At 67.3% G+C, this 55,881-nt stretch carries 53 protein-coding genes and 1 tRNA gene (1 of these 54 only partly in view); 31 read left to right on the forward strand and 23 right to left on the reverse strand.

Translation table 11 applies throughout. The annotated features are described in order from the left end of the window. The 10 genes from BMZ02_RS15780 to groES all read right to left on the reverse strand — a co-directional run. Positions 1-645: hypothetical protein (locus BMZ02_RS15780; protein WP_139209243.1), on the reverse strand; the 645-nt coding region annotated here is incomplete at its 3' end. A gap of 135 nt (positions 646-780) precedes the next feature. Then, positions 781-1,800: a hypothetical protein gene (locus BMZ02_RS15785; protein ID WP_091645624.1), complete on the reverse strand. Its 1,020-nt coding sequence runs from the start codon at positions 1,798-1,800 to the stop codon at positions 781-783. Positions 1,801-1,901: 101 nt separating this feature from the next. Continuing rightward, entirely contained in the window at positions 1,902-5,186 is a 3,285-nt protein-coding gene (locus BMZ02_RS15790) for a toxin VasX (protein ID WP_091645626.1), read from the reverse strand. Beyond that, a complete protein-coding gene (locus BMZ02_RS15795) occupies positions 5,183-5,713 on the reverse strand; it encodes a DUF4150 domain-containing protein (RefSeq protein WP_091645628.1) in 531 nt (176 codons plus the stop codon). The genes BMZ02_RS15790 and BMZ02_RS15795 overlap by 4 nt, the downstream gene beginning before the upstream one ends. Before the next feature lie 21 nt (positions 5,714-5,734). Next, on the reverse strand, positions 5,735-6,844 hold the full coding sequence (locus BMZ02_RS15800) for a beta-ketoacyl synthase N-terminal-like domain-containing protein (RefSeq protein ID WP_091645630.1): 1,110 nt from the start codon (positions 6,842-6,844) through the stop codon (positions 5,735-5,737). Then, the gene (locus BMZ02_RS15805) at positions 6,841-7,899 is read right to left on the reverse strand and encodes a DUF2169 family type VI secretion system accessory protein (RefSeq protein ID WP_091645631.1); all 1,059 of its coding nucleotides are present in this window, start codon (positions 7,897-7,899) and stop codon (positions 6,841-6,843) included. Before BMZ02_RS15805 ends, BMZ02_RS15800 begins: the two co-directional genes overlap by 4 nt. Beyond that, a complete protein-coding gene (locus BMZ02_RS15810; RefSeq protein ID WP_091645633.1) occupies positions 7,880-9,091 on the reverse strand; it encodes a hypothetical protein in 1,212 nt (403 codons plus the stop codon). The genes BMZ02_RS15805 and BMZ02_RS15810 overlap by 20 nt, the downstream gene beginning before the upstream one ends. Before the next feature lie 10 nt (positions 9,092-9,101). Continuing rightward, entirely contained in the window at positions 9,102-9,530 is a 429-nt protein-coding gene (locus BMZ02_RS15815; RefSeq protein ID WP_091645634.1) for a hypothetical protein, read from the reverse strand. Positions 9,531-9,727: 197 nt separating this feature from the next. Then, entirely contained in the window at positions 9,728-11,380 is a 1,653-nt protein-coding gene (gene groL / locus BMZ02_RS15820; protein WP_091645636.1) for a chaperonin GroEL, read from the reverse strand. A gap of 55 nt (positions 11,381-11,435) precedes the next feature. Then, a complete protein-coding gene (groES, locus tag BMZ02_RS15825) occupies positions 11,436-11,726 on the reverse strand; it encodes a co-chaperone GroES (RefSeq protein WP_091645638.1) in 291 nt (96 codons plus the stop codon). A gap of 204 nt (positions 11,727-11,930) precedes the next feature. On the opposite strand from groES, the gene cutA reads away from it, so the two are divergent. From cutA to BMZ02_RS15860, 7 genes are all read left to right on the forward strand, one after another. Then, a complete protein-coding gene (cutA, locus tag BMZ02_RS15830) occupies positions 11,931-12,275 on the forward strand; it encodes a divalent-cation tolerance protein CutA (RefSeq protein WP_091645640.1) in 345 nt (114 codons plus the stop codon). Between the two features lie 46 nt (positions 12,276-12,321). Next, a complete protein-coding gene (gene dsbD, locus BMZ02_RS15835; protein ID WP_171909958.1) occupies positions 12,322-14,151 on the forward strand; it encodes a protein-disulfide reductase DsbD in 1,830 nt (609 codons plus the stop codon). Between the two features lie 4 nt (positions 14,152-14,155). Next, positions 14,156-14,686 carry a TlpA family protein disulfide reductase gene (locus tag BMZ02_RS15840; RefSeq protein WP_091645644.1) on the forward strand — a complete coding sequence of 177 codons (531 nt, stop codon included), beginning with the start codon at positions 14,156-14,158 and terminating at the stop codon, positions 14,684-14,686. Positions 14,687-14,884: 198 nt separating this feature from the next. Continuing rightward, positions 14,885-15,334 carry a type II 3-dehydroquinate dehydratase gene (gene aroQ, locus BMZ02_RS15845; protein ID WP_091645646.1) on the forward strand — a complete coding sequence of 150 codons (450 nt, stop codon included), beginning with the start codon at positions 14,885-14,887 and terminating at the stop codon, positions 15,332-15,334. Positions 15,335-15,338: 4 nt separating this feature from the next. Further along, positions 15,339-15,812 (forward strand): acetyl-CoA carboxylase biotin carboxyl carrier protein, encoded by a 474-nt coding sequence (gene accB / locus BMZ02_RS15850; protein WP_091645648.1) that lies wholly within the window; start codon positions 15,339-15,341, stop codon positions 15,810-15,812. A gap of 24 nt (positions 15,813-15,836) precedes the next feature. Beyond that, positions 15,837-17,180, forward strand: a complete 1,344-nt coding sequence (gene accC / locus BMZ02_RS15855) for an acetyl-CoA carboxylase biotin carboxylase subunit (RefSeq protein WP_091645650.1) — start codon at positions 15,837-15,839, stop codon at positions 17,178-17,180. A 106-nt stretch (positions 17,181-17,286) separates the two neighbouring features. Beyond that, positions 17,287-17,859 (forward strand): YfaZ family outer membrane protein, encoded by a 573-nt coding sequence (locus BMZ02_RS15860; RefSeq protein WP_091645652.1) that lies wholly within the window; start codon positions 17,287-17,289, stop codon positions 17,857-17,859. On the opposite strand, the gene BMZ02_RS15865 is transcribed toward BMZ02_RS15860, so the two are convergent. Beyond that, positions 17,856-18,647 carry a sulfite exporter TauE/SafE family protein gene (locus BMZ02_RS15865; RefSeq protein ID WP_091645654.1) on the reverse strand — a complete coding sequence of 264 codons (792 nt, stop codon included), beginning with the start codon at positions 18,645-18,647 and terminating at the stop codon, positions 17,856-17,858. The two genes, BMZ02_RS15860 and BMZ02_RS15865, sit on opposite strands and share 4 nt — an antisense overlap. 184 nt (positions 18,648-18,831) lie before the next feature. Here BMZ02_RS15865 and BMZ02_RS15870 point away from each other — a divergent pair, with 184 nt between their 5' ends. Further along, entirely contained in the window at positions 18,832-19,788 is a 957-nt protein-coding gene (locus BMZ02_RS15870) for a complex I NDUFA9 subunit family protein (RefSeq protein WP_091645657.1), read from the forward strand. A 3-nt stretch (positions 19,789-19,791) separates the two neighbouring features. Continuing rightward, positions 19,792-21,000 carry a multifunctional CCA addition/repair protein gene (locus BMZ02_RS15875; protein WP_425425091.1) on the forward strand — a complete coding sequence of 403 codons (1,209 nt, stop codon included), beginning with the start codon at positions 19,792-19,794 and terminating at the stop codon, positions 20,998-21,000. Here the strand turns inward: BMZ02_RS15875 and BMZ02_RS15880 are convergent. From BMZ02_RS15880 to folB, 4 genes are read right to left on the reverse strand one after another with little or no spacing between them, the layout of a single operon-like run. After that, positions 20,997-22,076, reverse strand: coding sequence for an adenylate/guanylate cyclase domain-containing protein (locus BMZ02_RS15880; RefSeq protein ID WP_171909959.1), 1,080 nt, complete (start codon positions 22,074-22,076; stop codon positions 20,997-20,999). The genes BMZ02_RS15875 and BMZ02_RS15880 overlap by 4 nt on opposite strands. Before the next feature lie 55 nt (positions 22,077-22,131). Continuing rightward, complete coding sequence (locus tag BMZ02_RS15885) at positions 22,132-23,346, reverse strand: class I SAM-dependent methyltransferase (protein ID WP_216110880.1); 1,215 nt, start codon at positions 23,344-23,346, stop codon at positions 22,132-22,134. After that, positions 23,346-23,843: a 2-amino-4-hydroxy-6-hydroxymethyldihydropteridine diphosphokinase gene (folK, locus tag BMZ02_RS15890; RefSeq protein ID WP_091645660.1), complete on the reverse strand. Its 498-nt coding sequence runs from the start codon at positions 23,841-23,843 to the stop codon at positions 23,346-23,348. Before folK ends, BMZ02_RS15885 begins: the two co-directional genes overlap by 1 nt. Positions 23,844-23,855: 12 nt before the next feature. Next, positions 23,856-24,221 carry a dihydroneopterin aldolase gene (gene folB, locus BMZ02_RS15895; protein ID WP_091645662.1) on the reverse strand — a complete coding sequence of 122 codons (366 nt, stop codon included), beginning with the start codon at positions 24,219-24,221 and terminating at the stop codon, positions 23,856-23,858. A gap of 125 nt (positions 24,222-24,346) precedes the next feature. On the opposite strand from folB, the gene plsY reads away from it, so the two are divergent. Further along, positions 24,347-24,940: a glycerol-3-phosphate 1-O-acyltransferase PlsY gene (plsY, locus tag BMZ02_RS15900; protein ID WP_091645664.1), complete on the forward strand. Its 594-nt coding sequence runs from the start codon at positions 24,347-24,349 to the stop codon at positions 24,938-24,940. Between the two features lie 4 nt (positions 24,941-24,944). Here plsY and tsaD read toward each other — a convergent pair whose 3' ends face one another. After that, complete coding sequence (tsaD, locus tag BMZ02_RS15905) at positions 24,945-25,967, reverse strand: tRNA (adenosine(37)-N6)-threonylcarbamoyltransferase complex transferase subunit TsaD (RefSeq protein WP_091645666.1); 1,023 nt, start codon at positions 25,965-25,967, stop codon at positions 24,945-24,947. Positions 25,968-26,147: 180 nt separating this feature from the next. Here tsaD and rpsU point away from each other — a divergent pair, with 180 nt between their 5' ends. The 8 genes from rpsU to BMZ02_RS15945 all read left to right on the forward strand — a co-directional run bounded on the left by rpsU (position 26,148) and on the right by BMZ02_RS15945 (position 35,768). Further along, entirely contained in the window at positions 26,148-26,363 is a 216-nt protein-coding gene (gene rpsU, locus BMZ02_RS15910) for a 30S ribosomal protein S21 (protein WP_091645667.1), read from the forward strand. Between the two features lie 21 nt (positions 26,364-26,384). Further along, complete coding sequence (locus BMZ02_RS15915) at positions 26,385-26,840, forward strand: GatB/YqeY domain-containing protein (protein WP_091645669.1); 456 nt, start codon at positions 26,385-26,387, stop codon at positions 26,838-26,840. Between the two features lie 114 nt (positions 26,841-26,954). Continuing rightward, on the forward strand, positions 26,955-28,712 hold the full coding sequence (gene dnaG / locus BMZ02_RS15920; RefSeq protein WP_091645671.1) for a DNA primase: 1,758 nt from the start codon (positions 26,955-26,957) through the stop codon (positions 28,710-28,712). Between the two features lie 78 nt (positions 28,713-28,790). Next, entirely contained in the window at positions 28,791-30,614 is a 1,824-nt protein-coding gene (rpoD, locus tag BMZ02_RS15925; RefSeq protein ID WP_091645672.1) for an RNA polymerase sigma factor RpoD, read from the forward strand. 117 nt (positions 30,615-30,731) lie between these two features. After that, positions 30,732-30,808: transfer RNA gene (locus BMZ02_RS15930), tRNA-Ile, on the forward strand. Positions 30,809-30,934: 126 nt separating this feature from the next. Further along, positions 30,935-31,450, forward strand: coding sequence for a hypothetical protein (locus BMZ02_RS15935; RefSeq protein ID WP_091645674.1), 516 nt, complete (start codon positions 30,935-30,937; stop codon positions 31,448-31,450). Positions 31,451-31,575: 125 nt separating this feature from the next. Continuing rightward, positions 31,576-32,679 (forward strand): efflux RND transporter periplasmic adaptor subunit, encoded by a 1,104-nt coding sequence (locus BMZ02_RS15940; RefSeq protein WP_091645675.1) that lies wholly within the window; start codon positions 31,576-31,578, stop codon positions 32,677-32,679. Beyond that, on the forward strand, positions 32,679-35,768 hold the full coding sequence (locus BMZ02_RS15945) for an efflux RND transporter permease subunit (protein WP_091645677.1): 3,090 nt from the start codon (positions 32,679-32,681) through the stop codon (positions 35,766-35,768). Before BMZ02_RS15940 ends, BMZ02_RS15945 begins: the two co-directional genes overlap by 1 nt. Here the strand turns inward: BMZ02_RS15945 and BMZ02_RS15950 are convergent. From BMZ02_RS15950 to BMZ02_RS15975, 6 genes are all read right to left on the reverse strand, one after another. Further along, the gene (locus BMZ02_RS15950) at positions 35,765-36,310 is read right to left on the reverse strand and encodes an acyloxyacyl hydrolase (protein WP_091645678.1); all 546 of its coding nucleotides are present in this window, start codon (positions 36,308-36,310) and stop codon (positions 35,765-35,767) included. The two genes, BMZ02_RS15945 and BMZ02_RS15950, sit on opposite strands and share 4 nt — an antisense overlap. Beyond that, the gene (gene lpxD, locus BMZ02_RS15955) at positions 36,310-37,368 is read right to left on the reverse strand and encodes a UDP-3-O-(3-hydroxymyristoyl)glucosamine N-acyltransferase (RefSeq protein ID WP_091645680.1); all 1,059 of its coding nucleotides are present in this window, start codon (positions 37,366-37,368) and stop codon (positions 36,310-36,312) included. Before lpxD ends, BMZ02_RS15950 begins: the two co-directional genes overlap by 1 nt. Positions 37,369-37,482: 114 nt before the next feature. Then, positions 37,483-38,931 (reverse strand): efflux transporter outer membrane subunit, encoded by a 1,449-nt coding sequence (locus tag BMZ02_RS15960; protein WP_091645682.1) that lies wholly within the window; start codon positions 38,929-38,931, stop codon positions 37,483-37,485. Then, positions 38,924-42,058: an efflux RND transporter permease subunit gene (locus BMZ02_RS15965; RefSeq protein WP_091645683.1), complete on the reverse strand. Its 3,135-nt coding sequence runs from the start codon at positions 42,056-42,058 to the stop codon at positions 38,924-38,926. Before BMZ02_RS15965 ends, BMZ02_RS15960 begins: the two co-directional genes overlap by 8 nt. Beyond that, positions 42,058-43,221: an efflux RND transporter periplasmic adaptor subunit gene (locus BMZ02_RS15970; protein WP_091645685.1), complete on the reverse strand. Its 1,164-nt coding sequence runs from the start codon at positions 43,219-43,221 to the stop codon at positions 42,058-42,060. The genes BMZ02_RS15965 and BMZ02_RS15970 overlap by 1 nt, the downstream gene beginning before the upstream one ends. Before the next feature lie 59 nt (positions 43,222-43,280). Continuing rightward, complete coding sequence (locus BMZ02_RS15975) at positions 43,281-43,922, reverse strand: TetR/AcrR family transcriptional regulator (RefSeq protein ID WP_091645686.1); 642 nt, start codon at positions 43,920-43,922, stop codon at positions 43,281-43,283. 225 nt (positions 43,923-44,147) lie between these two features. Between BMZ02_RS15975 and BMZ02_RS15980 the strand changes: the two genes are divergently transcribed. The 6 genes from BMZ02_RS15980 (at position 44,148) to BMZ02_RS16005 (ending at position 49,001) form a co-directional block, all read left to right on the forward strand. Continuing rightward, on the forward strand, positions 44,148-45,008 hold the full coding sequence (locus tag BMZ02_RS15980) for a phospholipase A (protein WP_091645689.1): 861 nt from the start codon (positions 44,148-44,150) through the stop codon (positions 45,006-45,008). A 94-nt stretch (positions 45,009-45,102) separates the two neighbouring features. Further along, positions 45,103-46,422, forward strand: a complete 1,320-nt coding sequence (locus BMZ02_RS15985) for an NAD(P)/FAD-dependent oxidoreductase (RefSeq protein WP_091645690.1) — start codon at positions 45,103-45,105, stop codon at positions 46,420-46,422. Positions 46,423-46,470: 48 nt separating this feature from the next. Beyond that, complete coding sequence (locus BMZ02_RS15990; protein ID WP_245754055.1) at positions 46,471-46,971, forward strand: DUF2721 domain-containing protein; 501 nt, start codon at positions 46,471-46,473, stop codon at positions 46,969-46,971. 93 nt (positions 46,972-47,064) lie between these two features. Continuing rightward, positions 47,065-47,520, forward strand: coding sequence for an NfeD family protein (locus BMZ02_RS15995; protein ID WP_139209244.1), 456 nt, complete (start codon positions 47,065-47,067; stop codon positions 47,518-47,520). A 52-nt stretch (positions 47,521-47,572) separates the two neighbouring features. Further along, entirely contained in the window at positions 47,573-48,565 is a 993-nt protein-coding gene (locus tag BMZ02_RS16000; RefSeq protein ID WP_091645693.1) for an SPFH domain-containing protein, read from the forward strand. A 25-nt stretch (positions 48,566-48,590) separates the two neighbouring features. Further along, a complete protein-coding gene (locus tag BMZ02_RS16005; RefSeq protein WP_091645695.1) occupies positions 48,591-49,001 on the forward strand; it encodes a PGPGW domain-containing protein in 411 nt (136 codons plus the stop codon). A gap of 131 nt (positions 49,002-49,132) precedes the next feature. On the opposite strand, the gene BMZ02_RS16010 is transcribed toward BMZ02_RS16005, so the two are convergent. Continuing rightward, positions 49,133-50,080, reverse strand: a complete 948-nt coding sequence (locus BMZ02_RS16010; protein WP_091645697.1) for a ring-cleaving dioxygenase — start codon at positions 50,078-50,080, stop codon at positions 49,133-49,135. An 81-nt stretch (positions 50,081-50,161) separates the two neighbouring features. Between BMZ02_RS16010 and BMZ02_RS16015 the strand changes: the two genes are divergently transcribed. The 7 genes from BMZ02_RS16015 to hemH all read left to right on the forward strand — a co-directional run. Next, positions 50,162-50,731, forward strand: a complete 570-nt coding sequence (locus tag BMZ02_RS16015; protein ID WP_091645699.1) for a hypothetical protein — start codon at positions 50,162-50,164, stop codon at positions 50,729-50,731. A 125-nt stretch (positions 50,732-50,856) separates the two neighbouring features. Continuing rightward, positions 50,857-51,774, forward strand: a complete 918-nt coding sequence (locus BMZ02_RS16020) for a diguanylate cyclase domain-containing protein (protein ID WP_171909960.1) — start codon at positions 50,857-50,859, stop codon at positions 51,772-51,774. A 26-nt stretch (positions 51,775-51,800) separates the two neighbouring features. After that, on the forward strand, positions 51,801-53,159 hold the full coding sequence (locus BMZ02_RS16025; RefSeq protein ID WP_091645702.1) for a TrpB-like pyridoxal phosphate-dependent enzyme: 1,359 nt from the start codon (positions 51,801-51,803) through the stop codon (positions 53,157-53,159). 50 nt (positions 53,160-53,209) lie between these two features. Further along, entirely contained in the window at positions 53,210-53,449 is a 240-nt protein-coding gene (locus BMZ02_RS16030; protein ID WP_091645704.1) for a hypothetical protein, read from the forward strand. A 137-nt stretch (positions 53,450-53,586) separates the two neighbouring features. Continuing rightward, the gene (locus tag BMZ02_RS16035; RefSeq protein ID WP_216110882.1) at positions 53,587-54,792 is read left to right on the forward strand and encodes a Na/Pi cotransporter family protein; all 1,206 of its coding nucleotides are present in this window, start codon (positions 53,587-53,589) and stop codon (positions 54,790-54,792) included. 19 nt (positions 54,793-54,811) lie between these two features. After that, positions 54,812-55,480 carry a phosphate signaling complex PhoU family protein gene (locus BMZ02_RS16040; RefSeq protein ID WP_091645707.1) on the forward strand — a complete coding sequence of 223 codons (669 nt, stop codon included), beginning with the start codon at positions 54,812-54,814 and terminating at the stop codon, positions 55,478-55,480. A gap of 215 nt (positions 55,481-55,695) precedes the next feature. Further along, positions 55,696-55,881: the 5' portion of a ferrochelatase gene (hemH, locus tag BMZ02_RS16045; protein ID WP_091645709.1), read on the forward strand. It continues 915 nt past the right edge of the window; only the first 186 of its 1,101 coding nucleotides appear in the window; the start codon lies at positions 55,696-55,698; its stop codon lies beyond the right edge, outside the window.

Raw genomic sequence — 55,881 nt, forward strand, 5'->3', positions numbered from 1 at the left:
GTGACGGATGGTGCCCACGGCCGTGGAGACCGGTGAGGCGAACGCCTCGAACTCGGCGAACGGCAGCTCCACTCGCCCCACCTTGCGCCCCGCCCACAGGCTCACCATCCCGGTGTCCCGGTAGAAACGGGTGTCGCGCTTGAGAGTGAACCAGCCGCTGTGGACCAGGAGGCGGCAGAGGAGCCAGATGGAGAACAGGGGTAAAAAGAAAATCGCGGACTCTTGCGCGACTTCCCAGAACAGTTCGGTAAAACCAGCTTCCGCGATGAAGAAAATAAAGGTCGCAAAAAGAGGTCCAAACGAGAGAAAACCCGCCACGGCACCAATGGAAGCAATCAGCACCAACGGATCCGCCCGTGAGGCCCACATGCGACAACGGTGGGGCTCGCGCTCCGCCAGATCCTTCTCCAACTTCTCTCCAGCCCCCTCCCGCAGCCGATCCAGCTCGAAGACGTTCGTGGCCGCCGCCATGAACTCCCGGCACTGCGGACCCAGCAACGGCAGCCGCACACCCAGCGCCTTGCGATCAAAGTACCCCATGGACTCGAGATCCTGCCCGGGTGGCAGGTCTGCCGGGCGGCTGCCGGCGAATGCCGTGTCCGCGTAGGTCGTCACCCCGGCTTCGGGTGTGCCGTCCGTGGTCATTGGTGTTGGTGCTCCCCTTATTGTGTTGATTGGTGGACCTGAAGGTCCACCCTACGGCCACCTCGGTTACCACCGTGTTGCAGGCGGCCAACCGTAGGGTGGATCTTCAGATCCACCATCCATGAACACACCCACCTACGCCGGCTTGGCCGTGCGCCAATCCCCCTCACCAACGCCCGATGGGCGCCAGCCCGACGCCAGGGCCTGCTCACGGGTGCGGCCCCAGGGATAAGCCCCGGCCGCCTTGCGGGCGCGCTCGTGCAGGGCGCTGGCGTGGGAGCGCTCCATGTCCAGCCAGTAGCGGTGCGGGCGGCCCGACTTGCGGTCGTGCTCTGCCGTTACCGGGTCCAGGTGACGCGTGCCATCGAACTCCGGGATGTCCGGCAGCGGCCGGCTCACGTCCATGAACTGCTGCATCGCCTCCCAGATCACCTGCGTCTCCCACAGCTCCACCTGCGCGCCCGGATAGCCCACGCTGTAGCCCGTGCCGCGGTGGATGAGCCCCAGCCGGTGACGGATGGTGCCCACGGCCGTGGAGACCGGTGAGGCGAACGCCTCGAACTCCGCGAACGCCAGCTCCACTCGCCCAACCTTGCGCCCCGCCCACAGACTCACCATCCCAGTGTCGCGGTAGAAACGGGTGTCGCGCTTGAGAGTGAACCAGCCGCTGTGGACCAGGAGGCGGCAGAGGAACCAGATGCATGCCAATGGGAGAGCGTAATACCCAATGGCCATAACACTCCCCTCAAGCACCCTCTCGGTGAACCCCCCAAACAACACCAGCGGTATCGGAACAGCAAGAAAGGCGAAGAAGAAAAATCCTGCCACGGCACCAATGGAGGCAATCACAACCAACGGATCCGCTCGCGAGGCCCACATGCGACAACGGTGGGGCTGGCGCTGCGCCCACAACTCTTCCTGCTCATCGCGAGACAGGCGCTGGTAATCGCTCAACTCCATGATGTAGTCCGCTTCCGCCGTGAACTCCCGGCACTGCGGACCCACCAGCGGCAGCCGCACACCCAGCGCCTTGCGATCAAAGTACCCCATGGACTCGAGATCCTGCCCGGGTGGCAGGTCTGCCGGGCGGCTGCCGGTGAATGCGGTGTCGGCGTAGGTCGTCATCCCGGCCTCGGGTGTGCCGTCCGTGGTCATTGGTGTTGGTGCTCCCCTTTTTGTGTCGATTGGTGGACCTGAAGGTCCACCCTACGGTGGTTATGGCGGTACGGCCCGTGGCCGGTGATCGCGGCTTGGGGCTAGAACTCCTGGTTGATCTGTCGCTGTGTCTTGCGGATCGTTAGCTCGTCGGCATAGGCCCAGTCCTCGGTCTCACCGTCGGGGTCGATCGTGGTGTCGCTCGCCTGGGAACCAGCGTGGCTCGGATTGAACGGGAGGGCGCCGTCGCCTTCGCGGCGTAACCGGGCTCGGGCCCGTATCGTGCAAGTACGACTTCCAGTCCAGGACATGGGCCATTCATGAGGATCTGACAACCGGAACCACCACGCCTGACAGAGGTCCCCGGCGTCCTCATCGAGGAGTTGACCGGTAGCAACGACCTCCAGCGGCTGCTGTTCATCTTGCCCCTCCCAGGTAGCGTAGAGCTCCAGGCCGTCAGTCGCCCTTGTCGCTGCGGGGGCACGTATTTCCACGCGCACACGCGAAGGGCTAAAGCGCTCGTCCTCGGCGATGGTAACTTGCGGCCCTGCCAGCAAGGACTCCAGGGCGAGACGGACCTGTCGCGGCTCAAGACCGGCATACTCCTCGGTAAGCCGCCGATCGGGATCAGCACTGAACGGCCCGTAATGGGCCCAGCGCTCCAGCGGCCCCCGGACAAGGTGTCGGGCCACGGCGCCGGCCACGATACCGGTCGCGAGAAACGCCCAGCCCCAGGGCCCCAGCTTGAAAATCGCCGCCAATCCAGCCTGGGGGACACGAGCAATCAGGTTACTGGCCATGAGGCCGGTCAGGGCCGCAGCCTCGACACCATGGGCAACGCCGGCCCCTGTCTCACCCCGCTGCAGGCGGTACCTCATATCCGTCGCGGCCAGAGCGGCGCCGAAGCCTGCGAGGCCGGCGCCAATCACAGCCAGGGTCGGCACTCGGCCAACCATCGGGACGGCCATGGAGCCCCTAACTATTTTGTCCGCGGCAGCGTGCCCCAATACCCTTCCTATTACCGCAGTTGTTCCTTCACGTCCCAGCGTGTAAATGCTCGCCTCGGTAAGGGCGAAGGCGAGCCCAGCCATACCCAACCCCAAATCTCCCAAATGACGAGACGCCCTATCATTGCCCTTCCAGAAAGAACGGACAGCCGAAGTAATATTCACCACCTCAAACACCGCGATAATCGGCGGCAGGCCCGCCTGCGCGGTACGCACGGCTCGGGATGAGGTGAGAGACGGCTCTGCATCCGGCTGGTTGAGCTCGCGGACGGTCTCGGACACGGTGGGCATCACGACCAGGTCGCCCCGTGCGCGGTAGAGGCCGTCCGTCCCCTTGGCGTGGTAGAGCTTGCGCCAGTCCGATATGATCGCGGCGTAGTCGGGGTCCGTTATGGGGACGAGGCCTTTGAGCGTAGAGCTGGCGATGGGGTTGTTGGTCCCGCTGTCCAGTAGAACCATAGTGTCAGCCCCAGGATTCCGCACCTCGGCAGTAGCGGTCGGCCGACTGACCTTCCGTTTCACCGGTTTGAGCTTTTTCATCTGGGAGCCGATCACCGTGTAGCCCTCGGGAATCACGTCACCTTCACGCACCAGACGGGCGCCCTCGAACTCGGGGAACTGCCCCGCCTTGCCGATGCGCGTGAACAGCTCAACGGATACGGTCTGCTGCTGATCGAGCGCGGCCTGCCACTGCCGCTGGACGACATACATGAAATCCATGACCACTTCCCGGCCAAGCCAGGCCACATCACGGCCCACGGAACCGAACACGCCGCCAGACCCGGCGCCGTTCAGCATCAGGGCGAACGCACCCGGCCGGAAGCCGGTCGCCCCGGTGATTTCGTTCAGGTCATCGGTTGCGGGGGGTGTGTCGTCATCGACCGAGACCTGATCCTCGCCTGGGAACAGCATCGGGTACAGCGGGTGCTCCGGATCGGTCAGGCGCGCCTGCCAGGCTGCCAGTGGATCGTCTTCCGGGTCGTCGGGATCGGCATCGTAGCCACTGTCGATCTGCGCTGGATCCGGTCCGGCGCCTGCGATCAGGCCGTTGACCGTGGCCCAGAGCCGCCAGTATTCCTGCGGCGGAAGCGCCGCGTAGTCCTTGATGGCCTGGACGACGTTGACCGGCTGGGCGACGCGTTCATCTGCGGAGCCGCCGTTCGGGCATTTTCCGTCCAGCCATTGAGCCAGCGTGTTACGGGCCTCGCGGATGCGCTCCCTGACCGCCCGCCGCTCGTCGACCTGGAGCAGTGCCTCAATGTAATCGCGGTCCATGTCCCCGGCCACACTCCTTAGCTCGCTGGCCTCGTTCGAGCGATCGGTGTAGCGGGTGCCGCGCCGAGTACTGCGGTCCTCATGCAATGCCTCATTGAAAAACGTCTGATACGCCACCACTGCGCTCTCCGCGTGCTCGTGCTGGTCGATCTCCTCGATGCACGCCTTGAGCGCCTCGGTCTCGTCCTGAATGGTGCCGATGAGCTCCATTGCCACGCCCAGCGGGTCGTGGATGGCCATGATGGCGAACCCGGCGGTGATGTCGTCTTCGGTGAGGCCGGGGAGCTGGGGCGGTTGGTCCGGGTCATCCGACTGATTGAAGTGGCTCTCGGCGGTGCTCGTGGGCACCAGGAACGTCTCGCGCAGGCGGTTGATGTCAGGATCGCCGTCGTAGGCGGCGAGGTCGATGCGCTGGCAGCGCGCCTCGCGCAGGCTGTCGTCCACGGTGACGTTGTAGGGTTCGTACACGTCCAGATCCGGGCAGTAGCGCCGGTCGTCCGGGTCGAAGCCGCCCATGCGCTCGATGGTGGCCCAGCTCCACTGAACGTCCGCGTAAGCCACTTCGACGACGGGCTCGGTACCGTTCATGCGGTACGGCAGGGAGATGTGGTGGAACAGCGCCTCGCAGGTGGCCGGGCGGTCGTCGCGGCCCTGGTGGCGCGCGAGGTTGACGTCGTGAAACACCTCGCCTTCATTGCCCACCTGGATCTCGCGCCACAGGTGGCCGTTGATGAAGACGTACAGCCAGCCGTCGCGCACGGGCGCCAGCAGCTCGCCCTCCGGGTCCGTGAAGCGGACCGGGATCACGGGCATGAGGCCGACGTCAGACTCAGTGTCGGTATCGTCTGCGGGGATGCTGCGCACACTCCCCAGGGGCAGGCGGTACTCGCCGGCAATCACGCCAACACGGCCGCCGTAGCCGCGCTCCTCAAGCGCTTCCTTGATGGCCTGGGGGTAGTCGCCGGCGCTGTCGCGCAGGTTCAGCGCCATGCGGCGGGTGCCTGCCTCGTGCGAGCGGAAGCTCAGCCTGCTCCGGGGCACTGCGCCCGGGATATCCAAAAGCTGCGCGGCGTTCAGTGGTTGCTGGGAGAACGGGGCGCTCATTCCGGGTCCTCCTCGACGATCGCGTTCTCGCGGGCACTCCAGTGAGAGGCACTGTTCCCATCGACGGGAAACTGCACTGGCCCCTCTTCGGGCTCCAGCGCGTCCGCGGCGTCAGCCGTGATCGCTGGCGGCACCGGACCGCCCGGCTGGGACAGGGGCATGGGTGGCGTATTGTGGAAGTTGCTGACCATGTGGTCGCCCTGGCGCACGGCCGGCTGGCCTTCGATGAGCACGTCCGGCGAGAAGGTCACGAACTCCGCCGGCCCCTTGATGGTGCCGGAGGTCACGCCGCCGCAACTTCCGGGCTCATTGGCCGTGCTCTGGGCAAACAACGATCCCGCGTGGCACACGGGGTGCCCGTTCACCAGCACGGTCGTCGCCGTGGCCGTTGCGTCGGCCGAGGTGGCGATGCTCTGAAACAGGTCCGTCTTGCACTTCGGCGGTGTTTTGCACACGTCCGGCGCCGTGAGCGTGCCGCCCGATGCGGCGTGAACGGCGGTGCGTCCGTTGATGAGTACCGTTGCCATTGGGGTCCCTCCCTGGTGGTGTTAGTGATTCGTTTGCTGCGTGGACAGGCAGACCGCCAGGCGCTCCGGCCCGGCGGGGGCGTCCAGCACCAGGCAGTGCCGGACGGGCATGAGATCAAGCTGCAAGCGTGCGTGCGCAAGGGCGAGCGCGACCGGAAGCCCGGCGGCACCGGTCTCGCCCAGGGTGAGCGCGGGCCGGAGTGTCTCCACGGGCGGCTCCAGGTCTGGTTGTGGCGCCTCCAGCTCGCCCCGCCGCATGGCGAGCTGCTGCCGTGCCGGGAGGCGCTGAGGCCACAGGCCGCTGTGGGCGTGATACCACTCCAGCTCGGCCAGCGACTCCTGCGCCCGGGCAAGGAAGACGGCGTCCGGCTTCTCACCCTTCAGGCCGGCGGCGCCCAGCGCCTCACCGGCGGCCGCTCCCAGGCCCTGGAGGTGGTTCCGACCGACCGCCCCGTGGTGCGGCTCGTGCCCGGCGACGGGCTGATGCATGCGGATCCCGGCGACACCGCGAGTGTCTTGCTCGAGCCGCACGCAGGCGGCTGCTTCACCCAGGGCCCAGCCGTCCGGGAACTCGGTTGTCCGGACATGCCCTGCGCGCTGCGCCTCGGTCAGGGATTCCAGGTTGGCCAGGCTGTCGACCCCGGCCACCAGCGCACAGCGGCAACGCCCTTCGGTCAGCGCCCGCCAGAGCGCAGCCAGGGCGGCGGGCGCTTCACGGTGGGTGGTGCACTCCAGCACCACATCCTGCATCCACGGCTCCGCGACCCTGCCCCGTTTGAGCACAGCGTCCTGCGACAGCCGCCGGGCGCAGGCAGCATCGCTGTCGGGGAGCACGAGCAGGACCCGATCGACCGGCGCGTCGGCCCCGACCATCGCTCCCTGGATGGCGGTGAGGAGCATGTTGCCGACGGCGCCGGCATCCACATGCCCGATGGGCGCCTCCGGATGCACCGGCGCCAGGACGGGTGCCGCCAGCTCACGGGTCACCGGGTCGGCCTGCGCCAGTTCGTCCCGTGGACGAACGGCCGGCATGCCGGCAAGCAGTGCACCCAGCAGGGCGCCGGGCCGGTCTCCGGTGGCGCACTCCAGACCGGCACCTGTCACGGCGACGTGGCGGTTCGGGGCGGTCATGCGGGCACCTCCTGATCGCTCTCGGCTGGCGTTGTCTCCGGCGTGTCCGGCACCGGCGGAAGCACAACATAGCCGCGACGCTTGGCGTCGATCTCCCACGGGATGGCACACCGGTACAGCAGGTGAAACAGCATGGCGTCGCTGTCGACGATCAGCGTGTCGCACGCACCGCGCAGGGGCATGCGGTGGGTCTCGTGCAGCCAGGCCACCGGCTGCAGCGGCGGGAGCGTGACCTGCACCGGGTCGCCATGCCCCGGAAACAGGCCCTCCAGGGTGAGCCGCTCCCCGCCGCTGAACGGCTTGTCGAAGCGTTGATCCGGTGGCGCTGCGTTGTGAACCGTGGGCAACGTGTTCGAGCCGTAGGGGCAGCCACCGGCCTCCAGCCGCGCTTCTGAGACATGACCGGCCTCGCGGCGGCGCGGCTCCCAGTGCGGTGCCAGAGGGCCCAGGCCGATTGGGGCCATCCGCTGCCGTGGTGCACTCATGAGCCGGTCCGGCCGCTCGATATGCGGCAGGCGGGTGTCGTGGAGCCGCCACTGTCCCGAGTTGAACCCGCGGCCCACGGGGTTGCGGCGCTCCTCGCTGCCGGTGCGCGGATCGCGCCCACCAAAGGCCATTTCGTAGCACAGCGGCACCGGCTTCATAGTCTCCAGTGGTGTGCGGTAGTAGCCGAGCGCACCCCGCTCCCAGCGCGACGGCCCCACGGCGATCAGGTGCTTCTCGCGGGCGTCGGTGGCGTCACGATCGAGCCGCACCCGGACGTGGACGCCCGCGGCTTCGGGCTGGCCGGGATAAGCCGTGCCGAACAGGTAGAACTCGCCGCCCGCCTTGTGGGGCACCGACTCCCACGCGGCTTCGAGACTGCTCTCCGCGGGCTTGCCGCGGTACTGGTCACCTTCGACCACCTCCGGCTGCTCGTCATGGAGCGTGACCTCGCCAGTGAGACTGAACCGGTACGTGGCCTTGACCGTCAGCGTCCACTGCGGCGCGCCGTTCAGGGCCCAGCCCGGCGCCAGGCTTGCCGCGTACGGGGATTCATTGGCCAACTGCAGCATCAGCCACCTCCTCCTCTTGCGACTCCGGCAACACCGGCCCCGGCTCACCCCGCCGGTGGAACCAGCCACCGGTGACGTACGGGCCGGGCTCCTGCAGAGCCGCCAGATCCATCAGGGCGTCGCCGGCACGGCCGGCCCAGCGCGTTGCCAGCGTCGCCACCCGCTCGGGATTACCGGGACCACCGAGAATGCGCCGTTCGGCCACGTCCCAGCCCGGCGCGTTGGCGTCCCACCACTGCCTGGCGACCCCGGCGTCGGGGACAGGGCCGCCGGCCGCAGCCCGGTCAGGGGCATTAACCACCTGCAACCGGTCGCGGTGCGGCAGGGCCTGGCCGGTCAGCCAGCGCCATGCCGCCGCGGCAGGCTCCGACGCACGGGCATCCCGGAGCGCCTGCAGGATCTGCTCCGCGGCGTCCCGCCGCCCGCTCAGAGCGAGCAGCCAGAGGCCGGTCTCCGGGGCTTCATCCGCCGCACGCCAGACGGCGTCCGAGAGGTGGTCCGGGCAAAGGAGCGCATTCAGGCGCAGCGCGTCAGTCGTTTCCTCAAGGGGAATGTCTCCGTCGAGCAGTGATAGCAGGGCATCCGCGGCCTCGGGGTCGTCACGGAGCAGGCCGGCCCGGAGGGCAGGCAGTGTGGCCGGCTCGGTGAGGTCGCTTCGGTACCAGGGCCGGAATCGCTCCACTGGCCAGTCGCGCCGAAGGGAGGCACAGCGCAGGGCGGCGGCCTGCTGCTCCGGCGATTCCAGGGCCTCGTTCAGGAGGGCATCAGGAACATGGGCGGCGGCAACCTCGAACGCCTCCAGCAACGAAGCACGCGCCTCCGGATATCGCTCGTAGCCACGCATGACGCAGGACCAGCCGTCTGGCGGTGTCGTCAACGCGACCGCCTGTACGAGGCCCTGACACTGATCACCCTCTGCCTCTTCCAGTGCCGGGGCCAGTCGCTCCATGGCCCCCTGCGGGTCGTTGCGCAAGGCGGGGGACGCGGCGGCGAAGGCCTCTGCGGGATCGTCGGGGAGGTCGTCCGGCAGCGACTCCGCCGCCTGCGTGCAGGCATGGAGATGGCCGATCAGGCGCTGATCCAGCCGCGCGCACTGCACACCCGGCACGAAATCACGCGTGCTCACGGACACACGCTGCCGGTACAGCCGGATCAGCGCACTCTGGTGAGCTGCAAGGAGGCGGACCGCCATGACGGCAGCCTCAGTTGATCTCGACGACGCTGGCCTGCAGAGCCAGGGCCTGGTCGGCCCGGTGCTCCACATTGCGGCCGTGGATCAGCAACCGGCCATCGGGCTGCAGTTCGATGCGCGCCTCCCCGGCCTGCAGCACGACGCCCTCGGCCGCCTGAACCAGCAGCCGGCCATCCGGCAGGCGCCGGGCACCCTCCGCGGTGCGGGTCAGCGACACCGTGACGACTGCACCACCACGGACCGGACAGGCGACCACGCGGTCACCATCCTGCAGCGCGCCAACGTCGGGCACACGATCAATGACGGGCAGACGCTCCGTGGGGTCATCTTCAGCGACGACGAAGACCGACACATCGTCCATGGCATGAACACGGGCGACGAAGGCAGTCGTCGCGTGATCGGCGGTCTGGCGGGCACGAGCTTGAGCAAAAGCGGGCATGGCAACCCCTCCCTGGTCGCGAACCGAACAAATCCCTGTCGGTTGATCCGAATTGGTGTATCGCCGACGCGCGGACGATATAGACACAAGCATGCCGCGCCAGCGTCGCAAGGGCAAGCCCATGGCCGGAAACGAAAGAAGCCCCGCACCGGTAACCGGCACGGGGCTTCGGGGAAAGGCGTTGGACGCCGGACGGCTTACATCATGCCGCCCATGCCTCCCATGCCGCCCATTCCGCCCATGCCACCCATGTCGTCGCCACCCTTATCTTCTTCAGGGTGCTCGGCGATCATGCACTCGGTGGTGATCATCAGCGATGCGACCGAAGCGGCGTTCTGCAGGGCAGTCCGGGTGACCTTGGTCGGGTCCAGGATGCCGTACTCGATCATATCGCCGTACTCGTCGGTCTGGGCGTTGTAGCCGAAGTTGCCGTCGCCTTCGAGAATCTTGTTCAGGACCACGGCGCCGTCGATGCCGGCGTTACCGACGATCTGGCGCAGCGGCTCCTCGATGGCGCGACGGACGATGGCCACACCGGTGTCCTGATCGGCGTTCTCGCCCTTCAGGCTTTCCAGCGCTTTCAGCGTGCGCACCAGGGCCACACCACCGCCGGGGACGATGCCTTCTTCCACCGCGGCGCGGGTGGCGTGCAGGGCGTCCTCGACGCGGGCCTTCTTCTCCTTCATCTCCATCTCGGAGGCGGCACCGACCTTGATCACGGCCACACCGCCGGCGAGCTTGGCCACGCGCTCCTGCAGCTTCTCGCGGTCGTAGTCCGAGGAGGCGTCCTCGATCTGCGCCCGGATCTGCTCCACGCGGGACTTGATCTCGTCATTGCGGCCGGAGCCGTCGACGATGGTGGTGTCTTCCTTGGTGACGTTGATCTTCTTGGCGGAGCCGAGATCGTCCAGGGTGGCCTTCTCGAGGCTCAGACCCACTTCTTCGGAGATCACGGTGCCGCCGGTGAGGACGGCGATGTCCTGCAGCATGGCCTTGCGACGGTCACCGAAGCCGGGCGCCTTGACGGCGGCGACCTTGACGATGCCGCGCATGCTGTTGACCACCAGGGTGGCCAGCGCTTCGCCTTCGATGTCCTCGGCCACGATCAGCAGCGGACGGCTGGACTTGGCGACGTTCTCCAGCACCGGCAGCAGTTCGCGGATGTTGGAGATCTTCTTGTCGCACAGCAGGATGTAGGCATCATCCAGCTCGGCGCTCATGCTCTGCTGGTTGTTGATGAAGTACGGGGAGAGGTAGCCGCGGTCGAACTGCATGCCTTCGACGACATCCAGCTCGTTCTCCAGGCCGGAGCCCTCTTCCACGGTAATGACGCCTTCCTTGCCAACCTTCTCCATCGCCTCAGCGATGATGTCACCGACGTTGTTGTCGGAGTTGGCGGAAATGGTGCCCACCTGGGCGATGGCCTTGCGGTCTTCACAGGGCTTGGACAGGTTGCGCAGCTCGCCGGTGGCGGCGGTCACGGCCTTGTCCACGCCGCGCTTGAGATCCATGGGGTTCATGCCGGCGGCAACGGCCTTCATGCCTTCCCGCAGGATGGCCTGGGCCAGCACGGTGGCGGTGGTGGTGCCGTCACCGGCGACGTCGGAGGTCTGGGAGGCGACTTCCTTGACCATCTGGGCGCCCATGTTCTCGAACTTGTCCTTGAGCTCGATTTCCTTGGCGACGGACACGCCGTCCTTGGTCACCGTGGGGGAGCCGAAGCTCTTGTCGAGCACCACGTTGCGACCGCGCGGGCCGAGGGTCACCTTGACGGCGTTGGCCAGCGTGTTCACGCCGGACATCATCCGCTGCCGTGCGTCATCACCGAAACGTACGTCTTTAGCTGCCATGATTCGTTATTCCTCTTGCGATTCGATAGTCGGTAAAGCAGGTGCCGGGAGGCGATCAGCCTTCAATGACGGCCATGACGTCTTCTTCACGCATGACCAGCACGTCTTCGCCTTCGACCTTCACCTCGGTGCCGGCAAACTTGCCGAACAGAACCTTGTCGCCGACCTTCACGTCCAGCGGGCGGACTTCACCGTTCTCCTGGACCTTGCCCTTGCCGACGGCCACGATCTCGCCCTTGATGGGCTTCTCGGCGGCGCTGTCGGGGATCACGATGCCACCCGGCGTGGTGCGCTCTTCTTCCATACGCTTGATGATCACGCGATCATGCAAAGGACGGATATTCATCGGATAGTTCTCCTAATGCGTTGACGGGCACGGGGCCCGATTGCCTTACCAAAGTGTTGTTAGCACTCGCTGCCTGTGAGTGCTAATGATAATTCCGGTTCGCAATCAGTCAAGAGCCGCGGTATCTCGGCGCCGACGCCCGTGATGTGGGGGCGGTACTGGTACAATTCAAAGGCCCTGTTTCAAGACCGTGGAGACAAGATCATGGACAGCGAGCATCTGATGGCTTTCTGCACCTGCCCGAACCCGGAGGTGGCGGGCGAAATCGCCGAAACACTGGTGGGCGACGGCCACGTGGCCTGCGCCAACATCGTGCCGGGCCTGACATCGGTGTACGCGTGGAAGGGCGAAGTGCATCGCGACCCGGAGACGCTGCTGATCATGAAGACCACCCGCGTGGCCTGGCGGCGCCTGGAAGAGACCATTCTCCGCTTGCACCCGGACGAACTTCCCGAGATCATCGCGGTCCCTGTGACGCGGGGGCTGAACGATTACCTGGCGTGGGTGACCTACCAGACCGATGGCCGCCAGCAGCCCCCGGCAGAGTGAATACCAACAACCCCGACGTGCGCGCATGGATCCCTGGCCGGAATCGATGAAACGGACACTGCTCACCTGGCTGCTCTTCATCCTCACCGTCGCCCCGGTCGCGGGGCACGCGGGGCTGAGCAGCCTGTTCGGCGGCAGCGACGAGCTCCTGCCGCCCGAGCAGGCGTTTCCCTTCTCCGCGGAGCTGGTGGCCGAAGACGTCATCGTGGCGCGCTGGGACACGGTGGAGGATTACTACCTCTACAAGGACCGTTTCGATTTCGAAGTGGCGGGCGACGACAACGCCATCGCCGGATTCGAGCTCCCCGAGGGTGACGTCATCGATGACCCCAACTTCGGGCGCATGGAGGTCTACCACGAGCCGGTGGAGGTCTACATCCAGCTCGAGCGCCCGGCCGGTGAGTCGCTCACGTTCACCGCCCATTACCAGGGCTGCAATGCAACCACGGGCGTGTGCTACCCGCCCCTGACCAGCGACTTCTCCCTGGCCGGCGGCGTCAGTGACGCCGGGTTCGGCGCAGGTGCCGGTGGTGGCGGCCCGCCCGCGGGCGGTGGCGACCCGCTCACGCAACTCCTGGCCGGGGGCAACCTGCTCCTGATCCTCGGCGGCTTCTTCGCCGCTGGTCTATTGCTGGCGTTCACCGCCTGCATGTATCCGCTCATCCCCATCCTCTCCGGCATCATCGCCGGCGAGGGCGAACGACGCACCGGTGCCCGCGGCTTCTGGCTCTCGTTCGTGTTCATCCAGGCCACGGCCGTTACCTACGCCATCGCCGGGGCGGTCGCCGGGATGACGGGTGCCGCCATCCAGGCGGACCTGCAGAGCCCCTGGGTACTGGGAAGCTTTGCGGCGCTGTTCGTGCTGCTGGCGCTGGCCATGTTCGGCCTCTACGACATCCGCGTACCGGCCGCGCTCCAGACCCGTCTGGACGCACTCTCGCGCCGCCAGCGCGGCGGCAGTTTCATCGGCGCCGGTATCATGGGCGTGCTGTCGTCACTCATCGTCGGCGCCTGCTCCGGGCCAGCTCTCATCGCGGCGCTGGTCTTCATCAGCAATACCGGCGACGCCCTGATCGGCGGCCTGGCCCTGTTCGCCATGGGTAACGGCATGGGTGTCCCACTGCTGCTGGTCGGGACGGCCCTGGGCAAATGGCTCCCCCGCTCCGGCGCCTGGATGGTGCGGGTGAAGCAGTTGTTCGGCGTGATCTTCCTGGCGGTGGCCCTGTGGATGATCGACCGCTTCATCCCCGGCCCGGTCACGCTGGGCCTGTGGGGTGTCCTGCTGGTGGGCGTGGCCATCTGGCTGGGGGCCCTGGATCGCGCCACCGGCGTGCCCGGCCTGCTCCACCGCGGGCGCCAGTTCGTGGGTGTGCTGCTCATTATCTGGAGTGTGGCACTGCTGCTCGGCGCCGCCTCTGGGGGCTCGCGCTTCTGGCAGCCACTGGAGCCGCTCACCCAGGGTGCGCCGCCCGCGGGGGAGACCGCCGCAGGCCAGTTCCGCGACGTGGACACCCTGGACGAGCTGGAGTCGGCCATCGCCGAGGCGGCCGACCGCGGCCAGGGCACCGTGGTGGACTTCTATGCTGACTGGTGCGTGTATTGCGTGCAGCTGGAGGAGCGTACGTTCCCGGCGCCGGAGGTCGTGGCGGCCCTGGAGGACAAGCAGCTCCTGCGGGTGGATGTCACTGCCATGAACAACGACCACCGGGAACTGCTCCAGGCCCTGGACGTGTTTCTCCCGCCGGCCGTGATGTTCTATGGTGCCGACGGCGAGGAACGGCGCGAACAGCGCATCGTCGGCTTCGTGCCACCGGAGGAATTCGTGCAACGCCTGGAGGCCGCCTACGGTGGCGCCACCAGCGATACAGGAACCTGAAGACATGTCGGAACACCCCCGGAAACAACGCCGCCGGCTCGCACCCGTTCTGGCGGTCATTGTCGGCCTGGGCGCCGCCCTGGGCGGCCTGGCCGCCTGGCAGACGTGGTTTCAGCCGGAGTTGCGGCCCGGCTTCTCGCTCCCGGATCTCCAGGATGACGAACAGCGCAGCATCAGCGAATGGGATGGCGACCTGATCGTGCTCAACTTCTGGGCAACCTGGTGCCCGCCGTGCGTCAAGGAGATCCCGGTTTTCACCGCACTGCAGGACGAGTACGGCGAGCAGGGCGTGCAGTTCATCGGCGTCGCCATCGACAACCGCGACGACGCCCTTTCCTTCTACGACGAGCTGGACATGAACTATCCGAGCTTCTACGGCGTGCAGGAGGCCATGGACATCAATGAAGCCTACGGCAACGAGATGGGCACGCTCCCCTATACTGTGCTGATCGACCGCAACGGCGCCATCGTGCACCGCTTCAACCGGGAAGTGGACAGGGACGACATCGAGCCCGTGATCCAGGAACACCTGTAGCGTCACCCTGTCCTACACTAACCAGAACAGCCACGGAAATACGGCAAAATGCGGCGAACGTCGCAAAAATGGCGTGATCACGTGGACAAGCATCCGCCATTGGTACACAATCGCGGCCACGACTTGAGAACGTGGGGACGGTAGCGGGTGACAACCCGTGGCGCCGAAACCCTGGCGGCACGACACTCGGGGGAGTCAATGGCGAGCATTCTGGTGCTCAACGGGCCCAATCTCAACCTGCTTGGCCGGCGCGAACCCGGTGTCTACGGCACCGACACTCTGGATACGATCAACGACCGCCTGCAGCGTCAGGCCGCCGCGGCGGGCGTGACCGTGGAATCATTCCAGAGCAACCATGAAGGGGCTCTGGTTGATCGCATCCACGCCGCGGGGGACGCGGGAACCGATTTCATCCTGATCAACCCCGCAGCCTACACGCACACCAGCGTGGCCCTGCGTGATGCCCTGCTCGGCGTGGCCATTCCCTTCGTTGAAGTCCATCTGTCAAACGTCCACGCCCGCGAACCGTTCCGGCAGCACTCCCACCTGTCGGACGTGGCCGCTGGCGTGATCACTGGCCTCGGGGCCCTGGGCTACGAGCTCGCCCTGCAGGCCGCGATCCGGCACATCAATCAAAACGCAGGATAAGCAAATGGATATCCGCAAGATCAAACGGCTAATCGAGCTGCTGGAAGAATCCGGCATCAACGAGATCGAGATCAAGGAAGGGGAAGAGTCCGTGCGCATCAGCCGCGGCGGCGCGGAATCGATGCCACAGATGATGCCCCAGGCCGCCCCGCAGCAGGTGCCGGCTGCCGCCCCTGCACCCCAGGCACCGGCCGCCCCGGCCGCCGACGCCGGCGAGAGTGCCGGTGACAGCGACGTTCCGGACGGCCACTCGGTGCGCTCGCCCATGGTGGGCACCTTCTACCGGGCGCCGGCCCCTGGCGCCAAGCCGTTCGTCGAAGTGGGCCAGCAGGTGAAGGTGGGTGATACCCTCTGCATCATCGAGGCCATGAAGATGCTCAACCAGATCGAGGCGGACAAAGCGGGCACCGTGGCCGCCATCGTGCTGGAAGACGGGCAGCCGGTGGAATACGACCAGCCGCTGTTCATTATCCAGTAACGCAGACCCGGGGATCACTTGCTCATGCTGGAAAAAGTCCTTATTGCCAATCGCGGCGAGATCGCCCTGCGCATCCTGCGCGCCTGCCGCGAGCTCGGGATCCGCACGGTGGCGGCGCACTCCAGCGCCGACCGCGATCTCAAGCACGTGCGCCTGGCCGACGAAACCGTCTGCATCGGCCCGCCGTCATCCGCCGAGAGCTACCTCAACATCCCGGCCATCATCAGCGCCGCCGAGGTGACTGCAGCCGACGGCATCCACCCCGGCTACGGTTTTCTCTCCGAGAACCCCGACTTCGCCGAGCGAGTGGAGCACTCGGGTTTCACCTTCATCGGACCCATGGCCGAGACCATCCGGATCATGGGTGACAAGGTCGCGGCCATCAACGCCATGAAGGAAGCGGGCATTCCGTGCGTGCCCGGCTCCGACGGCCCACTGGATGACGACGACGACCGCAACCTGAGCCTGGCGCGCGGCATCGGCTACCCGGTCATCATCAAGGCGGCCGGCGGCGGTGGCGGGCGCGGCATGCGCGTCGTCCACAACGAGTCCGACCTGCTCGGCGCCATCTCCGTGACCCGCAACGAGGCCCGCTCGTCGTTCGGCAACGAAATGGTGTACATGGAGAAGTACCTGGAGAACCCGCGCCATATCGAGATCCAGGTACTGGCGGACAACTACGGCAACGCCATCCACCTGGGCGAGCGGGACTGCTCCATGCAGCGCCGCCATCAGAAGGTCATCGAGGAGAGCCCGGCGCCCGGGCTCACCGAGACTCAGCGCCGGGAGATCGGTGAGCGGTGCGCCCTGGCCTGCCGGGAGATCGGCTACCGCGGCGCCGGCACGTTCGAATTCCTGTACGAAGACGGCAACTTCTACTTCATCGAGATGAACACCCGCATCCAGGTGGAGCACCCTGTGACGGAAATGGTCACGGGCGTCGACCTGGTCCGGGAACAGTTGCGCATCGCCTCCGGCGAGCGGCTCAGCTACAGCCAGGACGACATCGTCGTGCGCGGCCATGCCATCGAGTGCCGGCTGAACGCCGAAGACCCGGTGAAGTTCGTGCCGTCCCCCGGCGAGATCAAGCAGTACCACGCGCCGGGCGGCCCCGGTGTGCGCGTGGACTCGCACATCTACACCGGCTACAAGGTTCCGCCGTACTACGACTCCATGATCGGCAAGCTGATCACCCACAGCGACACCCGTGACTCGGCGCTGGCGCGCATGCGCACTGCGCTGGCGGAGGTGATCATCGGCGGCATCAAGACCAACGTCGCGCTGCATCAGGATCTGCTGCTGGACCCGAACTTCCAGGCCGGCGGCACCAACATCCATTACCTGGAAAAACGGCTCGCCGAAGGCTGACGCCCGCACACGACACTTGCACGGCGCCCCGTCGGCGCCGTCTAATGCCGTGGCATCGGATACCTTGGGGCGTCCGCCTTTCAGATCATTTTCACCGGAGGAAGCAATGCTCCGACGCATGATGCTGGCCGTCATCGTGGCCGGCGCGGCCACCACCGCCGCGCACGCCCAGGAACTGGAACTCGCCTTGAGTGACGAGATGGCGGAACTGATCCTGGCCGACCGCAGCTCCCAGGGCGCGAACCAGAGCGTGCGCTATGGCGGGGGGCTGCTCTACAACGAGGACACCGATCTGCTCGGCAGCCTCTTCCTGACCGTCAACAACGAGGTGGAAGGGCGCTGGCAGCCGGTGACCTTCGGCGTTGGCGCCAAGCTCTATGGCGCCGACCTGGACGCCTCGGGCGAGAGCCTGGCGGCGCTGGCCGTCGGCGGCAACGTGGGCGTCGGAATCCCGGCCAATATTCCGCTGGCGATCGTGCTGCAGGGCTACGTCTCACCCAACATCACCACCGGCGGCGACGCCGATCGGGTCACCGAAGGGCAGATCCGCCTGGAAGCGGAACTGGTCAGCGGCGCCCACGCCTTCGTGGGCTACCGGCAGATCAAGTTCCACATGGACGAGTACCGCGACGAACGCGTCGACGACGGCCTGCACGCCGGCCTGCGCCTGCGCTTCTAGCCCAGCAACAGACGCAGCGCCACCACCGCCAGCAGCAGCGCGAACAGCCGCTTGAGCAGCCCGCCGGGGAGCCGGTGGGCCAGGCGGGCGCCGTAAGGCGCCGTGAGCACACTGGCGACGGCCATGCCCGCCACTGCCGGCCAGTAGACATACCCGGTGGCCAGCGCCGGCAGGTCCGGACGCCCCCATCCCGTCAGCATGAACCCGGCCGCCCCCGCCAGGGCAATGGGCAACCCGCAGGCGGCCGACGTGCCCACGGCCTGCCGCATGGCGACACCGCACCAGGACAGGAACGGCACGGTCAGCGTGCCGCCACCGATCCCCACCAGGGCCGAGAGGTTGCCGATGACACCGCCGGCCGCCGTCATGCCGATGGCCCCCGGCTCGCGTCCGCTGGCGGGCGGGTTCAGATCGAGCCCCATCTTCACCGCCACCAGCACCAGGAAGACCGCGAACACGTTCTGCAGCGCGGCGGTCGACAGGTTATCCGCCAGCCACGCCCCCAGCAGCGCCCCCACGACAATCCCCGCAACCAGCCGGCCGAACACCGGCCACAGCACGCCGCCCAGACCGTGGTGCGCCCGCACCGAGGAGAGCGACGTCAGCACGATCACCGCCAGCGAACTGCCCACGGCCATGTGCATGATCACGGCGTCCGACACCCCCTGGGCGGCGAAAACGACCAGCAGCACCGGCACCATCACCACGCCGCCACCGAGCCCGAACAGCCCGCCGATCAGCCCGGCCACGGCGCCCGCGACGAGGAAAACGAGAAGAGTCGTCAGCATGTACAGCCCCTGCTCAGGCCTGGAAAGACACGGTCAGCCCCCCTCCGGAGAGACGGGCGGGCACAGGGTACCGGTTTCGGCCGGGAAATTCGCGACCGACGTCCCGCGGCCTTCTTGATAGACTTGGCGGCCACACCGTCCCGGACGGGCCTCTTTTGTCGAATACAGGGAGCCGCGATACATCATGCGCATGCAACGAGTCTGCATCCTCGGCGGCAGCGGTTTTGTCGGCCGGCACCTCGCCAACCGCCTTCACGACCAGGCGATCCACTCACGGATTCCCACGCGTCGGCGCGAACGCACCAAGCAGATTCTGGTCGTCCCCGGCCTGGAACTGGTGGAAGCGGACATCCACGAGCCGGAAACGCTGCGGGAGCTGTTCGCGGAGTGCGACGCCGTGATCAACCTGGTGGGCATTCTCAACGAGAAGGGCTTCGACGGCAGCGGCTTTCACCACGCCCACGTGGAGCTCACGGACAAGGTCCTGGACGCCTGCCGGGCCACCGGGGTCACCCGCCTGCTGCACATGAGCGCCCTGGGCGCTGACGCCGACAACGGCCCGAGCTTCTACCAGAAGACCAAGGGCGAGGCGGAGCGCCGGGTGCTGGCGGCGGACGACCTCGACGTCACCGTCTTCCGGCCATCGGTGATCTTCGGCCCGGACGACTCCTTCTTCAATCAGTTCGCCACACTGCTGCGCCTGTCCCCCGGCGTCTTCCCTCTGCCGTCGCCACGGGCGCGTTTCAGCCCCGTGTACGTGGGCGACGTGGCCCAGGCGTTCACCGACGCGCTCACCGACCGGGACACGTTCGGCCAGGTGTACGACCTGTGCGGGCCGGACACCTACAGCCTCCAGGAGCTGGTGCGCTACACCGCCGACAAGGCCGGACTGTGCCGGGCCGTGTGGCCCCTCGGCGACCGCCTGTCGCGGCTGCAGGCGCGGGTGCTGCAGCGGGTGCCGGGCAAACCCTACTCCATGGACAATTTCCTCTCCGCGACGGTGGACAACGTCTGCAGCGTGAACAACCTGCCGGAGCTGGGCATCAAGCCCACGGCCATCGACGCCGTCGTGCCCGCCTACCTGGCCAGCAAGACCGAGCGGGCGCGGTACAACCAGTTCCGCCAGGCCGCCGGACGCTGACCCGTGGTTGCGGACTCCTGCACCTCCGGCCTGGAGGTCTACCTGGTCGGTGGCGCCGTGCGGGATGCCCTGCTCGGCCGCCCCGTGAGCGAACGGGACTGGGTCGTGGTGGGCGCCACGCCCGAGGCCATGGAGGCCCGCGGTTTCCGCCCGGTGGGCAAGGATTTCCCCGTGTTCCTGCACCCGGAGACCCACGAGGAGTACGCCCTCGCACGCACCGAGCGCAAGACCGGCCGCGGCTACCATGGCTTCAGCTTTCACGCCGCGCCTGACGTGACCCTGGACGATGACCTGGTGCGCCGGGACCTAACCGTCAACGCCATGGCCCAGCGCCCGGACGGCACGCTGGTGGACCCGTTCAACGGCCATGCGGACCTGGAGGCGCGCCTGCTCCGCCATGTGTCCGACGCGTTCCAGGAGGATCCGGTCCGCATTCTGCGCCTGGCCCGCTTCACCGCGCGGTACACCCCCCTGGGCTTCCGCCCCGCGGACGAGACCATGGCCCTGTGCCAGCGCATGGTGGCTGACGGCGAGGTAGACCACCTCGTCCCGGAGCGTGTCTGGCAGGAACTGGAGAAGACGCTCAGCGAGCCGTGTCCGTCCGCATTCTTCCATGTGCTCCGCCACTGCGGCGCACTGGCACGACTGATCCCGGAACTGGACGCAGCCTTCGGCCTGGAGACCCGCACCGTGGCGGGCCGGCGGGCGAACGCCGCAGAGCACGCCCTGACCGCACTGGATACGGCGGCCGGGCTCGATGAGGCGGATGGGCCGGTCAAGCTGGCACTGGTACTCGGCGCACTCGACCACGAAGACCTCCCCCCCGAGGCGGTGCATACGGCCTGCCGGCGCCTGCGCGCCCCCAACGCCTACCAGGCGCTTGCGCAGAACTACGCGGCGCACCGGCACACGGCCCACGGGGCGGAGACACTGAGCGCCGAGGGGGTGCTGCAGTTACTGCACGCGTGCGACGCATTCCGGCGCCCGGAACGATTCAGCGCGTTCCTGCTGGCGGTATCAGTGGATGCGGCCACCGCTGGCGTCACCGATGACGCACGGGACTATACGCCGGCACGCCGTCTGCGCGCCTGTCTCGACGCGACCCGGGGGATCACCGGCGGGCGCTTTGCAGACGAGGGATTGAAGGGGCCGGCCATTGCCGAAGCGGTGCGGGCGGAGCGGCTACGGGTCATCGCCGCGCTGGAGGCCTAGCTGCCGGCGACGTCGCTGCCTTCCTGCGCCGCATCGGCTCCCTCCCTGTTCTCCAGGCGGTAGAGCGTGATCGCCTCTTTCAGCCCGCGCACGTTGGCCTCGCGCGGCTCCACGCAGGCAAACGCATCGGTCTCCCGAAGAACACCGCGCACCGCCTCGGAGACAACGATGTCGCCGGGGCTGGCCCAGCCGCACAGGCGTGCGGCGAGGTTCACGGTGTTGCCGATGACGGTGTAGTCCAGGTGCTCGCCGGAGCCGATGTTGCCGGCCACCACCGGGCCTTCGTGAATGCCGATACCCAGGGGAATCTCGAACTCGCTGCCCTGGATGGCGGCGTTGGCCTCGATCATGTCCAGTGCGCAGGCGCAGGCATCGTGGGCCATGGCGTCACCGTCGAAGACGGCCATGATGCCGTCCCCCCCGAACTTGTCCACGTAACCGCCGTGGGCGTAGACCGCCTCCACCTGGCTGCCCAGGTGCTGGCTGACGGCGGCAAACAATCGCGCCGGTGGGATCGTCTGTGCCAGCGCGGTGAAGCCACGGATGTCGGAGAAGAGAATGCAGACGTGCTGGGACTGCGGCGGCGGAAAGCCGTCTTCCGGCCCCGCGTTCTGGACGATCTGACGCAGCCGCGGGGAGACGTACCGGGCCAGGTTCGCACGCACCCGCTCCAGCTCCTGGGCGTAATCCGCCTTCTCCAGCAGGTTGACCAGGCGCGCACGCACCACCACGGGCTCCAGCGGCCGGCGCAGGAGGTCGTCGCAACCGGCGGCGAACGCTTTCTGCCATGTGGCGCGATCATTGGCCTCGGCGGTGAGCAGTATCGGCGAGAGGTAATAGCCGGGCTCATCGCGAATCTGGCGGCACAGGGCGATGCCGTCCGCACCGAAACTCTCGGCATCCAGCACGAAGGCGTCAAAGGACTCGCGCCGGGCGAGCGTCAGCGCCTCATCGGGATCCCGGGCCTGATCGACGCCGAAGCCGGACGGCTCCAGGATGTCTCTGGCCGTCGGCCCCGAGTCCCCGTGGTCTCCTTCCAGGACCAGTACCCGCCTTTGGGTTCCCGCTCCCACCATTCTTCGCGCCCTCGGCTGTTCCCTGTCACCGATTGTCGCCATTGAGCGACGATCGTTAAAGCTGTTCCAGTTGATTGTAGAGCGAAAATCCGGAAATACCGGAGAGTTCGCTGGTTGCCGCCGCCAGAACGCGGAATCGCTCGCCCATGGCCCCGGGCAGCATCAGCGTCTTGGCCTGCTGGGCCAGCCGGGCCTGCTCCACGGGATCATCACCCCGCCGGGCCTCCAGCAGCTCCGTCACGCCTGCCCCCATCAGGAAATGCGCCTGGGTGTTGTACCCGAGAATGCGCAGCCCCGCAGTGTGGGCACCTTCGGCCACGGCCGTGAAATCGACGAACGCGGTCACATCCTGCAGCCCGGGAACAGCCAGCGGATCCCAGTGTGCGCGATGCCGGTAATAACACACCAGCGTCCCCTGGTGACGGTCCGCACGATAATACTCGTTTCGGGGGTAGCCGTAATCCACGAGCAGCAGCAGGCCGCGGCCCAGGGTGTCCGCGAGACTCGCCATGAAGGCAGGCAGCTGCAGGCAGAGCTCTGAACAGTAGCCGTCCGGTAACGGTGCCCCCCGTTCCGACTCGATGGCGGCGACTGCCTCCAGCACCGCCGTACGGGCGGGCTGCGCATGCCACTGAAAGCCGCCATCGGCCGTGGTAACAGCCAGCTCCTGGATGGCGTCACCATGGCGCTGGAAGCGCACCACGGGCAGGGCATCCAGCACCTCGTTACCCAGGATCACCCCATCGATGGGCGTCTCCGGCAGGGCGTCCAGCCAGTGCACCCGCTCGAGCAGATGGGGCACCACCTCGGCAATACGCTCCTGCTGGCGCTGCCGCAGGCTGGCGCTGCGTTCCAGCAGACAGTACCGCTCCGGGAGCCGGCCCTGGCGGTCCAGCTCTGCGAGGAGGTCGGCCGCAAGCGAGCCCTCTCCAGGGCCCAGCTCGAGGATGGTGTCGCCATCCACGGCCGCAAGGGCTTCGGCGCACTGCCCCGCCAGCGTCCAGGCAAACAGCGGCGAGACCAGGGGCGCGGTGATGAAATCACCGGCGGCGCCGAATTTCTCCTGCCCCGCGCTGTAGTAGCCCAGCCCGGGCTCGTAGAGCACGCTCTCCATCCAGGCATCGAAGGGCAACGGGCCACTATCCCGGATGCGCGCACGGAGCCGTTCAGCCAGCGTCCGGCTGAGCGTCAGCGCATCGGGGTCCGGGGCGGGCCAGTCCGTCGGCAGTCCGGTCTGCGGGTCCATCGGTGCGGGGCTGTCAGTGGGCATCAGGCATTCACTTCATCCAGGGCAACACGGTGCAGCGGCTGATCACTGGCATCGAACGCCGCCCACAGCGCGCCGTAGGTCTGCCCCAGCTCCGGGTGCACCTCGTCTCCGGCGATGTCCGCCAGGGGGCGCAGCACGAACGCATAGCGGGTAATCTCCTTGCGCGGCAACACCAGCCGCCCGGCCCGGATGCACTGATCGCCGTAGGTCAGGGCGTCAAGATCCAGCGTGCGCGCGGCGTAGCGCTCGGGACCACGCACCCGCCCGTTGGCGTCCTCGATCCGGCGCAGGGCGTCCGCCACCGCCTCCGGCGACGCGCTGGTATCCAGCCCAACCACCAGATTCAGGAAATCGTCGCCGTCAAAGCCCACGGCCGCGCTGGCGTAGACCGGCGAGATCACCATCTCGCCGAACGCGTCGCGCAGATCCTGCAGCGCCTGCCGGACATGGCGGGCGGGCTCGATGTTGGAGCCGATACTCACGTACACACGTACCATTGCGTCCATCCTTCAGGCGGCCCCGGGCCATTGTCCGCGCTCGATCACCACGCCGACGGCACGCGCACCGGGCACGGCGCCCGGCTTGGTGACGCGCAGCCGCAACCACGGGATACCGAATTCGTCGCGCAGCATCATGGCCACGTCTTCCGCCAGGGTCTCCACCAGCGCGTGCTCCATGTCGCGCACGTGCTCCGTGAGCTGCCGGGTGACGGCGTCGTAGTCCAGGGCGTCGCCGACATCGTCGGACTCCGCCGCGGTGGCCGTATCCGCGGCCAGCTCCAGATCCAGCACCAGCGTCTGCCGGACGCGCCGCTCCCAGTCCCGCACCCCAATGACGGTGTCGATCCGGAGTTCATTGATGAAGACGATATCCATGCCGCTCCCCCTGGCGTCGCAAGCGGCGATGATAGCGCCCCGGCCGGTGCGCGGGCCAGCCGCGGCGGATCAACGGCCCCAATCCACGCTTGACCCGCCACCGGCAAACCCATTCAATACCGGCCATGATCATCGACGTCGTGCTCATTGTTGCCGCCTATCTGTTCGGGTCCATCTCCGCGGCCATTCTCACCTGCCGCGCCATGGGGCTACCGGATCCGCGCAGCGAAGGCTCCCGCAACCCCGGCGCCACCAACGTGCTGCGGGTGGGTAATCGCCTTGCCGCGGGCATCACGCTGGGGGGAGATTTCATCAAGGGCACCATTCCGGTGGTCATCGGCGTGATCGCCGGAGCGGGGCCGGTAACCCTGGCGTTGATCGGGCTGGCCGCGTTTCTCGGGCACCTGTACCCGGTGTTCTTCCGCTTCGAGGGCGGCAAGGGTGTGGCGACCGGGCTCGGGGTGCTACTGGGCTGGTCCTGGCCGGCGCTGCTGCTCACGATCATCACCTGGCTGGCGGTTGCAGCGCTGTTCCGCTACTCATCGCTGGCGGCGCTGGTGTCGTTCCTGCTGGCGCCCTTCTTCCTCGCCTACTTCGATCAGCCACAGGCGATCATGCTCGGCATGCTTGGGATTACCCTGCTGACCTACTGGCGGCATCGGGGGAATCTGCAGTCACTGCTGAACGGCACCGAGAAGAAGATCGGCGAGAAGGACTGAGCCTCTACCCCGCACCCGGCTCGACCAGCGCCTCCAGCGGCCAGCGCGCGGTCACGTTGAAACCGTTGGTGCCGCGATCACCCCCTGCCAGCCTCAGGTAGCCCGTATAAGCGATCATCGCACCGTTGTCCGTGCACAGGGCCAGACGGGGGTAGTGCACCGTGGCCCCTTCCGCTGCCGCCATGGCATCAAAGCGCGCCCGCAGCGTCTGGTTCGCGCTCACGCCACCGGCCACCACCAGGCGCCCCGTTCCGGACTGGCGCAGCGCGCGCCGGCACTTGATGGCGAGCGTGTCTGCCACCGCGTCCTGGAAGCCGCGGGCGATATCGGCACGGGCCTGAGGGTCGTCCCCGGACGCCATGACCAGGTTGCGGGTAAACGTCTTGAGGCCGCTGAAGCTGAAATCCAGCCCCGGCCGGTCGGTCATCGGCCGCGGAAACCGGTACCGGTCCGGCTCGCCACCGCGGGCGAGCTGCTCGAGCTGCGGGCCTCCCGGATAAGGCAGCCCGAGGAGTTTCGCCGTCTTGTCGAACGCTTCACCGGCGGCATCGTCCAGGGATTCGCCCAACAGGCGATAGCGGCCCACGCCAGCCACCTGGACCAGCATGGTGTGCCCGCCGGAGACCAGCAGGGCGACGAACGGAAAGGCCGGAGGATCATCCTCCAGCAGTGGCGCCAGCAGATGGGCTTCCATGTGGTGCACGCCAATGGCCGGCAACTGCCGCGCCCAGGCCAGACTACGCCCCACGGCGGCCCCCACGAGCAGCGCGCCCACCAGCCCGGGGCCGCGGGTGTAGGCGACACCATCCAGCGCGTCTGCGGTGAGACCGCTGTCGGCGAGCACCTGCTCCACCAGCGGCAGCACCCGGCGCACGTGATCCCGCGACGCCAGCTCCGGCACCACGCCGCCGTACGTGGCGTGCAGATCCACCTGGCTGTGGACCGCGTGCGCGCGCAACCCTGCGCTACCGTCATAGACGGCGACGCCGGTCTCGTCGCAGGACGTCTCGATTCCCAGAACGCGCATCGGTCAAAAGCCCACCCAGCCAGTGCGTGGCGCAGTCTACTACCAGAACCACCACCGCCGCGACAGCGGCTGCAACCCGTGGTTGTCTTCGCCGCGGCACCCGGATAGAATACCGCGCCCACTGTGGAAACGACTGTTCCACTTGGATAAAGCATTCAATGAAGGAAGGTGAGTAGCTGCATGCCGATCGTCAAGGTACGGGAAAACGAGCATTTCGAGGTCGCCCTGCGCCGCTTCAAGCGCTCCTGCGAGAAAGCCGGCATCCTCTCCGAGGTGCGCCGCCGCGAGCACTACGAGAAGCCCACGCAGGTGCGCAAGCGCAAGCAGGCTGCTGCCGTGAAGCGTCATGCCAAGAAGCTTCAGCGCGAGCAGGTGCGCCGCGAGCGCATGTATTAAACGCCCGCCTGGACTGAGAGCATGAGCGATAGCGCCCTGAAGGACCGCATCCAGACTGCGGTGAAAGAGGCCATGCGATCGGGAGACCGATCCCGGCTTGGTGTGTTGCGTCTGATCACCGCTGCCATGAAGCAGCACGAGGTGGACCAGCGCACCGATCTGACCGATGACGACGTGATTGCGCTGCTGAGCAAGATGGTGAAGCAGCGGCACGAGTCCATCGAGCAGTATCGCGCCGCCAGCCGGGACGATCTCGCCGAGAAGGAAGAGTACGAACTCACGGTACTCCAGGAATTCCTGCCCCAGCCACTGACCGATGACGAGGTCGGTGAGCTGATCGACCAGGCCATCGCCGAGTCCGGAGCGGAGTCCATCCGCGACATGGGCAAGGTGATGGGGCTGCTCAAGCCGCGCCTGCAGGGTCGTGCCGACATGGGCAAGGCCAGCGCGCAGCTCAAGGCACGCCTGAACGGTTGACCGCTCCGGCCGCCCGTCGGGCGGCCATGCCACTCGCGCAGCCGACCCTGTTCCTGACCGGTCGCTGCCGCGGGCATTCCACCGTCATCGAAGCCGACAGCAGGAGCGCCCGCAATGGCCGGGATTCCGGATCAGTTCATCGATGACCTCCTCGCTCGAGTGGACATCGTCGAGCTGATCAGCTCGCGCCTGGCCATGAAGAAAGCCGGGGCCAACTACCACGCCCTGTGCCCGTTCCACTCCGAAAAGACCCCGTCGTTCACCGTCAGCCCCACCAAGCAGTTCTACCACTGCTTCGGTTGTGGCGCTCACGGCACCGCCATCCGTTTCCTCATGGAATACGACCGGATGAGCTTCCCCGAAGCGGTGGAAACCCTGGCCCGCCAGGTGGGCATGGAGATGCCCAGGGAGGCGCGCAGCACGCCCAACCCGGAAGCGACACCGTTGTACGACCTGCTGGACCGGGCTGCCCAGGCCTACCGGACCTGGCTGCGCCGCCATGGGGACAAGGACCGCGCCGTGGAGTACCTCCGCCGCCGCGGCCTGAGCGGGGACGTGGCCGCGCGCTATGGCATCGGCTTCGCCCCCCCCGGATGGGACAACCTGCTGCGCGAACTGGGCAATGAGAAGGAGCTCGTGCGCGCCGGGCTGGCCATCCGCAAGGAGGAAACCGGCAGCGTCTACGACCGGTTCCGTGACCGCATCATGTTCCCGATCCGCGACCGCCGCGGTCGCACGGTGGGTTTCGGCGGCCGCGTCCTGGATCAGGGCGAACCCAAGTACCTGAACTCGCCGGAGACGCCGGTTTTCCACAAGGGACGCGAGCTGTACGGGTTGCACGAGTGCCTGCAGGCACAGCGCTACCCGGATCACATGCTGGTGGTCGAAGGCTACATGGACGTGGTGGCACTGGCCCAGCAGGGGCTGCCCAATGCGGTCGCAACCCTTGGCACAGCCACCACCACGGACCAGGTGGAACGGCTGTTCCGCACCACCCGCAACGTGGTGTTCTGCTTTGACGGCGACGAAGCCGGGCGTCAGGCGGCGTGGCGCGCCCTGGAGAACACCCTGCCGGCCATGCGGGACGACCGCCAGGCCCGCTTCCTGTTCCTGCCCGACGGTGAAGACCCGGACTCCCTGGTGCGCCAGCTCGGCGCCGACGGATTCCGCGCCCAGGTCGGTGACGCCCTGTCACTGTCGCAATTTCTGCTCAAGGAGCTGAGCCGGGATGCCGATGTACAGACCGTGGACGGTCGCGCACGGCTGCTGGAGCGCGCCGCAACCACCGTTCGGCGCGTCCCGCCGGGCGTGTTCCGCGACCTGCTCGTGGACGAGGTCGCCCGATACGCCCGCGTCGACCGCGTGCACATGGAGCGCGCCGTCGGCGGTGACGGCACGGCCAGACCGGCCGAGGACGCCCGCCGCCCGGCACGCAGCGCCCAGCCACAGCGGCGCACGTCGGTGCGCGTGGCCGTGGCGCTGTTGCTGCAGTACCCGGAACTCGCCGCCCGGGGCGGTGAACCGGAGCGGTTCCGCGACCTGCAGCAGCCCGGGGCGCCGCTGCTGGGCCAGCTCCTTGAATTACTGCAGGAGCAACCGCATCTTACAGCAGGAGCCGTGCTCGAGCGGTTCCGTGGTCACCCCCACGAGGAGGCGCTGGCAAAGTTGGCCGCCTGGGATCACCTGGTGCCCGAGGACGGAGTCGAAGCGGAATTCAGGGGCGCAATGGCGCGCCTGGACGCATTGCTCGACGAGCAACGCCTGCAATACTTGAATCAGCAGGCGGAAAACGGACGCATGACGGAGGATGAGCAGGCCGAGTGGCTCGACCTTCTGCGGCGACGCAAGGGAACAACACTTGACACGGACTGACAAATAGCCAAACGGCAGCTATAATGGCCGGTTCAGTTTACGAAGGGCCTTACGCCAACCATCCAGGTAGCGAGTGGTATGACCCAGGATCAGCAGTCACAGATTAAACAATTGATCGCCAAAGGCAAAGACCAGGGCTTCCTGACCTATGCCGAAGTGAACGATCACCTCCCCGATGACATCGTCGATCCGGAACAGATCGAAGACATCATCGGCATGATCAACGACATGGGCATTACCGTCCATGAAGTTGCACCCGACTCCGACGAACTGCTGCTGAACGATTCCGCGGTCACGACGGACGACGAAGAGGCTGCCGAAGAGGCTGCAGCCGCGCTCGCCGCGGTGGACGCCGAATTCGGCCGCACCACGGACCCGGTGCGCATGTACATGCGCGAGATGGGCACCGTGGAGCTGCTCACCCGGGAGGGCGAGATCAAACTCGCCAAGCGCATCGAGGAAGGCCTGGATCAGGTGGTCACCGCACTGGCTGCGTACCCCGAGTCGGCCCGTTTCCTGCTCAAGGGTTTCGAGCGCGTGGAGGCCGAGGAACAGCGCCTGAGCGACATCGTTGCCAACTTCCGGGATGGCGACGAGCCGCAGGAAGCCTCCAGCACCGAAACCACGCTGGAAGACACCAACACGGAGGCCGACGACGACGCTGACGACAACAGCGCCGCGGATACCGGCCCCGACCCGGAGGTGGCGCGGGAGCTCTTCACCCGCATCCAGGAGCTCTACGACGAGACCCAGGAGCTGCTCGCCCAGGGGCGCGAGGACAGCGCCAAGCTGCAGCGTCAGCGCGAGGAGATGGCGGAGCTGTTCCTGCGGATCAAGTTCCCGCCCCGCATCCTGGAAGCCATGGTGGATCAGCTCCGCAAGGCGGTGGAGCGCATCCGCCGCCAGGAGCGCGTGGTCATGGAGAACTGCGTGCGCAAGGCCGGCATGCAGCGCAAGGTCTTCCTGAAGTCCTTCCCCGGCCGCGAGACCGACGAGCAGTGGCTCGACGAGGTCAAGGCGCGGGATGACGTGGACGCGGACCGTCTGGTGGAGGTGCAGGATCAGGTGCGCTACGCGCAGGAGCAGATGCGCGAGCTGCAGAACCTCTCCGGCCTGGACGTGGGCGAGATCAAGGAGATCAACCGGCGCATGTCCATCGGCGAGGCCAAGGCCCGCCGCGCCAAGAAAGAAATGGTCGAGGCCAACCTGCGCCTGGTGATCTCCATCGCCAAGAAGTACACCAACCGCGGCCTGCAGTTCCTGGACCTGATCCAGGAAGGCAACATCGGCCTGATGAAGGCGGTGGACAAGTTCGAATACCGGCGCGGTTACAAGTTCTCCACCTACGCCACGTGGTGGATCCGCCAGGCGATCACGCGCTCCATCGCGGACCAGGCGCGCACCATCCGCATCCCGGTGCACATGATCGAGACCATCAACAAGCTGAACCGGATCTCCCGGCAGATGCTCCAGGAGATGGGCCGGGAAGCGACGCCGGACGAGCTCGCCGAGCGCATGGAGATGCCCGAGGACAAGGTGCGCAAGGTGCTCAAGATCGCCAAGGAGCCCATCTCCATGGAGACGCCCATTGGCGACGACGAGGACAGCCACCTGGGCGACTTCATCGAGGACATCGGCGTCATGTCGCCGGTGGACTCTGCCACCCGCGAGGGCCTGAAAGAGGCCGTGCGGGGCGTGCTCGGCGGCCTGACCCCGCGTGAGGCGAAAGTGCTGCGCATGCGCTTCGGGATCGACATGAACACCGACCACACCCTCGAGGAAGTGGGCAAGCAGTTCGACGTCACCCGCGAGCGTATCCGGCAGATCGAGGCCAAGGCCCTGCGCAAGCTGCGCCATCCGACCCGCTCGGAATCCCTGCGCAGCTTCCTGGACGAGCAGTAATCGCCAGCCGGGCTGACGCCCGGTGGAGCCCGCGCTATACTGCCGCCCTGCGGTTTTCCGCAGGGCGGTTTTTTTGTGCCACAGCGCGGCACCACCGCACCCACCCGCTGCACCAAAGGGCCTGTAGCTCAGTTGGTTAGAGCAGGGGACTCATAATCCCTTGGTCGCTGGTTCGAGTCCAGCCGGGCCCACCACTCCCTGTTCCCATCACTCGGCATGTCGCCGCATGGCAACGACTGCCACTGGCGGGGCTCCTGTGTTCTCCTGTCGCCGATCCTCCGTACGGAGGCAGATTCCAGAAAAAAGAAAAGGAGCTTGTCATGCGCAAGACAATCACCGCGCTCACTCTCTCGTCCGCCCTGATCGCCGCCGGTGCGGCGCAGGCCCAGACGCCCGGCCAGGGCAACTTCCACCTGTCCATCACCGACCTGTTCAGCGAACCGCTGTCGTCGGCCGACCCGGGTGCACCCGGGCTGAATCCTCCGGACAGCCCCACCTACAACTTCGGCTATTTCGTCAGCGACGACATCATGCCCTACGGCTCGCTGATCGTCTCCAGCGGCGACGACACCAACCTGCTGCTCCGCGGCGGCTCGCGCTTCTACATGATCCCGGGCGACACGGGCAACCTGCGCACCTTCATCGACGGTGAGCTCACCTACTGGTCCAACGGCAACGACGCCCTGGGTCTGGGCTCGCACTTCGGGCTGGAGTATTTCGTCTCCAGCAACTTCAGCGTCTCCGGCCGCGTGGGTGCCGAATTCGTCAACCCGGACGAGGGCGACAGCAGCATCACCATCGGCTCGGCGGGCGCCAGCGCCAACTTCTACTTCTGAGCCGCCGCAAGTAAGGCGACCGGCGGGTCTTCCGCCTGCCGGTCGCGCCAGTGCTCCCCACCTGTGGTGCCTCCGGGACGGCTGCTATGCTTACCGACAGACATCGGTGACATGGACAGACCGTTTTGAATGGACTGCGCGCCCGGCTGCTCAACTCCACCACCCTCGTATTCGTCGCCATCGTCACCATCATCGTGGTGTGGATCGGCAGTGGCGTGCTCACGCGCGGCCCCGCGCCGGAGCCGCAAGCGCCGGCGGAGCGCGTGCCCACCGTTGCCGCAAGCTGGAGCGAAGCCGGCCCGGTGACCCGCGAAATCAGCCTCTACGGTGATGTGGAGCCGAACCAGATCGCCATGCTCCGGGCGCGCACGGAGGGCATTGTCGAGGAGGTGGTAGCGTCCGGTACGCGGGTTACCGCCGGAGAGGCGATCGGCCAGCTCTCCACGGACGACCGGCAGGCGCGGCTGGCGCGATCGCGGGCCCAGCTCGCCTCGGCGCAGCGGGACTACGACAGCGCCATGGACCTGGTGGAGGGCGGGTTCGTGTCACGCTCCGAGGCCCAGACCCGGCTGGCGGAGCTGGAGGCCGCCCGCGCCGACCTGCGCGCCATCGAGCTGGAGATCGACAACACCACGCTGCGCGCGCCCATCGACGGTGTGGTCAACCGCGTCGAATCAGAGCTGGGCAGCTACGTCGCGGTCGGCGGCGAGGTGCTGCAGATCGTCGACAACGACCCGCTGATCGCGGTGGTTCACGTGCACCAGGCGGCGGCGCCGCGGCTGCGCACCGGCATGGACACCCGGGTGCGCTTCATCGGCGGCGGCCAGCGCGAAGGCAGCATCCGCTTCATTGCCCCCATCGCCGACGCCACCACGCGCACGTTCCGCGTCGAGGTGGAGATCGACAACAGCGACGGCGCCCTGCCCTCCGGCCTCAGCGCCGAGGTGATCATCCCCACCGACACGGTGGACGCCCACCGGGTCTCCGCCGCCCTGATCCGCCTCGACGCCCAGGGGCGGATCGGCCTGCAGACCGTCGATGACGAGAACCGCATCGCCTTTACGCCGGTGGACATCGTCCGCGCCCGGGCCGACGGCATCTGGGTCACCGGCCTTCCGGAGCGGGCGCGGATTGTCACCATCAGCCAGGGCATGCTCAGCCCCGGGCAAATCGTGGATGTGCGTGAGACTCCCGAGGATTACCTGAACACTGGCAGGGAGCCGCGCTGATGGCGGCCATGCTCGCCGCGGCCTTCAGCCGTGTGCGCACGGTCATGCTGCTGTTGGTGCTGATCGCCCTGGCCGGCGCCTACTCCTACGTGACCGTCCCCAAGGAGGCGGCGCCGGAGATCGACATCCCCTTCTTCGTGGTGAACCTGAGCTACCCGGGGATTTCCGCCGAGGACAGTGCACGTCTGCTGGTGGAGCCCATGGAGCGCCGGCTGCAGTCCATCGCCGGGCTCCGGCGCATGAATGCCCAGGCCGGCGAGGGGTTCGCTACCATCACCCTGGAGTTCGACCCCGGGTTCGATCAGCAGAGCGCCCTGCAGAGCGTACGCGACGAGACGGATAACGCCACGCCGGACCTGCCGGACGGCGCGGACACCCCCAGTGTCCGCGAGGTGGACATGTCGCTGTTCCCCATTCTCACGGTGGCCCTGTCCGGGGAGGTGCCGGAGCGGGAGCTCATCCGGGTCGCCCGTGAGCTGGAGGACCGGCTGGAGACGCTCACCGGCGTGCTGGAAGCGGACCTCTCCGGCGACCGGGAGGACCTGCTGGAAATCATCATCGACCCGCTGGCCATGCAGTCCCACGGAATCTCCGCCCAGGAGGTGAGCCAGGCGGTGCGCGACAACAACCAGCTGATCGCGGCCGGCGCCTTCGATACCGGCTCCGGGCGGATCGGCGTCTCGATTCCCGGCACCATCCAGTCGGTGGCCGACGTCCTGGTCATGCCGGTGCAGGTCACGGACACGGCGGTGGTGCGGGTGCAGGATGTCGCCGACGTCCGGCAGACGTTCCAGGACGCGGTGAGCTACGCGCGCATCGAGGGGCAACCCACCATCGGGCTGGACATCAGCAAGACCTCCGGCGCGAATATCATCCACACGGTGGACGCGATCAAGGCCACCGTGGACGCCATGCGGGACGACTGGCCCGAAGGCATCCGCGTCGATTATCTGCAGAACCAGGCCGAGGACATCGAGGGGCTGCTGGGGGACCTGGAGAACAACGTCATCGCCGCCATGCTGCTGGTGATGCTGACCATCATCCTGGCGCTGGGGCTGCGCGCGTCCCTGCTGGTGGCCATCGCCATTCCCGGCTCGTTTCTGGCCGGCATTCTCGCCATCAACCTGATCGGCTTCACCCTGAACATCGTGGTGCTGTTCGGCCTGATCCTGGTCATCGGCATGCTGGTGGACGGCGCCATCGTCGTGGTGGAGCTGGCCGAGCGCTACCGGGAGGAAGGGCGCTCGCGCCGGGACGCCTTCCTGGCGGCCTCCCAGCGCATGGCGTGGCCGCTGATCGCCTCCACGGCCACGACCCTGGCGGTGTTCATTCCGCTGCTGTTCTGGCCGGGCGTCGCCGGGCAGTTCATGCGCTACCTGCCCGCCACGGTCATCGTCACGCTCACCGCGTCACTGCTGATGGCGCTGGTGTTCGTGCCGATCATCGGCTCACTCTTCCCGGGCGGGCGTTCACCCCTGGCCGCCGCGCCCACACCCACGCCGCAACCGCCCGGGTTGTACGACCGCTGCCTGCGCCACCTGATCGCCCGGCCCGGCCTCGCCGTCGGCCTGGGGCTGCTGGTGCTGGTCAGCGCCTTCGCCAGCTATGGCGCACTGGGCAAGGGTGTCAGCTTCTTCCCCGCGGTGGAGCCGGAGCGGGCGCAGATCCAGATCCGCGCGGACGGCAACCTGTCCGTCCAGGAGACGGACCGGCTCGTGCGCCTGGTGGAGGACCGGGTGCTCGGCAAGCCGGGGGTCGATCGCGTCTACGCCCGCACCATCGGCTCGGTGGAGGCGCGACTGGGTGCGAACCTGGACCCGGACGTCATCGGCACGTTGCAGGTGGACTTCACCGACTGGCGCACCCGCGACCCCGCGGCGGTGATCCTGGATCGCATCCGCGCGGCCACGGACGCCATCCCCGGCCTGGGCGTACAGATCGAGGAGCAGCAATCCGGCCCTGGGGCAGCCAGGCCGGTGCAGATCGAGCTGTCGTCCCCCGACCGGCGGCAGCTCCCCGAGGCGTCGGCACGCCTGCAGGCACTCATGGCCAGCCAGGGCACGTTTGTGGACATCGCAAGCGACGTACCGGTGCCGCAGCCGGAAGTGCGCCTGCAGGTGGACCGGGAGCAGGCGGCGCGCTACGGGGTGGACATCGCCACCCTCGGCAACACCGTGCAGATGCTCACCAACGGGCTGCTGCTCGGCTCCTATCTGCCCGATTTCGCCGCAGACGAGGTGGACATCCGGCTGCGCTACCCGGCCGAGGACCGGACGTTTGCCCGCCTCGCCGACCTGCGCGTCTCCACCCCCAACGGCATGATGCCCATTGCGAACTTCGTGGAGCTCAAGGCATCCCCCGCGCCATCGGTGATCAACCGGGTGGACGGGCGCAACGTGCAGACCGTCTCCGCGGGTATCGCCCCCGGGACCACCGTCAACGCGGAGCTGGCCACCCTGAGCGAGGCCATCGATGCCTCCGGGCTCGCGGATGCGGTGGACATCCGTTTCGCCGGGGAAGTGGAGGATCAGCAGGAGGCGGTCAACTTTCTCGTTATCGCCTTCGTGGTCGCCATCTTCATGATGTTCCTGGTGCTGCTGACCCAGCTCAACAGCTTCTTCCAGGGGCTGCTGGTGCTCTCGGCCATCGTGTTCTCCCTGGCCGGGGTCTTCCTGGGGCTGCTGATCCGGCAGGAGCCGTTCTCCATTGTCATGAGCGGCATTGGCATCATGGCCCTGGCCGGCATCGTGGTGAACAACAACATCGTGCTGATCGACGCCTACAACGAGCACCGCCGCAACGGACTCACGCCCGATGCCGCCGCCCTGCGGGCCGGCACGGAGCGCCTGCGCCCGGTCGTGCTCACCGCCGTCACCACCATCATCGGGCTGCTGCCCATGGTGTTCGGCATGACCATCGACTTCTTCGCGCGGGATCTGTTCTTCGGTGCCCCGTCGGGGCAGTTCTGGATTCAGCTCGCCACCGCCATCGTCGGCGGGCTGGCCGTGGCCACGTTCATTACTGCCCTGCTGACACCCGCTCTGCTGGCGTGGAACGGCAACCGCGCGCGCGGGGCGGCAGCTGCCTAGAAACCGACCCGCACTTCCAGCGCCTGGATGTCGTAGCCATCGTTGGGTGAGTAGAGCCCGGCGTTGGAGGTGTGCTGGATGCGGTAACCGATGCTGACCTGGTCCGCGACCCGCAGCCGGACGGCGGCGTGGGAGGTGAACTGCCAGTTGCCGCCGAACTCGCGCCCGCCCAGGCGGCGCTCCGAGATGTAGGTCGGCCCGGTGCCGACACCGATGCTCAGGGGCCGGGCCGGATGGGTGAGCCAGCCACCGACGCCGACGCCGCTGGTGTACATGGAATCGCCACTGGCGCTGACCCGCGCGGCATTGAACTCGGTGTAACCGGCCACGTGCCAGCGGCTGCGGTCCCCGAACCGCGGCGCCAGCGCCGCCGGGCGCCAGTAGATCTCCTGGTAGTTGTAGTCATGACCGCCGATGCCGGCGCCGGCGCGCACGCCGATCTCGCCGGCCGACCAGGCGGAGCCGGGCACCAGCAACAGCAGTGCGGCAAGGGCCGCGCCCGCCATCGGGAAAGCCGGCATGGAGGTGCTGAATCGATGCATTACTCGTCCCTGTCTGTGTTGGTGGCAACCGCCTCGCCCTGGGCGGTCTCCAGTTGTTTGACGCGGCGGAACAGGTCGTCCAGCTGGGTGAACCGCACCGTGTTGCGCCGCCACTGCCGCACCGGCTGCGCCGGCAGCGGCGAGGCATAGGCACCGGACTCGCGGATGGGTCCGGTCACGCCGGTCATGCCCATGAGCGTTACGCCATTGGCAATGTCGATATGCCCGGTGATGGCCGTCGAGCCGCCGATCATGCAGTCACTGCCAATGGTGGTGCTGCCGGCCACCACCGTGTTCCCGGCGATGATGGTGCGCTCGCCGATGCGCACGTTGTGGGCAACGTGGACCTGATTATCCAGCTTTACGCCATCGGCAATCACGGTGTCGTCGATTGCACCACGGTCGATGGTGACATTGGCCCCCAGATCCACGTCGTCGCCGATGATGACGCGGCCGAGCTGCGGCACCTTGTGCCACCCCTCCGCCCCCGGACCGCGCGCAAATCCGAAGCCGTCGGCACCCACCACCACCCCGGGGTGCAGCACGACGCGCTGCCCCAGTATACAGCGCTCGCCCACGGTGACGCGCCCGAGCAGGCGACTCCCCGCGCCGATACGCGCGCCGGCGCCGACGTGGCAGCCCGGCCCCACCACCACACCGGAATCAAGGCAGGCGCCGGCGTCGATCACGGCGTGCGGCCCGACGGACGCGCCGTCGCCGAGCTGCGCGTCGTCCGCGACCACCGCCGTGGGGTGGACCCCGGCGTCGGGCACCGGCCGCGGATGCAACCGCTCGGCGATACGCGCGTAGGCGTGGTAGGGATCGGCGACCACCAGTGCCGTGGTGGGGCAGGCATCCAGGTACTCGCGGCGCAGCAGGACTGCGCCGGCCCCGGTGCGCCGGAGATCATCCAGGTAGCGCGGTGCGCTGCAGAAGCCGATGGCCTGTGCGTCCGCCCCCGGAAGGGTGGCGACGCGATGGATCGGCGTGCTGCCGTCGCCAACCACCTCGGCGGCAACCAGTGCGGCCAGTTCGTTCACGGTAACTGGCTGATTCATGGCGTGCTCCTTAGAAATGTCTGTCGACGGCCCTGACCCAAGGTGATGAAGCGACGGCCGCATCGCCTTCAAGATAGCCCAGGGCGCGGCCGCCGGTGGCGATCACCCTGAACGTCACCGCGCCTCGACATCATGGGCGTCAAGGACGTGGGCGGCGCTGCCGTCCCAGCCGCCACCCATGGCCTTGAACAGGGTGGCGGTTGCGCTCAGGCGATCCCGGGTGGCCTCCACTGCCGTGAGCTCCGCCTCAAGCAGGGCCCGTTCGGCATCGAGCAGCTCGAACAGGCCGGTCAGCCCCTCGTCATACTGCAGCTCGGCCATGTCGCGGGTGTCCTCGATGGCCTCGAGCTGACGCCCCACGGCCTCGATGCGGTCACTGCTGGTGTCGTAGACGATCAGGGCGTCGCGGACCTCGCGAAACGCGGTGGTCACGGTGATGTTGTACTGGATCTCCGCCTGCTCCCGCAGGGACTCCGCCGTGTCCACCTGCGCCCGGCCACGCCCGAAGTCGAACAACGGCCCGCCCACCGAGGCACCCAGCCCCCAGGTTTCGGCGGGGCCGGTAAACAGGTCGCCGGTGGCCGTGGCGGCGGTACCGAGCATGGCCGACAGGCTGACCTGTGGCAGCCGGTTCGCCTCGGCGACGCCGATTTCGGCGGTGGATGCCATGAGCCCGGCCTCGGCGGCACGGATGTCCGGCCGTCGGCGCAGGATGTCGGCGGGCGTGTCTTCGGGCATGGCATCCGGCAGCTCCAGCTCGCGCAGGCGGCCTTCGCCGAAGTCCAGCTCGCCGAGCAGCTCACCCGGCTGCGCCCCCACCAGCACGGCGAGCGCGCTCTCCAGGGTCATGACCTGTTCACGCAGCGGTGGCAGGCTGGCGCGGGTAGTCTCCAGTTCCGAGCGGGCCTGGCGCACGGCCAGCGCATCGGCACTGCCCTCTTCGTAGCGCGCCTCCTCGATGTCCAGGGACCGCTGCCGTGAGCGGACCGTCTCCTCGGTCAGGGCGAGCTGTTCTTCCGCGGCACGCAGGTTGATGTACGTGGTGACCACGTCGGTGGCCACGTTCAGGCGCACGGCATCGCGGCTGAAGGCAGACTCCAGCAGCATGCCCTCGGCGGCATCCCGCTGGCTGGCGAGCCGGCCCCAGAGGTCCAGCTCGTAGCCGAGCATGCCCGACACCGAAAACAGATTACCGGTGCCCTCAGCGCCCGGGATCGGCGTGGTGGCCTCGGGCTGCCGCTCCCGCGCGGCTTCCGCCTGGGCATCCACTGTCGGCATGCGCTCGGCGTCGGCCAGGCCGAGGCGGGCGTGGGCCTCCATCACCCGCTCGGCCTGCAGGCGCACATCAAGGTTGTCGTCCAGGGCACGCTCCACCAGGTCGTCCAGCACCGGATCGTCGAAGTGCGTCCACCAGGCCTGCCAGTCGGCGTCCTCGGTGGTGTCGAACAGCTCGTGCTCCGGCCACTCGTCGGGCAGCTCGGTCTCCGGCCGTTCGTACTCGGGGCCCACGGCGCAGCCCGCGATCAGGGCCGCGCTGGCAGCCAGACTCAGTAGCTTACGCATGGGCTTCCTCCTTGCGACGCTGGCGCCGTTCCTTCTGCCATGTGGCCAGGTCCTCCAGCAGTTTGTAGAACAGGGGCACGAACAGCAGCGCCAGGGTGCTGGCAGCGATCATGCCGCCCACAACGACGGTGCCGATCTCCTGGCGACTGACCGCACCGGCGCCCGTAGCGAACACCAGCGGCAGGGTGCCGATGATGAACGTCAGCGCCGTCATCATGATGGCGCGGAAGCGCTGACGGGCGGCCGCCAGTGCGGCGTCCAGCGACGACATGCCCTGGCTGCGGTTCTGGGCCGCGAACTCCACGATGAGAATGGCATTCTTGGCCGCGAGCCCGATCAGCACCAGTAGCCCGATCTGGAAGTAGATGTCGTTGGGGAAGCCCCGCAGCGCCGAGGCGAGCGCCGCCCCGAACACGGCAAACGGCACCGCGGATGCCACGGCAATGGGCAGGGTCAGCCGCTCATACTGGGCTACCAGGATGAGGAAGACCATGACCAGCCCCAGGGCGAAGGCGATGCCACCGGCGGCCTCCGCCGCCTGGAGCTGATACGCTTCGCCGGTCCAGCCGAGCAGCTCGTTGTCCGACAGCACGTCCTCTTCCACGGCCTGCATGGCGGCCAGGGCATCACCGGTGGTGTACCCGGGCGCCGGATCCGCCATGATCTTGGCCGCCGGATAGACGTTGAAGCGATCAATGATGTCCGGCCCTGTGGTGCGCTCCAGCGTCACCAGGGAGCTCACCGGCAGCATGTCACCATCGTCGTTGCGTACGAAAACGCGCCGCAGGTCGTCCGGGTGACTGCGGTAGGCGCTCTTGGCCTGCATGTTCACCTGCCAGTTCCGCCCTTCGAGCGTGAAGTCGTTGACGTAGTCGGCCCCGAACGTGCTCTGCAGGGCGCCGAACACCTGGTCGATGGGCACACCCGCGGCGCGCGCCTTCTCCCGGTCGACCTCGGCGTGGTAGCGCGGGATGCTGGTATCCAGGGTGACGTTGACGTTGGCCAGCTCCGGGCGTTCGTTGGCGGCGGCGACGAAGCGCTCGCCAATGGCCTGGATCTCTTCCGGTGACTCGTCACCGCGCACCTGCAGAAATCCTTCCACGCCGCCCGTCAGCGACAGCCCCTGGATGGGAGGCGGCACGAAGGCAAGGATATTGCCTTCCTGCATCTGCGCGCCCATGCCCATGAAACGATTCGCCAGACTCTGGGCGTCCTGCCCCTCGCCGGTGCGCTCGCTCCAGTCCGCGAGGGTGAGAAAGGCGACACCCGCATTGGGGCGCAGGGCGCCGGCGATCATGTCGAACCCGGCAAAGCTCACCACCTCGTCCACCTCGTCCATGCCGACGAGCTGGTCGGTCATGGCGTCCCGGAACGCCTCGGTGCGCCCCAGCGACGCACCGGCAGGCAGCATGGGCGCCACCAGCACGAAGCCCTGGTCCTCCTGGGGCACCAGCCCGTCGGCCATGCGCGACAGGGTGAACAGCGCCACACCGATCATGGCGACGAAGAGCAGTACGCCGACCACGGCGTGGCGCAGGAAGAAGTGCACCACCCGGACGAAGCCGTTGGTCAGACGGTCGAACCCGGCATTGAACCACCGCAGGGGCGCTACCGGCTCCTTGAGCGGTTTCTCCAGCAGAATGGCGCACATGGCCGGGGTCAGGGTGAGAGCCACAACCGCCGAGATCACCACCGAGACCGCAATGGTGATGGCGAACTGCTGGTACAGCTCGCCGGTCAGGCCACCGAGGAACGCCACGGGCGCGAACACCGCCACCAGCACCAGGGTGGAGGCCACCACCGCCCCGGAGACCTGTTTCATGGTCTCCACCGACGCCTGGTAGGCCGACAGGGCCTGCTCCTTGATGAGCCGCTCGACGTTCTCCATGACGATGATGGCGTTATCCACCACCACGCCGATGGCGAGGATGAGCCCGAACAGGGTGAGCAGGTTCACCGAGAACCCGAGCGCCTGCATGCCCGCGAACGTCCCGATCAGGGAGACCGGGATTGCCGCCAGCGGGATGAGCGTGCTGCGCAGGTGCTGCAGGAACAGGAACGTCACCGCCATCACCAGCAGCAGGGCGATGCCCAGGGTGATCAACACCTCCTGGATGGAGGCCTCGATGAAATCGGTGGTGTCGTAGGGGATCTGGTACTCAAGGCCCTCGGGGAACCGTGACTCCATGTCCTCCAGCACGCCACGGACCCGCGCCGCCGTTTCCACCGCGTTGGCGCCCGGCTGCAGGTACACGCCGATGGGGACCGTGGGCTGACTGTTGTAGGTGGCGGAGAAGTCGTAGCCCTGAGCGCCGAGCTGGACGTCGGCCACCTGCCCCAGCCGCAGCGACTGACCGTCGGCGTCGCTGCGGATGATGACATCCTCGAAGTCTTCCGGGTCGGTCAACCTGCCCGGCGTGCTGACGCTGAAGGTAAAGGCCTGGTCGTCCTCGGCGGGCTGGGCACCGATCCGGCCCGCGGCAAACTGGGCGTTCTGCTCCCGCAGCGCCGAGGCAATGTCCGACGGCGTGAGCTGGTACTCCGCCATGCGCTCGGGATCGAGCCACACGCGCATGGAGTAGTCCTGGGCGCCGAACAGCGATGCATCCCCCACACCGGGCAGACGGACCAGCTCGTCGATGACGTTGAGCAGCGCATAGTTGCTGATGTCCACGTCATCCATGCTGCCGTCCTCGGAGAACAGCGCCAGGACCTGCAGGATGTCCGTGGAGCGGGCCTCGACCTGCACCCCCTGCTGCTGCACCTCTTCCGGCAGGCGGGCCATGGCGCGCTGAACCCGGTTGTTGACGTTGATCGCGGCCTGGTCCGGGTCGGTGCCCATCTCGAAGGTCACCACCAACTGGATCATGCCGGCGTCGGTGCTGCTCGACTCCATGTAGATCATGTTGTCGACGCCGTTGATCTCCTGCTCCAGGGGCGCGGCCACGGACTCGGCGATCACCTCGGCGCTGGCGCCCGGGTAGGTGGCCTCGACCACGATCTCCGGCGGCACCACGTCCGGGTACTGCTCCACGGGCAGCGTGGCCAGTGCCGCGCCGCCCATGATGAGGATGATGATGGAGATCACCGAGGCGAACAGCGGCCGGTCGATGAAGAAGCGGAACATCAGATGTCCTCCTCATCGGTGATGTCCACCGGTGCACCGTCGCCGACAGAGGCGTGGCCGTTGATGATGACCCGGTCACCATCGTCGAGGCCGCTCAGCACGACCTGGTCACCGTCGACTACCGGCCCGAGCTCCACGGCGCGGGCACTGGCGTTGCCGTCGTCGTCCACCACGTAGAGCTGGGGTCCGTCGGCGCCTTCGCTGATGACCGTCTCCGGTACGCGGAAAATGTCGTCCAGGGTCTCCAGCACCACGCGGATCCGCACGAACTGGCCGGGGATGATGGTGCCATCCGGGTTGTCGAACACGGCGCGGGCGGTCACCGAACCGGTCCCGTGGTCGATGGTGCTGGCGGTGAAGTCCACCACGCCGTCCTGATCATACTCACCCCCCTCGGGCAGCAGCAGCGCCGCCTCACGGCGGTAGTCCTGGTCGTCACCGGCGGCGGCCCGGGCGCGCCGGGCGGTACGCTGGATGGCGGCATCGTCCTCCGGCAGGGCGAAGCGCACGTGCACCGGGTCGTGCTGCACGATGGTGGTGAGCAGCGTGCCCGGATCGAGCAGGCTGCCCTCCGGCACCGCTTCCAGGCTGGTGACGCCGGAGACCGGCGCCTCCACGGTGGCGTAATCCAGCTGCAGGCGCGCCTGGGTGACCTGGGCTTCCGCCACCGACACGGCGGCCCGTGCGAGCGTCACGGCGGAACGCGCCGAGTCGCGCTCCCGCTCGCTGATGGCATCACGCTCATACAGCCGTTCGATCCGGCGCCACTCGCGTTCGGCCTCTTCCAGGTCGGCCCGCGCAGACTCCCGCTGCGCTTCCGCCTCCTCCAGCCGCGCCTCGAACGGCTCCGGATCGATGCGGAACAGGGCTTCGCCCCGCTCGACCATCTGTCCTTCCTGGTAGAGCCGCTCCTCGAGAATGCCCTCGACCCGGGCGCGCACCTCCACCTCGCGGGCGCCGTGGACGCGTCCGGCGTAGTCCTGTTCCACGTCCACCGTCGTGGGCGACACGGCGGCCACGGTCACGGGCGGTGGCGGCTGCTCCGATTCGCCGGACTCCCCGTCATCCCCGGAGCAGGCGGTGAGCAAAAGCGCGGCAATGACGGACGCGGTCAAGACGGCGATACGCCGCCCCTGGTGCTGCAATCGGAAGAAGGTGGCCATCACTGGCATCTCCAGTTGAGTTCTGTCTTGATTGTGGTGTGGTCGCCGGCGCGTCCGGATCAGGCAGTGTCCGACTCCGATCCGGGTACGAGCATGCCGTGAAGCAGGATGTCGAGTATCCGCTCGGCCCGGGCAACAAGCGGATCGGTGGCACCCGCCAGGCGGTGGGCGATGACAGTCCCGTACATGGCGTCGGAGAAGACCCGCCCGGCCTCCGCAGAGTCGATCGAGCGCATGCGCCCCTGCGCCTTGAGCTGGTCCAGCAGCACATCCCAGTCCGGCCGATCGCGCTCCCACTGCACGAAGTACACCGGCTTGCCCCGATCCCTGAACTCCGCACGCTCCTGGATGAACAGCTCGATGACCTCCGGGTGATCATCGAAGAACTGCAGGTAGACCCGGGTCGCCAGGCGGATCTTCTCCAGCGGGTCATTCAGCCCCTCTACCGCAGTCGTCGCACGGGAATGGATCGTTTCGACAGCACGCTCGACACAGGCGAGAAACAACGCTTCCTTGGAGTCGAACAGGCGGTAGATGGTGCCCTTGCCCACGCCAATGGCATCGGCGATATCCTGAACGTCCGTACACCGGTAGCCGTGTTCGGCAAAGTGGGGACCGGCGGCACACAGGATCTGGTCGCGCCGTTCTTCGGCGGAGAGTCGCGTGCGCTTCTTCATGTGCTGCTGATCGTGCTCTGCCATGAACGAACCACCCTGTTTCCCACCGCCGCGGCGGAAGGCTATTACCTTAAGTGCGCTTGAGGTCAAGCCGCCGGGGAGGCGACATGACCATTGCGGACGGACGAGTCAGTCCGTATATTGACTGCAGGCTGCCCACCGGGTCAACCCCGACGCGCCACCGCCGGGCCTGGCCCTGCGGTGGACACACCGAATCACCGCCAGGACGCACGCGCAGGAACGCAGAACATGCCCCGAAGCCACTGGACAATCCGGACCGCGTTGTTCGCCGGGCTCGCGCTCGCCCTTCCCGCACCAGCGGGCACGGCACTGGGCAGCGACGACGGGGGCGAGCAGCGCCAGACGCTCAGGCAGCATCTGGCCAACATGGACGACGAGCCGGCGCTCACCGTGAACGAGCCCATGTACTTCATCATCGGGCGCCGTGATGGCGGTGATACCACCGCGCGCTTTCAGCTCAGCTTCAAGTACCGCCTGCTGGATGCGGAATCGGCCATCGTTGACGCGGCCCCGTGGCTGGGCCGCCTGCACTTCGGCTACACGCAGACCTCCCTGTGGAACTGGAGCGCCGACGGCTACCCGTTCGAGGACACCAGCTACCGGCCCAGCCTGTTCTGGGAGTTCGGTTCCATGCACCAACTGGATCGCGCCGGATACCTGCGCTTCGGGGTGGAGCACGAGTCGAACGGCCAGGCGGGCGACCCGGCGCGCAGCATGGACACGCTGTTCATCATGCCGGGCGTGTCGCTGGATGCCTTCGGCCGCGAGCTGGTGGTCAGCACGCGCGTGTTCACCTACCTGAACAAGGGCAGCGAGAACCGGGACATCCAGCAGTACCGCGGCTACGGCGACCTGATCGTCCGCTACGGCGACGACGACAGCTGGGTGCTGCAGGCCATGTATCGCCACGGCACAGGGGGGAACAGCACCACCCAGGTGGACCTGTCCATCCCGATCCGCGAGCGCATCTTCGCGCGCACCGGCGCCTATATCTACATCCAGGCGTTCGAGGGCTACGGCGAGACGCTCCGGGATTACGATCAACGCGCCAGCCTTGGCGGGCGTATCGGCGTGGCCTTCGTCCGATGAATCCGCCAGTACGCAGGCAATCAGGTGTGCCCTTTGCCCCGGCATCCCCCCACCCTTACGCCGGGGCCTTTTTATTCGCAGCAAGGAGCCAGCCATGACGGACTCGACCGACTTACACCACATTGTCGTGGTCGGCGGCGGCGCTGGCGGCCTGGAACTGGCCACGCGCCTCGGCCGCCGGCTGGGGCGCCGCGGCCGTGCCCGGGTCACGCTGGTGGACGGCAAGCTCTCGCACGTGTGGAAGCCGCTGTTCCACGAGCTGGCCGCCGGGACGCTGTACTCCTACGACGACACGGTGGACTACCTGGCCCAGGCAAAGCGCCACGGCTTCCGGTTCCGGTTCGGTCACATGCACGGCCTCGACCGGGGCGACCGCCGAATCACCCTCGCACCGGTGATCGACGAATCCGGGCAGGAGCTGGCACCGGAGCGCGCGCTCCACTACGACACCCTGGTCCTTGCGGTGGGCAGTGTCAGCAACCATTTCGGCACGCCCGGCGCGGCGGAGCACTGCATGTTCCTGGACACCGTTGACGAGGCCGAGCGCTTCCAGCGCAACATGGCCAAGGCGTATTTCCGCGCCCAGGAGCAGCGCAGCCCGCTGGCGGACGGCCAGTTGTCCGTCGCCATTGTCGGTGCGGGCGCCACCGGCGTGGAGCTGGCGGCGGAGATGCGCAATGCGGCGCGCAAGGCGGTACACTACGGGCTCGACCGCATCGACCCGGAGCGGGACCTCAAACTGACGCTCATCGAGGCATCCGAGCGCGTGCTGCCCGCGCTTGCGCCTGCCCTGTCGGAACGCACCCACCGCCAGCTCGAGGGGCTGGGCGTCCGTGTGGTGACCGGCCGCAAGGTGGTCGGCGTCACCGACGGCGGCGTGGCACTGGACGATGGCGAATTCATCGCCGCCGAGCACCGGGTGTGGGCCGCCGGGATCAAGGCGCCGGACTGGCTTGCCGGGCTGGACGGGCTCACGACCAACCGTGCCAACCAGATCCAGGTCACCCGGGGGCTGCAGTCCACCACCGACCCCGACATCTTCGCCATGGGCGACTGCGCTGCCTGCCCCATGCCCGACGGCCAGGGCCTGGTGCCACCCCGCGCCCAGGCCGCCAGCCAACAGGCGATATTCCTGGCCACGGCCATGACACGCCGCCTGCAAGGCCGGGCGCCGGGGTCATTCACCTACCGGGACCACGGCTCGCTCATCGCCCTGAACGAGGGGCACGCGGTGGGCCGGCTCATGGGCAGCGTGTTCGGTAACCAGCTGATCGAGGGAACCATGGCGCGGCTGGCCTACGCCATGCTCTACCGCAAACACCAGGCAACCCTGCACGGTGTGCCGACGACCGCGCTCACGGCACTCGCGCGCTGGCTGACCCGGCATGTGCATCCCCGCCTGAAGCTGCATTAAGGAAACGCCGGCACACCGCGCGCTTGCATCGCAACCGGCGGGCGGCCCATGCTTTCCGCCATGATTCCGCTCGCCGCCATCGAGGATGCACTGCCCGCCATGGACCTGACACTGGCGACACCCGCGCTGCTGTTCCCGGCCATCTCCCTGCTGCTGCTGGCCTATACCAATCGCTTCCTCGCGCTCGCGGCGCTGATCCGCGACCTGCAGTCGCGCTACCGCGACACCCACGAGGAGACAGTTTACCGGCAGATCGAGAACCTGCAGAGGCGGGTCGTGCTAATCCGCAACATGCAGGTGCTGGGCGTCTCGAGCCTGTTCATCTGCGTGCTGTGCATGCTGCTGCTGATGGCCGGCTGGAGCCTGATTGCCACGGCGCTGTTCGTGCTCAGCCTGCTGCTGATGATGCTCTCTCTGGCGCTCTCCCTGCACGAGATCCAGATCTCCGTGGAGGCGCTCAGAATCCAGCTCGGCGATATCGCCGATGACCGCCCCACCGCCGGTACCGGTCGCCGGGATGACGGCGACAACCCACCGCCCGCACCGTGAGGGCCGCCAGGCCGACGGAGTTCGGGTACACTGCGGGCCGGTCGTTTGACATGGCCGGGCACGCTGCCCGGTGAACACGTGGAATGGACGCACATGATTGTTGATCCCTGGGTCATCTGGATACTCGTTGCGGCCACGCTGTTGCTGGTGGACCTGTTCATCGTGGGTGGCACCGACGGCCTGCGGCTGACGTTCACGGTGATGGCCGTGGCCGGCGCCATCGCCGCCTGGGTGGTGCCGGAGAGCGTGCCGACACAGTTCGGCGTGGCGGCGGTGACGGGCATGCTCGCGCTGCCGGCCCTGCTGTGGCTCTTCCGCCGGTCCACCCGGGGGAAAGCCGGTGCGGGCCACGACGACCCGCGCGTCCGCGAGCGCGTGCTGTCGGTCGAGACGCGGGACAGAACCACCGGGGTCGTCTTTCTCGGGGATTTCTTCCCGGCGCGGCGGGCCGACGGCGGCCTCCTGCAACCCGGCGACCGCGTGCGCATACGGCACTTCGAAGGCATCACCGCCGTGGTGGAGCCGGAACACGCCGACCCGCAACACTAATCTGCCGGCGTTGTCTGACGCCGGCCCTGTTCAAACAAAGAGGTTGATTGTCATGGATATCCCGGTCTCCGGAATCATTGCGCTGATCGCGCTCGCCCTGGTGGTGGTGCTCCTGGCCCAGGGGCTGGTCATGGTGCACCAGCGCCGCACCATGGTCATCGAGCGCCTGGGCAAGTTCCACCGGGTGCTGGAGCCGGGTCTGCGGTTCATCATCCCGTTCATTGATCAGCCCCGCGCCATCAGCATTCTGCGGTTCAAGGGCGATGAGCCGTTCGTGACCCAGGAGCGGCTCATCGACATGCGCGAGATCGTGCTGGACTTCCCGGCGCAGTCGGTGATCACCAAGGACAACGTCAACACCCAGGTGGACGGCGTGCTGTACTACCAGATCCTGGATCCGCAGGCGTCGGTGTACGGCACCGAGAACCTGGTGCTGGCCATCCAGACCCTTGCGCAGACCTCCCTGCGCTCGGAGATCGGCACCATGGAGCTGGACAAGATCTTCGAGTCCCGCCAGGACATCAACGACCGCCTGCGGGCCACCATGGACGAAGCCGGCGACAAGTGGGGCGTGAAGGTGAACCGGGTGGAGATCCGCGACATCTCCGTGCCCAACGAGATCCGCGAGGCCATGAACCAGCAGATGGTTGCCGAGCGCAACCGGCGCGCCAAGGTGCGCGAGGCCGAGGGCTACCGGGAGTCGGAGATCCTGCAGGCGGAGGGCGACAAGCAGGCCGCCATCCTGCAGGCCCAGGGCGAGCGTGACGCCGCCATCGCCAACGCCGAGGGGGACAAGCAGGCAGCGGTGCTGGTGGCCGAGGGCGAGGCGGAGGCCATCCGCAAGATCGTCGACTCCATGGGCGGCCAGGCCAGCGCCCAGCAGGCGGTGCAGTACCTGGTGGCGCAGAAGTACATCGAGATGCTGCCGGACATGGCGAAGAACGGCGACCGCGTGTTCATCCCTGCCGAGACCAGCTCGCTGATGGGCTCCGTGGGCGGCATCCAGGAGCTGCTGCGCTCGGTGCCGGCCGCCGCGGCGCGCTGACGGCCACCCTCGGAGGCTTGCCCAGATGATGGACTGGCTGTTCGGCAACCCGGCACTGATGTGGTGGATGGCCGCCGGTTCACTGGTGATGCTGGTGGCGGGGCTCGTGCTGGTCCCGGTGATTGTCGTGCGGTTGCCGCGCAGGTACTTCGCGCACCGCCAGCGCCGGCGCGAGCGCATGCTGGCGCCGGGTCATCCGGTGATCCGCGTCAGCGTGCTGCTGGTGAAGAACGCCGTCGGCGCGGTGCTGGTCATGGCCGGCCTGGTGATGCTGGTACTGCCCGGCCAGGGCGTGCTGACCATCCTGGTGGGGCTCAGCCTGCTCAACTTCCCGGGCAAGTACAAGCTGGAGCGGTGGATCGTCAGCCGGCCGGCGGTGTTCCAGTCCATGAACTGGCTGCGCCGGCGGTACGGTCGCAGGCCGCTGGTGCTGTAAACCGGTTTGGTGGACCTGAAGGTCCACCCTACGCAGGCTCGCGGCGACACGGTTCCCATGGCACCCGTAGGGTGGACCTTCAGGTCCACCAGCCAGAGACTCGCCCCGGCACCCGACCGCGACCGATCCGCCTAGAGCTTCGTATCCAGCGGCTTGAGCCGGCGCTCGATCTGCTCCCGTTGCGGCTCCAGGAACGGCGGCAGGGCCAGGCTCTCGCCCATGGCGTCCTTCGGCTCATCGGTAGCGAACCCGGGACCATCGGAGGCTAGTTCAAACAGAATGCCGTTGGGCTCCCGGAAATACAGGCTGCGGAAGTAGTACCGATCCACCGGCCCACTGTTGGGCAGCCGGATGGATGCCAGATGCTGCGCCCAATCGTCGTAGTCGGCATCGTCCACCCGGAACGCCACGTGGTGAACACCACCGGCGCCGGGCTGCGCCTGGGGCCGGTCCGGCTCCACCGCCACGTGCAGCTCCGCCCCCGCACCGCCGGGCCCCATGCTGTAGACCAGCACGTTGACGCCGTCATGCTCGTAGGAGCGGACCTGCACCATACCCATCACCCGGGTCAGCAGCACCTCGGTGGGCTCGTGGTGGCGAATGCTGATGGTGATCGGGCCCAGACCGCGGATCTGGTGCTCCAGGGGAACGGGGCTGCGGTCCCAGGGATGTGCGTCGCCGGCACCACCATCATCCACCAGCGCCAGGCGCTGGCCTTCGTGATCCTCGAAGTCCAGGGTCAGCCGCCCGTCACGCTCCTCCACCGGACTGTGGACGACGCCGAGCGACTGGAACCGCTCCTCCCACCAGCGCAGCGTCTCCGCGCCGGCGACCCGGAACGCGGTGCGCACGATGCTCTGGCTGCCCCGCCGCTCCGGCGGAGCAGGAAAATCGAAGAAGGTGATATCGGTGCCGGGCGAGCCTTCGGCATCGGCATAGAACAGGTGGTAGGCCTCGGTCTGATCCTGGTTCACGGTCTTCTTGACCAGCCGCAGCCCCAGGGTCCGGGTATAGAAAGCATAGTTCCCGGGCGCGTCGGCGCTCACGGCAGTGAGATGGTGAATGCCTTTGAGCTGCATGGTCGATAAACCTCCAGACCCTGTTGCGTAACAAGCCGTGTCATACTCTGCACAACTTTGGTAAAAGATACCATTGATGCCATGGCGGATCACCACAGCAACCGGAACGACGCCCGCCTCCGGGCGCACGACGCGCCCGGCATCCCCGCACGGGAGCAGGCGCTGCTGGCCGCGTTCGGCGCACGTGCCGGTATACACCGGCTACTGCCGCGGCTCAGCCCGATCCTTCTGGCCCTGACCATCGGAGTCTGGCTGCTTGCGCCGCCGGCCGCAATCCATGCAGTGACCCCCTGGGTCGGCGCCGCCGCACTGATCGGGGCCGGCGCGTATCTGGCGAGAATCGTTCTGGTCACCGGACGCGTGACACTGGATCAGGCCACCCGCAACGGCACCCTGACCCCGGCCACGGTGACACGCATCCGTCGCGGCATACTCCAGGCCATGGCCATGGCGGGGGGCACGATTGCCCTGGGTATCGCCTTTCTCGTGACCAGCCTGCACGTGCTGCAGGACGGCGCCCCCGCGGCGTACGCGGCACTCCTCTGGGGGCTCTGCCTTGGCGGCTTTCTGCTGTCGCTGTACATCGGCGAGCTGGTGATGCGCCTCGCCGACACCGTTGAAGCCCCGCAGCCGCGGCCCGACGGGCAGTAACCAGGTTTATGCGTCACAATGAACAAACGTACCATCACTATCGAACAAGGTGCGGTGTGACCCACACGAAGGCAAGAGGCGGGCCGTGTGAGCATCCACACCCCATAACGATGGAGGTACGCGGCATGGGCAAACCGGCACAGGCGAGACTCCCCGCTGGCGTGGCGGAGCGGATTCTCGATTACACCTCGGAAGCCGTGCTGGTGGCGGACGCGAACCGCGAGATCTGCTGGGTGAACCGGGCATTCACGACGATCACCGGCTACACGCTTGACGACGTGCGCGGGCGACAGCCCACGTTGTTCCGCAGTGATCACCACGACGACGCGTTCTACCAGGCCATCTACGAGAAGCTCATGACCACCGGCTCCTGGTGCGGCGAGATCTGGCGACGCCGCAAGGACGGCGACGTCTTCCCGGCGCTGCTCACGGTCACGCGGATCGTCGGCGACACGCCCGATGACACGTTCTACGTGGACTTCTTCACGGACATGGCCGCCTACAAGCAGCACGAACAGCGGGTCGAGTTCCTGGTGCACCACGACGTGCTCACGGAGCTACCGAACCGTTTCCTGCTCATGGACCGCCTGGCCGGCGCGCTGGCACGCGCACGCCGGAAGGATAACGCGCTCGCCGTGCTGTTCGTGGACATCGACAACTTCAAGGCCCTGAACGATCGCCACGGCCACGCCGTGGGTGATGCCGTACTGCGGGCCGCGGCCCACCGGTTCCTGTGGTGCGTTCGCGAAGGGGACACGGTCGCCCGGCTGGGCGGCGACGAGTTCGTCATCCTGCTGGAGGAGCTGGGCTCACCGGACGACGCCGCTACCATCGGCGAGTCCATTCGCGCGGCCTTCGCCGCTCCGGTCCACCACAACGGCGTGGATCTGGAGATGACGATCAGCATCGGAATCAGTCATTATCCGTCAGATGCAACCGAACCCGATGCACTGATCGACCGGGCAGACGCCTCCATGTACCGGGCCAAACGCGCCGGGCGGAACCGGGTCGACCGGATCATCGCGGGACCTTACAGCCGATAGCAGTACAGCAGAGGGCCGCGCGCACCATGACGGAAACGGTGAAGTACCTGCTCGACGAAACCCGCATCCCCCGCCAGTGGTACAACATCAACGCGGACCTGCCCGAGCCCATGGCACCGGTGCTGCACCCGGGCACCCACCAGCCGGTCACGGCGGACGACCTGCTGCCGCTGTTCCCGCGTGGGGTGATCGAGCAGGAGATGAGCAGCGAGCGCGAGATCGACATTCCGGAACCGGTCCGCGCCGCCTACCGGCAGTGGCGCCCGGCGCCGCTGTACCGCGCGCGCCGCCTGGAGCAGGCCCTGGGCACCCCGGCACGCATCTACTACAAGTACGAAGGCGTCAGCCCCACCGGCAGTCACAAGCCGAATACGGCCGTGGCCCAGGCGTTCTACAACCATCAGGAAGGTGTGAAACGCATCACCACCGAGACCGGAGCCGGCCAGTGGGGGTCCTCCCTGGCGCTGGCTGGCGCCATGTTCGGCCTGGAGATCGCCGTCTACATGGTCAAGGTGAGCTTCCAGCAGAAGCCGTACCGGCGGGCGTTCATGGAGAGCTTCGGTGCCGAGTGCATCGCCAGCCCCAGCAACACCACCCAGGCCGGCCGGGCCATTCTGGCCGACCATCCGGACAGTACCGGCAGCCTGGGCATTGCCATCAGTGAAGCGGTGGAGATGGCCGTGCAGCGCGACGACACCCGCTACGCCCTGGGCAGCGTGCTCAACCACGTCCTGCTGCACCAGACCGTCACCGGCATCGAGGCGCGCGAACAGATGGCCATGGCCGACGACGAGCCGGACGTGGTGATCGGCTGCACCGGCGGTGGCAGCAACTTTGCCGGGCTAGTGTTTCCCTTCCTGGGCGACCAGCTGCGCGGCGGCAAGACCATGGAGTTCATCGCCGTGGAGCCCGCCGCCTGCCCGACCCTGACCAAGGGGCGCTTCGCCTACGATTTCGGCGACACCGCGCACCTGACACCTCTGACCAAGATGCACACCCTGGGCTCCGGCTTCGTGCCCTCGGGCTTCCACGCCGGCGGTCTGCGCTACCACGGCATGGCGCCGCAGATCAGCCACCTGACCGATCTCGGCCTGATCAAGCCCCGGGCCTATGAACAGCTGGAGTGCTTCGCCGCCGGTCTGGAGTTCGCCCGCGCCGAAGGCATCATCCCGGCGCCGGAGGCGAATCACGCCGTCAAGGCCGCCCTGGACGAGGCACGCCAATGCCGGGAGACCGGCGAGAGCAAGGCGATCCTGTTCAACCTGTGCGGCCACGGCAACTTCGACATGCAGGCGTACACCGATTATCTCGCCGGCAAGCTGCACGACCAGGAGTATGCCGAATCCGAGGCGGCCATGGCTCTTTCCGGGCTGCCATCGGTATGAGTCCCTGCCGGGTCACCATGCGCCATGGCGCGCGCCCACGGAGGCATTGAATGTCTGAGCTTCTGCTGATCGTTACAGCTATCGGCGTGGTAGCGCTGGTGGTCTGGCTGCGGCGCCGGCGCGGCGCTGTCGACCCCGGGAACGACCGGCTCACCCGGGCCTGCTCCGGCGACCAGGCCCAGGCGCAGCGACTGGAGGATCTGGAACATGCCCAGTCGCCCGAGCCACTGAGCCGCAGGGAGGCGCGAAAGCGCGCCCTGGAGCGGCTCATCGATGACCGGTCCACGTGACCCGCACTCCGCCCCTCGGGCCACCACCGGTCATCAACCGGTCATGTAACAGAAACGTCATATTCATCTACTTGTAACCTCCCGGCCTTTCGGGCACGCTTCCCCCGGCTCAAGAACAAGGGTTGCCTCGATTACTCATGTCCCAACCCCAACTGCCCCAGTCGTCCGACTCGGCACTGGCACGCGCCCAGACGTCTCCGGAAGCGCCGGCGTGGATGCGAGGCCTCTACGCCGGGCTGTTCCTGTACCTGTTCCTCTCCGCCCTCAACGTCATGAGCGGCGGGCTGGGCATGTTCGGCGACGAGAGCGACTGGATGGAGCGGGCGTTCGCCTACGGCGAGAACCCGTTCATCGCCCTCATGGGCGCGGTGCTGGTCACGGTGCTGGTGCAGAGTTCCTCGTTTACCACCGCGCTGATCGTCACCCTGGTCGCGGCCGGGGACATGCCGCTCGGCACGGCGGTGTTCGCCATCATGGGTGCCAATATCGGCACGGCGGTCACGGGCGTCATCGTCTCGCTGGCGAACATCCGCATCCGCCGTAACTTCCGACGGTCGTTCACCGCTGCTCTGCTGCACGATTTCTTCAACCTGCTCACGGTTGCCATCCTGTTCCCGCTGGAGTGGATCTCCGGCGCCATGCACGAGCAGGGGCGCGGGCTGCTGACGCGGCTGGCGAACTGGCTGAGCGACCTGATCGGGCTGGAAGAGGTGGCGAACCCGAACAGCCCCGTGCGCGTGATCACACGGCCCATGGTGGAACTGTTCGAGTGGCTGACGGGGCTTGCCACGCCGACGGTGATGGCCCACGGGCTGTTCATGGCGGCCATGGGCCTTCTGCTGATGTTCGTCTCGCTGGTGTTCATGGTGCAGAACCTGCGCGGCGCCCTGCTGCGGCGCATGGACGGGCTGTTCCGCACCTACTTCTTCCGCACCGACATCCGCTCCTACCTGGTGGGTGTGTTCTCGACGGTGATGGTGCAGTCGAGCACCATCACCACCAGCCTGATGGTGCCGCTGGCCGGGGCCGGCGTCGTGCCCATGCGGCGGGTCTTCCCGTTCATGATCGGCGCCAACCTGGGCACCACCGTGACCAGCATTCTCGCCGCCACGGCCAATCCGGTGTCCGCCGCGATGACCGTGGCGCTGTTCCACGTGTGCTTCAACCTGATCGGCACGGCCATCTGGTACCCGCTGCGCCGGCTGCCGGTCATGCTCGCCACCTGGTACGGCCGCCTGGCGGCAAACGCAACCCGTTATGCGTTCGCGTTCCTGTTCTTGATATTCTTGATACTGCCGGTGGCAGGGATTGTCCTCACCGAGCTACTGATCATCCATGGATAACGCCCCGCGGGGTTACTGAATGTTTCGACAGCTTTATTCGGCGCTGACCGCCGACAACACACTGGATCAGGCCTTCTCGGAGCTCACCGAGATGCTGGACCACGCGTCGTGGATGTTCATCCGCGCCAATAACGTGCTGCACAACTCCGTGCCGGCACGGGATGTGCGCGACAGCATCTACGCCCGGGACCGAGCGATCAACGAGCTGGAACGCTCCATCCGGCGCAAGGTGCTGCGGCACTTGACGGTCAACCCCGGCTACGATGTCGCGGTCAGCCTGGCGCTGATGAGCGTCGCCAAGGATGCGGAGCGCATCGGCGACTACTGCAAGAACGTGTTCGAGGTCGGGCAGTTCTACACCCAGGGCTTCCATGTCCCCAAGTACCAGGAGCCGCTGGACCATGTCGCCGAGGAGACGGTGGAGATGTTCCGCATGGTCTCCGACGCCTGCCGCAAGTCCGACGAGGCCAAGGCGGAGGCGGCGCTCAGCAAGGTCCGCGACATTCGGCATCAGTGCGACAAGGTGATCCAGGAGCTGTTCGCCGACGAGAACGAGATCGAATTCCACGAAGCCGTGGCCTACTCCCTGCTCGCGCGCCATTACAAGCGCGTCGCCGCGCACCTGGCCAATATCGCCACCGCCGTCCTCGGGCAGGTGGAGGATCTGGACTTCTACACGGAAGACTGACTCGTGCATCGCGGCCATGCCGGCGTGATAAACGCCGCCATGGCCGCCGATTGATACGACCCATCGGATTTGCCTGGCGCATAAGTTCTGTATAACTTATCGTGCGCAAGACGTGCTGCGGCAGGGCCTCCCGCCCCTGGATGCCGTTCCACCCCGTGACCAACACTCGTCCGTATCCGGCCGCTAGCGCCGGATCAGCCACTACGGAGACGCCCATGCGCTATACCGCCAAAGAGGGGTTCCGCCACGATGATACGCCGCGTCTCGGCGTGCTGATCGCCAACCTCGGGACACCGGACGCCCCCACGACGCCCGCATTGCGCAAGTACCTGGCGCAGTTCCTGGCAGACCCGCGGGTCATCGAGCTCCCACGTATCGTCTGGCGCGCCATCCTGCACGGC

Source organism: Aquisalimonas asiatica (genome assembly GCF_900110585.1).
GTDB classification, from domain to species: domain Bacteria; phylum Pseudomonadota; class Gammaproteobacteria; order Nitrococcales; family Aquisalimonadaceae; genus Aquisalimonas; species Aquisalimonas asiatica.

What these genes read in the sequence shown, in the direction of transcription:
- BMZ02_RS15885 (WP_216110880.1), bottom strand. Translation starts at nt 23,346, where the DNA reads ATGCCCACTGACAGCCCCGCACCGATGGACCCGCAGACCGGACTGCCG.
- dnaG (WP_091645671.1), top strand. Translation starts at nt 26,955, where the DNA reads ATGGCCGGGATTCCGGATCAGTTCATCGATGACCTCCTCGCTCGAGTG.
- BMZ02_RS15860 (WP_091645652.1), top strand. Translation starts at nt 17,287, where the DNA reads ATGCTCCGACGCATGATGCTGGCCGTCATCGTGGCCGGCGCGGCCACC.
- dsbD (WP_171909958.1), top strand. Translation starts at nt 12,322, where the DNA reads ATGAAACGGACACTGCTCACCTGGCTGCTCTTCATCCTCACCGTCGCC.
- groES (WP_091645638.1), bottom strand. Translation starts at nt 11,726, where the DNA reads ATGAATATCCGTCCTTTGCATGATCGCGTGATCATCAAGCGTATGGAA.
- tsaD (WP_091645666.1), bottom strand. Translation starts at nt 25,967, where the DNA reads ATGCGCGTTCTGGGAATCGAGACGTCCTGCGACGAGACCGGCGTCGCC.
- accB (WP_091645648.1), top strand. Translation starts at nt 15,339, where the DNA reads ATGGATATCCGCAAGATCAAACGGCTAATCGAGCTGCTGGAAGAATCC.
- BMZ02_RS15985 (WP_091645690.1), top strand. Translation starts at nt 45,103, where the DNA reads ATGACGGACTCGACCGACTTACACCACATTGTCGTGGTCGGCGGCGGC.
- BMZ02_RS16015 (WP_091645699.1), top strand. Translation starts at nt 50,162, where the DNA reads ATGGCGGATCACCACAGCAACCGGAACGACGCCCGCCTCCGGGCGCAC.
- BMZ02_RS15810 (WP_091645633.1), bottom strand. Translation starts at nt 9,091, where the DNA reads ATGGCGGTCCGCCTCCTTGCAGCTCACCAGAGTGCGCTGATCCGGCTG.
- rpoD (WP_091645672.1), top strand. Translation starts at nt 28,791, where the DNA reads ATGACCCAGGATCAGCAGTCACAGATTAAACAATTGATCGCCAAAGGC.
- BMZ02_RS15865 (WP_091645654.1), bottom strand. Translation starts at nt 18,647, where the DNA reads ATGCTGACGACTCTTCTCGTTTTCCTCGTCGCGGGCGCCGTGGCCGGG.
- groL (WP_091645636.1), bottom strand. Translation starts at nt 11,380, where the DNA reads ATGGCAGCTAAAGACGTACGTTTCGGTGATGACGCACGGCAGCGGATG.
- BMZ02_RS15915 (WP_091645669.1), top strand. Translation starts at nt 26,385, where the DNA reads ATGAGCGATAGCGCCCTGAAGGACCGCATCCAGACTGCGGTGAAAGAG.
- lpxD (WP_091645680.1), bottom strand. Translation starts at nt 37,368, where the DNA reads ATGAATCAGCCAGTTACCGTGAACGAACTGGCCGCACTGGTTGCCGCC.
- BMZ02_RS15990 (WP_245754055.1), top strand. Translation starts at nt 46,471, where the DNA reads ATGCTTTCCGCCATGATTCCGCTCGCCGCCATCGAGGATGCACTGCCC.
- BMZ02_RS15960 (WP_091645682.1), bottom strand. Translation starts at nt 38,931, where the DNA reads ATGCGTAAGCTACTGAGTCTGGCTGCCAGCGCGGCCCTGATCGCGGGC.
- aroQ (WP_091645646.1), top strand. Translation starts at nt 14,885, where the DNA reads ATGGCGAGCATTCTGGTGCTCAACGGGCCCAATCTCAACCTGCTTGGC.
- BMZ02_RS16000 (WP_091645693.1), top strand. Translation starts at nt 47,573, where the DNA reads ATGGATATCCCGGTCTCCGGAATCATTGCGCTGATCGCGCTCGCCCTG.
- BMZ02_RS15945 (WP_091645677.1), top strand. Translation starts at nt 32,679, where the DNA reads ATGGCGGCCATGCTCGCCGCGGCCTTCAGCCGTGTGCGCACGGTCATG.
- BMZ02_RS15800 (WP_091645630.1), bottom strand. Translation starts at nt 6,844, where the DNA reads ATGACCGCCCCGAACCGCCACGTCGCCGTGACAGGTGCCGGTCTGGAG.
- BMZ02_RS15935 (WP_091645674.1), top strand. Translation starts at nt 30,935, where the DNA reads ATGCGCAAGACAATCACCGCGCTCACTCTCTCGTCCGCCCTGATCGCC.
- BMZ02_RS16025 (WP_091645702.1), top strand. Translation starts at nt 51,801, where the DNA reads ATGACGGAAACGGTGAAGTACCTGCTCGACGAAACCCGCATCCCCCGC.
- BMZ02_RS15975 (WP_091645686.1), bottom strand. Translation starts at nt 43,922, where the DNA reads ATGGCAGAGCACGATCAGCAGCACATGAAGAAGCGCACGCGACTCTCC.
- BMZ02_RS15970 (WP_091645685.1), bottom strand. Translation starts at nt 43,221, where the DNA reads ATGGCCACCTTCTTCCGATTGCAGCACCAGGGGCGGCGTATCGCCGTC.
- BMZ02_RS16030 (WP_091645704.1), top strand. Translation starts at nt 53,210, where the DNA reads ATGTCTGAGCTTCTGCTGATCGTTACAGCTATCGGCGTGGTAGCGCTG.
- plsY (WP_091645664.1), top strand. Translation starts at nt 24,347, where the DNA reads ATGATCATCGACGTCGTGCTCATTGTTGCCGCCTATCTGTTCGGGTCC.
- BMZ02_RS16010 (WP_091645697.1), bottom strand. Translation starts at nt 50,080, where the DNA reads ATGCAGCTCAAAGGCATTCACCATCTCACTGCCGTGAGCGCCGACGCG.
- BMZ02_RS16005 (WP_091645695.1), top strand. Translation starts at nt 48,591, where the DNA reads ATGATGGACTGGCTGTTCGGCAACCCGGCACTGATGTGGTGGATGGCC.
- BMZ02_RS15980 (WP_091645689.1), top strand. Translation starts at nt 44,148, where the DNA reads ATGCCCCGAAGCCACTGGACAATCCGGACCGCGTTGTTCGCCGGGCTC.
- cutA (WP_091645640.1), top strand. Translation starts at nt 11,931, where the DNA reads ATGGACAGCGAGCATCTGATGGCTTTCTGCACCTGCCCGAACCCGGAG.
- BMZ02_RS15870 (WP_091645657.1), top strand. Translation starts at nt 18,832, where the DNA reads ATGCGCATGCAACGAGTCTGCATCCTCGGCGGCAGCGGTTTTGTCGGC.
- BMZ02_RS15795 (WP_091645628.1), bottom strand. Translation starts at nt 5,713, where the DNA reads ATGGCAACGGTACTCATCAACGGACGCACCGCCGTTCACGCCGCATCG.
- BMZ02_RS16040 (WP_091645707.1), top strand. Translation starts at nt 54,812, where the DNA reads ATGTTTCGACAGCTTTATTCGGCGCTGACCGCCGACAACACACTGGAT.
- BMZ02_RS15880 (WP_171909959.1), bottom strand. Translation starts at nt 22,076, where the DNA reads ATGGTGGGAGCGGGAACCCAAAGGCGGGTACTGGTCCTGGAAGGAGAC.
- accC (WP_091645650.1), top strand. Translation starts at nt 15,837, where the DNA reads ATGCTGGAAAAAGTCCTTATTGCCAATCGCGGCGAGATCGCCCTGCGC.
- BMZ02_RS15805 (WP_091645631.1), bottom strand. Translation starts at nt 7,899, where the DNA reads ATGCTGCAGTTGGCCAATGAATCCCCGTACGCGGCAAGCCTGGCGCCG.
- BMZ02_RS15950 (WP_091645678.1), bottom strand. Translation starts at nt 36,310, where the DNA reads ATGCATCGATTCAGCACCTCCATGCCGGCTTTCCCGATGGCGGGCGCG.
- rpsU (WP_091645667.1), top strand. Translation starts at nt 26,148, where the DNA reads ATGCCGATCGTCAAGGTACGGGAAAACGAGCATTTCGAGGTCGCCCTG.
- folB (WP_091645662.1), bottom strand. Translation starts at nt 24,221, where the DNA reads ATGGATATCGTCTTCATCAATGAACTCCGGATCGACACCGTCATTGGG.
- BMZ02_RS15965 (WP_091645683.1), bottom strand. Translation starts at nt 42,058, where the DNA reads ATGTTCCGCTTCTTCATCGACCGGCCGCTGTTCGCCTCGGTGATCTCC.
- BMZ02_RS16020 (WP_171909960.1), top strand. Translation starts at nt 50,857, where the DNA reads ATGGGCAAACCGGCACAGGCGAGACTCCCCGCTGGCGTGGCGGAGCGG.
- BMZ02_RS15840 (WP_091645644.1), top strand. Translation starts at nt 14,156, where the DNA reads ATGTCGGAACACCCCCGGAAACAACGCCGCCGGCTCGCACCCGTTCTG.
- BMZ02_RS16035 (WP_216110882.1), top strand. Translation starts at nt 53,587, where the DNA reads ATGTCCCAACCCCAACTGCCCCAGTCGTCCGACTCGGCACTGGCACGC.
- BMZ02_RS15815 (WP_091645634.1), bottom strand. Translation starts at nt 9,530, where the DNA reads ATGCCCGCTTTTGCTCAAGCTCGTGCCCGCCAGACCGCCGATCACGCG.
- BMZ02_RS15995 (WP_139209244.1), top strand. Translation starts at nt 47,065, where the DNA reads ATGATTGTTGATCCCTGGGTCATCTGGATACTCGTTGCGGCCACGCTG.
- BMZ02_RS15785 (WP_091645624.1), bottom strand. Translation starts at nt 1,800, where the DNA reads ATGACCACGGACGGCACACCCGAGGCCGGGATGACGACCTACGCCGAC.
- BMZ02_RS15790 (WP_091645626.1), bottom strand. Translation starts at nt 5,186, where the DNA reads ATGAGCGCCCCGTTCTCCCAGCAACCACTGAACGCCGCGCAGCTTTTG.
- folK (WP_091645660.1), bottom strand. Translation starts at nt 23,843, where the DNA reads ATGGTACGTGTGTACGTGAGTATCGGCTCCAACATCGAGCCCGCCCGC.